This is a genomic window from Pseudomonas sp. LBUM1668, from assembly GCF_059695715.1.
Map to the genome: position 1 here is coordinate 5,870,787 of NZ_CP166787.1, position 57,161 is coordinate 5,927,947.

The window sequence follows — 57,161 nt, forward strand, 5'->3', positions numbered from 1 at the left end:
GAATACCAGCAGGTGAGCTTTGTCGCTGTGCTGGAAGTGGTAGTGAATGCCCTCCTCTTCGCACAGGCGCTGGACGAAGTGCAGGTCGGTTTCGTCGTACTGCACGCAATAGTCGCGATCCGGGCACGGCTGGCTCAGCTGGAAGCTGTAGGCGTTGCCTTTGATGCCGTGTTCTTCAAGGATCAGCGCGATGATTTTCGGCGCCGACATCTGCTGGTAGATGCGCTGGTTGGTGCGGTGATGCAGGTATTGCAGCTGCGGCACCATCGACACTTTGTAGCGGGTCAGGCGCTTGCCGGCATCGCCTTGGGCGACGCGGTAGATCTGGCCGTGGATGCCACTGCCCTGCGGATCGAACGCCAGGAATGCCTGCTTGTGCAGAAGCTTTTCCAGGTCCAGATCCGGGTTCTCGCTGACCAGTTCGAGGTCGAAGCGATAAGGCTGGCTGATGCCTTCGGTGCCGGTGAACGACAGCACTTGCAGGTCGCCGACATAGTCCTCAACCGTCAGGCTGAAGTGGGTCTCGTTAGCTGAGTTGAACATAAAGTGCTCCCTGTTCGAATGTCATCCGTTACGCCCGAAACCGCAGACGTTGCAGCCAGGATGAAGTGGCGCCCAAAGCGTCACGCAATTGTTGGGCAGTGATGGTGCGCTCTGCCGGGTCGAAGCTCAGCGCGGTTCGCAGCGCCGGCCAGCCGTGTTTCGGTAAGTTCTGCGGGGCTTGCAGCTCACGCTCCAGATGCTCGTCGCGGGCCTGGGTCGAGGGCAAGCGGCGGAACGGGTGTTTGCCGCTCGCCAGTTCATAGATCACACAGGCCACGCCGTACACGTCCGCGCTGGCCGACAACGCTTGGCCCTCAAGCAGTTCGGGGGCGGCGTAGCCCGGGGTCCAGGCGTTGAAGCGCTCGCGGCTCAGGTGCGGCAGGCCGGGCAAGGTGCCCTCTTCTGCCTGGCCCAAACCGAAGTCGAAGAGGCGCAAACCGTCTTCGCTGAGCATGACGTTGCTCGGTTTCATGTCACCGTGCAGCACGCCGCGACGGTGGGCGTAGGCCAACGTGTCGAGCAGCGGCAGGACGATGTCGCGCAGTTCTTTCCACGGCAGTCCGAGGGGCCGCTCGCAGAGCAATTTGTCCAGGGTCAGGCCACGCATGTATTCCATGGTGATGAAGGCCCGCTGGCAGTCGGTGTCGACTTCAAAGGTGTGCGCACGCACGACGTTGTCGTGGCGCAGGCGTCGGGTCAGCGCGAACTCGCTGTAGAGCAAGGCACTGGCGTCCGGCGATTCGGCAAATTCTTCGCTGAGGATTTTCAGCGCGATGTAAGGGTCGGGATCACCGAACTGTTCATGCAGCAGATCCCTTGCCCGGTAGACGGCGCCCATACCGCCCGCCCCGAGCAGACGCTCGAGGCGATAACGGCCCGCCAATACGTCAGGCAGTGCACCAATGCTGGCCTTGGTAGGCGCCAGCAAAGGCTCTGCATTATTGGGCTTGGCGAAGGCGAAGTAGGTCAGGTTGTTGGCCTGTTCTTCACTCATCAGCAAGTCATCGATGGGCGATTCGATTTCACTCATTGGCGGATTACCACGGCAGTCAGGTTGTCGCGAGCGGAGCCCCGCAGGGCGCCGTCGAACAAACGTTCCAGCGCCACATGCGGCGCGCTGAGGCTGAGGGCGGTGCCGAGGGCATCGCTGCTCAGGCCCTGATACAAACCATCGCTGCAGAGCAAAAACGCATCGCCCGGATAGACCTCAAGTTCCAGTACATCCAGGGTCAGTGTGTCGGCCGCGCCGACGGCTCGGGTCAATGCCTGAGCCGCCGGGTGCGCCGCCGCCTGTTCGACGCTCATTTGCTGCTCGTCGATCAGTTGCTGTTGCAGCGAATGGTCTTTGGACAGCTGATACAGACGCTGCCCGCGCCACATGTAACAACGGCTGTCGCCGGCCCAGATACAGGCCGCGCGATTGCCTTCCACCAGCAGCGCCACCACGGTGCTGCCCATGATGCTGTCGTGACGGCCGGCAGTAACGGTCAACTCCTGCCCCAAACGCCGGTTCAACCAATGCAGGCACTGGCGAATGGCTTTGAGGCGTTCGTCGAAGTCGTCGTGTTGCGGCAGTTCAGCCAGGCTGGCGACGATCAACTGGCTGGCGATGTCGCCACCCTGATGACCGCCCATGCCGTCCGCGACCACCCACAGCCCCTGCTGCGGAAGGTCGAGGAAGGCATCTTCGTTGCGCGCCCGCACCTTGCCCGGGTCGGTACGCGCCGCGCTGCGCCAGGGACTGGCCACCAGCATCAGAGCTGCACCGGCATACGGAAGGTGCGCAACACGCCGAGGTCGAACGGGTTCGGCGAGCGTTGGCTGGTCAGCAGGTAGTTGGCGCGCAGGCCTCCTACGTCAGCTTTCAGCACCAGCACGTCGCGACCGCTCAGGTACTCGGTCTGCATCAGGTCGAACAGACGGAACAGCGACCATGGGCCGGAGTTCTTCTCGATACCGATCGGACGCCCGGCCATTTTGTCCATGACCAGACTGGTGCGGCCGTCTTCAGCATCGGTCGGCCATTTGAACGACATTGGCAGGATCGGGCCATGACGGTATTCCATGGTCTTGTCGCCGAACTTGAACTCGGAACGGCTGACCGCCGGATCGAGGGTGTACGGCTCCAGTTTGAACTGCACGGTCGGCTCGGCCGGGTTGATCGAGAAGAAGCTCTGACGAATCGTCAGCGCAGCCGCCATCTGATCAAGGTAGACCTTGGACACCGGCAGACTGTGGCCGTCGACGCTGCGCATCCGGTAGTTGCCCGGATCACCGCTGACGAACGGACGCATGTAGCTGTCGAAGAAGCGGTCGACGGTGCCCTGCGCGCGGAAGAACTCGCGGAAGTCGCTGATCGCCACGTCGCTGGTGCTGCTGGCGCTGAACGGATAACGCTTGCTGATGGTTTTGCCATACACGCTGTACAGCTCGTTCTGATAACGGCCGTTCAGGTATTGGTAGGCATCGTTGAGCACCAGGCGCCACGAGTCTTCGGCCAGCACGTTGAACCACACGCTCAGCGGACGCGGCAAGCGACCCGAAGCGGTGCGCAGGTTGGTCAGCGCATCACGCTGGCCGCTCATGCGGGTTTTCGCCATTTCGAACGCGGCTTGTTCCGGCGTACTGGAACGGGCCAGGCCGGACAGTTGCAGTTGCAGGTCGTTGAGCGCGCTGAGGGCTGGTGTCAGGTCAGCGGCCGGGCCGTTGTTGTCATCGAGCAAACGATGCAGCGGTTCAAAGCGACGTTGCAGGGATTTCTTGGCGGTGTCCGGCAGGTTTTTCGCGACGCTCAAGGCCGAAGCCTTGTCCGCTGCGGCGGCTGCCAGTTTGCCGACTTTACCCAGTTTGCCTTTCTGCCCGGCCAGCGCATCGGCGGCTTCCCCCGCTTCTTCGACCGGGTCTGCGGCGGCCTCGAAGCGCGTGTTTTCGCGCACTTCCGTCAGCAACGCGAGCACCGGCGAGTTGGCCGAAGTCAGGCCCGCCAGTTGCTCGGCGCCTTCACCGGCGTCGCTGATCGGTGGCAAGGCCACTTGGCCAACGGCCTCGCTCCAGTAGTTGGCATAGTCGCGGAAATACAATTGCTCCAGTTCGACCATCAGGCGACGCAAGTCCATGTCGCTGATGCCCGCGCCTTCACCCAGTACCCAGTTGTCACGCAGGATGTCGGTGACCAGCGCCGAGCCCTGTACCGAGAAATACTGCTGATAACCGGTTTGCGTGTAGAAACCCGGGATCACGTACTCGGTGCCGATAAACAGCGAACCCTGCGGGCCGAGGTGTTGGCTGAAACGGTATTCCGGCAGGTCGCGCGCCTGCTCACGAAGCATGCGATAGACCACGGTGGCCAGCGATTCGCTGCGCAGAACCTGACGCGCCTGGGTCACCAACTGATCGTTCAGCGGGTAGATGAAAGGTTGCTTCAGCAGGCGTTCGAGGTGGACGTTCAGGCCGTTCTGCACCGCCGTGTTGCCGGTGTAGCGTTGCGACCAGTCACTTGCGATCCAGTCCTTGAGCCATGCGGCATCGCGGCGATCCTTCATGTTCAGCATCAGGTACGCGCGCAAGCTGTTGAGCAGCTTTTCGCGGTCCTTCATGTTGGTGCGGATCTGCCCTTCGAGCATCGTGGCAACCCGCGGCAGCAGTTGCGCTTCGAGCTCACGCTCGTACGCCGCTTTGACCGACGGATTGATGTCTTCGCCCTGATACAGACCGCCGCGCTCGTGGTACGACACGTCGCCCTTCTTCGGGAACACCTGAGTGGCGGCGTAGCTGGTGTCGAGGGTTTTCAGCACGCCCATCGCGTCATCACGCGGGGTCAGCGCCGAGCGCTGCTGAGTCCAGTTTTGCGCCAGTGTGCGCAGGTTTTCCAGACGTTCGTAGTTGGCCGAGAATCCGCCCGCCCAGAGCATGCCGAACAGCGCCAGCGCCGCCAGTGCGCCGACATACAACGCACGTTGGCCCCAGTGGATGCGGCTGCGCTCACGTTTATCCAGACCGGCCAGATCGGCCTCGGGGAAAATCACCTGGCTAAGCAGGTGGTGGATGAAGCGCGAACGACCGCTGCGCAGGGTCGGCAGCACACCGGCATTCATGCCGAGGCTGGCGCCGATGCCGGCAGTGGTCGAATCCATTTCCTGGGTCAGGTGCGGTGCGCTGGTCAGGTAGAAACCACGCAGTTGCGTTGCACGCTGATAGCGGTTGCCGGTGAACGCCATGTCGACGAACAGGCACAGACGCTCGCCGATCTGCCCCAGTTGATGCGGGAAGTCGAGGATGCGACCACGGCGCTGGGTATCGCGCTCGGAGTGCATGCGCATGATCACCTGGCTGTTGAGGCGACGCAGCAGTTCTTCGAACTCGTTGCGCAGCACAGCCACGTCGGTGCCGACCTGCTCCTTGCGGAAACTGGTGCCCAGCACCTGATCGCTTTCTTCGCGGGTCAGTTGATCGAAGAACTCGTCGAAGCCGAGCAGCTTGTCAGCCTTGCTCAGCACCAGATACACCGGCACATCGACGTGCAGCTTCTGATGAATGTCCTGCAAGCGACCGCGCACCTGGCGCGCCAGGGTGTCGATGTCCTGCTCGCTGCCACCGGTGAGGGTTTCCACCGGAATGGTCACCAGCACGCCGTTCAACGGACGGCCGCGACGACGCTTGCGCAGCAACTCGAGCAAGGTGCGCCAGGCACTGCCGTCGACTTCGGCGTCCGGCTGGGTGGTGTAGCGCCCGGCGGTGTCGATCAGCACACCGTGATCGGCGAAGTACCAGTCGCAATGACGGGTGCCGAGAGTATCGCGGGTCAGCTTGCGGTCGATCTTGTTGATCGGGAATTCCAGACCTGAAAAATCCAGCAGGCTGGTTTTGCCAGAGGCTTGCGGACCGATCAGCAAGTACCACGGCAAATCACTGCGCCAGCGCTCGCTGCGACCACGATACAGGCTCGACGTCTTCAGGGTTTTCAGCGCGTCTTTGAAGCGCGCCTTCAACTCTTTCTGCTCGTCGTCGATCTGCTCTTCACGGCGGATACGGTCCTGACCGTCTTCGCTTTCCTCGACAGCTTTCTTGCGAATACCGGCGCGCCAGCTGACGAAGACCATGGTCAGGCCCCAGATCAGGAACAAGACACTGATGGTCAGCAGACGCGAGGTCGCGCTTTCCCAGAACTTGTAATCATCAACCGCCAACAACGGGCCGACGAACCACACCAGCAGTGCCACGAACAGCACCAGCAGCAGGGTCCAGACCCAGGTCTGGCGCAGGAAGGCGCCGACTTTCTTGAAAAACTTTTTCATCACACGTCCCTGTTTACGGCTGCGACTGCGGTTGAACCGCGGCTGGATCAAGCGGCTGATATGGTTGCAGAACGGTTTCGCGCTGCTCGCCCAAGACCCAGGCGAAGCCCGAATACATCACCACCAGACAGACGACAGTGAACAACACCACCATCCACGCCGGCACGATGCGCACCAGACTGCGGCGCTGATCGTTGAGGCCTTCCCAGTGCGGCGACAACTCACGCGGCACGTCGCCACGCAACTGACGGATCTGGCGATACAAGGCATCGCGGATGCCTTCAAGCTCGAGCATGCCACGCGCCTGCACGCGGTACTTGCCCTCGAAACCGAGGGACAGGCACAGGTACATCAGCTCAAGCATCGGCAAGTGCTTCACCGGATTCTTCGACAGCCGATCAAGCAGCTGGAAGAACTTCTCGCCACCGAAGGTTTCGTTGTGGAAGCTGCTGAGCAGGCTCATCTGCGACCATTCGCTTTCGTTGCCCCACGGCGTGGTCACGACGGCTTCGTCGACCACGGTGCAGAGCACGTAACGCGCGGCCATGACCTGGCTGCTTTCGGCGCCGTTGTGCAAGGCGCGCACTTCAAACAGCTTGAGCCCGGCAGTCAGGCGCTCATTGAGCGCGTAGAGGTCTTCGCGGGTTTCGCTGTGCTTGAGACGCACCACTTCCGAGAGCAGTTCGGACGAGGCGGCCACCAGCGAATTGAGGCTGATATTGAACGCCTCCGCCGGACGCAGGCGCGCGGCGTAGATCATGCGTTCTTCCAGTTGCTCGAAACGCGGCGGCGCGGCGAAGTCAGTCAGCGGACTCGCCGCCGGGCCGTGGCCCTGGCGGTCGAGCAAGACCGTTTTGTCGTCCTGGCTGTAATCCGTTTCCTTGATCATGTCGGTCAGTTCCTGATGGCCCAGAATTTCAGTTCAAGCTCGGCAAATTCGCCGGACACGTGGAACGCGAAGCCGCCGGAGCGCTCGAGTTGTGCCAGGTCTTCGGAACTGAGTTCGAGGATGAAATAGGTTTTGTTGGAGTGGAACGCGATCTGCCGCGGGGCCACCGGCAACGGTTTGACCTTGATCCCCGGCAAGTGCAGGTTGACCAGCTGGCGGATGCGCTCCACCGGGCCGACCTTTAGGTGCGCCGGCAAGCGGTGGCGCAGTTCTTCGGAGTCGCAATTGGCACTGGCTGCCAGCACGAACGAGGCCGAGCCGAGCAGTTTGTGGTCGTGCAACGGCGACACGATGATGCCGTACTGACGCGCTTGCAGGATCAGTTCGATGGCGTGCTGTTCGAGCACCATCGACAGCACCTGACGGATCGCTTCCATCAGTTTGCGAAAGCTCCCGCCTTGGTCGGCGTGGGAGTAGCGGCTGTCCAGGCGCGGGCGTTTGCTCTCGCCGGAGAAGGTCGCCAGATCGCCGAGCATGGTCAGCAACGTGCGATACAACTCTTCCGGGTGCACCTGCTCCAGGCCCAGATAGTGGCGCAGCAGCAGTTCGGTGCGGTTGATCAGTTGCAGCATCATGAAGTCACCGACCTCGGCGCCGCCGACCTTGCCGTTGGAGCGAATCCGCTCGGCAATGGTGTCGCCCCGGTGGTTGAGCATGCTGATGACTTCTTTCAGACACGACAGCAGATAGCTGGACGCGTGAGCCTGAATGTAAGTCGGCACGAAGTCCGGATCGAGGCTGATCACGCCGTCGGGCGTGGTGTCGAGCACGTCGCAGATCTTCAGCTTCACGTAGGCCTGATCGCTCTGCTGCTCGCCGAGCAACAGTTTGAAGTCCGGGCGACCACAGCTGACCTGGCTGGCGGAATCGTCGCCGGCGTTGGAGTCGGCCACTTCGGCGTCATACGCGGTGTAACGCGCCAGTACGTCTGATTGTTCCGGACGGCGCGACTCGATGTGGTTACCCGTGACCAGCGGCAGCGCCAGATAGATCGGCGTGTTGCCGGTGTTCGGTGGCACGTCCAGCGCCAGCGGTTCGGTGTTGCCACCGAGCTCGAACAGGCTGCCGTCCGGCAGAATCCCCGAGGCTTCACTGATCACCAGTTTGCCCATGTTGAGGAACTGCAAGTCGATCTCCAGATTGAGGAAACCCCAGGTGTAGCCACCGAGCAACTGGGTGCGGGTTTTCATCTGGTGATCGTAATAGCGATCGTTGTGCTGGAAGTGCTGCGGACGCAGCAGCATGCCTTCCTGCCAAATGACTTTATGGGTATTCATGATCAGTCATCCGCCTTGGCGAGCACTTGATGGGTATTGCGGATACCGGCCTGGTCGAGGGTCAGATCAGCCTCGGTGACTTCCAGCGGGGTGATCTGCACCGTGTAGCGCCACTGGCTTTCCGGCAGGTCGCGGTAGGCGGCGAGGACGCCGACGTAGAGGCTGCCCTCCTCCACGCTGAGCTTCATTTCCACGGTTTCACCCGGACGCAGTTCGAGTTCTTCGCTGGCCACCAGATCCGGGTTGAGGGATTCCTTGGCGCGCTCGTAAAGGCTGAAGAAATCAGCATTCTCGAATGTCACCGGGTGCTTGAGTTCGAACAGGCGCACCACAATCGGCGACGGGCGACCGTTGAGGTCCGGGTTGAGCTGATCGCTGCCAGTCAGTTTCAGGTTGATCTTGGTCACTTTCGAGTACGGCGACAGCGACGAGCAACCAGCGAGCAGCACCAGCACGGTGAGCGCAGTCAGCGTCTTGAAAAAAGCGGTCGAACGGCGAGACATGCGCATCATCCTTGGTGGTCGGTGTGGAGGGTGGAGATCAGGCGGATCTGTTCTTCGTAAGCCTGGGCGAAGTCGCGGGCCAGCAGACGCTCGCTCCAGTCATCGTCCTGACGCAGCGCCTGGTGATAACGACCAAACGCTCTCCAGCGCCCGCCGGAAGTCGCGATCAGCGGCTTGCTGTCGCGCTCGAAACGCAAGGTCAGTTGCTCGGGCGAGAAGTGCTCCAGCGTGCCGCGCACGGCGGCGCGGCTGGCGGTCAGCAAGGCCACCTGATGCGCCTGCAAATCGCGGAACGCGCGGGAGATGGCTTGTTCGGCAGGCAGGTGTCCGGGCTTGCTTGGCTGCAACATAATCTCCAGCGCTTCGCTCGGATCGACGGCGAATTTCAGCGGGTTCTTGTTGGTGCCTTGCACGGTGGTCTGGGCCAGACGCAGTTCGTTTTTCAGCTCCGAGCGGGTACGCAGGCTCTGCTGCAAACCGCCGATGCTCTGACGCAGCAAACGCGCGGCGTTCAGCGCCAGGGCTTCGCGTTCGTCGTGGCCGAGGCCTTTGACGTCAACGCCGAGCGCGGCGCCAAAGTGCTCCCAGAAACCTTCGCTCTGACGCTCGACGGCTTTCGGTGCCGGAGCGGGCTCAGGTTCTGCGGGCGCGGCGATCAGCTCCGGCACCATCAGGCTTTCCATGTCGATGCGCGCGTAGTCGGCACGCTGACGGGAGTCTTCAGGCTTGGTGTTCGGCGCCAGCAGTTCGTCGATTTCCGAGTACACGCGCTCTTGCTGTTCGAGGGCGTTGAGCGGGTCGAGATCGAGGAACGCGTCGTCCGGAATGATGCTGCCGGCCGCACGCGGACGGCCGACTTCGCCGTCGAAGGTCGCCGGGTCACGCACAAGGCGCGCGCGAATTTCGAAGTCGCCGAGCACATAGGTGCTGCCGTGCTCGATGCGCATCGGTTCGCCCTTGTGCAGGCGTGCACCGCTTGTGCCGTCCTGAACACCGTTGCTGCTGGTGTCGGTCAGGAAAAACGTGCCTTCGCGGTAGCTGACAATCGCGTGGTGATTGGACAGATGACGCTTGCGGTCAGGGATGATCCAGTCGCAGTCCTCGCCCCGTCCGATCACGCCGCCGGCCTGTTTGAAGGTCTTCTGGCACAACTCGGTGGGCACGAACTGCTTGGTGTTCAGCATTTCGAAAACCAGTTCCATGTTTGATGCTCCTTGCGGTCACTTGCCGCGATTGACCGCTTGCGGATCACCCAACGGGCGATAGTCGGTGTCATTGAATTTGTAATTGCCGCTACAGCCGCCAAGGCCACATAGAACGACGAGGGTCAGCAGGACAGCTTGCCAGTGACGAACAGACATCAGAGGGTCTCCAGGGGTAGACAAAGCACAAAGCGCCGGCCCTTGCGGGCGGCGCTGAAATAGGTTTTTCGAGGAGAAAACGATGATCTTTGCCTACCCATCGAAATCTCCCAGATTGATGTTCAACCGCCCGAGGCGGTACAGCAGGGTGCGGCGTGGCAGGCCCAATTCGCGGGCGGCGAGGGTCTGATTGCCGTCGTTCTTGCGCAGGCAATCGAGCAGCAATGTGCGTTCGACCCGCTCCATGCGCTCGCGCAGATTCAAGCCACTGTTGTCTTCGGGCATCGGCTCCATACGCAGGGAGAAATGCTCGGCCAGTAACTCACCGCCCTCGCACAACAACACCGCGCGCTCGACCAATGCCTTGAGTTCGCGAACGTTGCCGGGGAAGGTGTAACCGGACAAATGTTCCAGCGCCGGTTCCGACCAGCGCACCGGATCACGTTGCAGGAATCTGCAGGTCTTCTCGGCGAAGTGCCGGGCCAGATCGAGGATGTCGCCTTCGCGCTGACGCAGGGCCGGCAGTTCGATGGGGAATTGCGCGAGGCGGTAATACAAGTCCTCGCGGAATTTGCCTTCGCTGACCAGCACCGACAAATCGCGGTGCGTGGCGGCGATGATGCGCACGTCAATCTTGTGCGTGTCGTTGGAACCCAGCGGGCGGATCTCGCCCTCCTGCAACACGCGCAAGATTTTCGCCTGGAGCGACAGCGGCATGTCACCGATTTCGTCGAGCAACAGCGTGCCACCGTTGGCCGCATCGAACAGCCCGGCGCGGTCGCGATCAGCGCCAGTGAACGCGCCTTTGCGATAGCCGAACAGCTCGCTTTCCAGCAGGTTCTCGGGGAATGCCGCGCAGTTCTGCACGATGAACGCCTGAGAACGACGCGGCCCGCAATCGTGAATCGCCCGCGCGACCACTTCCTTGCCGGTGCCGGTCTCGCCGCGCAACAGCACGGTGTACGGGCTGTGCAGGACTTTGCTGATCAGCGAATAGGTCTGGCGAATCGCCGCGCTTTTACCGATTAGCCCGTAACCGCTGATGCTTGGCACGCTGCGTACCGCTGGCGCCTGAACATCCCGAGGCTGGCGCAGGCGTTGCAGCAAGTGCAGTTGGCCAAGCACGAACGAGCCGAGCTGGCCGAGCGAATCGGCAAAGCCTTGCAGATCCATGCGACGACGGCTGGCACACAGCAGCAGACCTTCCACTGCCTTGTGCTGATTGACCAGTGGCACGCACAACAATGATTGCCACGGCGAAGACGCGGCCGGCAGAAAACTGGTTTCGTGCAGGCTGGCGCTGAGGTCGTCGAGGCACACCACGCGGTTCTGGCACAGGGCGAATTGCAGCAATTGCTCACCGTTGTAATCCGCCGGCAGACTCGCCGCCTGGCGCGGTTGCAGCGCGCCGTCGAGGTATTCGGCGTTCATCCCAAGGCAGGTGTGGGTGGCGTCGAGCAGATACAGCTGCGTCAGTTCGCAACCGCTCAACTCGGCCAACCCGCGCACAAAGTCACCCAGCAGCGCAGCACCGTCCGCCGCCCGCGACAGGCTGGCGAACTGCGCCAGCAACGCTTCGGCGTAAGCCAGCGGCTGCGGCACTTGAGTGAACATCACGCCCACCTCAGGCGAACTCGCACGTCACGCTGGCGTTGCCGTCGAGCGTGGCATGCACGCGCTTGAGGCTTTCACCCGTGGCCATGGCATCGAGCAAGCGATCGGCTACCAGCGGCAGCACATGCTGATCGAGCAGATGATCGATCAGACGCGCGCCGCTGTCGCTTTGCGTGCAGCGCTCGGACAGATGATCGACGAGGTTCTGGCACCAGCTGAAATCCAGCTGACGACGGTTCAGGCGCTCGCCGAGACGACCGAGTTTGATCTCGATCAGCTCGCGCAATACCGGGCCGCCGACTGGGTAGTAAGGCACCACTTTCATCCGCGCCAGCAGGGCGGGTTTGAAATGTTTGCTGAGTACCGGGCGAATCGTCTCTTCGAGCACTTCGGCGGTCGGCCGCGCGCCACCTTCGCAGAGGTCGCTGATGCGATCGCTGCCCAGGTTCGAGGTCATCAGGATCAACGTGTTGCGGAAGTCGATCTCGCGACCTTCGCCGTCGTTGGCCACGCCTTTGTCGAAGATTTGGTAGAACAGGTTAAGCACGTCCGGATCAGCCTTCTCGACTTCATCGAGCAGCACCACCGAGTACGGTTTCTGGCGCACGGCTTCGGTGAGCATGCCGCCCTCGCCGTAACCGACGTAGCCCGGTGGTGCACCGATCAGGCGAGAAACGGTGTGTTTCTCCTGGAACTCGGACATGTTGATGGTGGTAATGAAACGGTCGCCGCCGTACAGCAAGTCCGCGAGGGCCAGCGCGGTTTCGGTTTTACCGACGCCGCTCGGGCCGACCAGCAGGAACACACCGACCGGCGCGTCAGGCTTGTTCAGGCCGGCAGCTGTGGCGCGCATCGAGCGATCCAGTGCGTGCACGGCTTGCTCTTGACCACGGATGCGCGTGCGCAGATCGGTGGCGAAACTGGCGACCTTGGCGTTGTGCTCACGGGCCAGTTGCGCCAGTGGCACGCCGGTCCAGGCGCTGATCACTTCGGCGACCAGACGCGGGCAGACTTCGAAGCTGACCAGACGTTCTTTGACCTGGGCGGCGGTGAGTGCGCTGTGGGTTTCGTTGAGTTGGGCTTCCAGCGCTGCGACGCTTTGACCTTCCTCGACTTCAGCGGCCAGGGTTTCGATGACGGTGCCTTCGGCGTCTTCCTCAACCGATACGGTCGGCTCGACCGCAGCGGCTTCGCGCGCCTTGGCCAGTTGCTGACGCAGGTCCAGCAAGCGCTCGGCCAGTGCCTTCTGTTCAGTCCACAGGGCTTCCAGCGCGACCATTTCGTCTTCGGCTTCTTCCAGTCGCGCTTCCAGTGCATCCAGCGCTTCGTGGTCGATCAGCAGACCGGCCTCGGCATCGCGGCGCAAGGCCTGACGCTGACGACCACCTTCGGCCAGTTCGCCACGCAGACGCTCAAGGCTTTCCGGGGCGGCGGCGAGGCTGATGCGTACGCGGGCGCAAGCGGTGTCGAGGACATCGACGGCTTTGTCCGGCAGTTGCCGACCCGCCAGGTAACGCGCGGACAATTCAGCCGCCGACACCACCGCGTCGTCACGCAGATAAATGCCGTGGCTCTTCTCGTAGACCTGGGCCAGGCCACGGAGAATGGTCACCGCTTCGCTGACGGTTGGTTCATGCAGTTGAACTGGCTGGAAACGACGGGCCAGCGCCGGGTCTTTCTCGAAGTATTTCTTGTACTCGGCCCAAGTGGTGGCGGCGATGGTGCGCAGTTCGCCACGGGCCAGTGCAGGTTTCAGCAGGTTGGCTGCATCGGAACCACCGGCATTGCCGCCCGCGCCGATCAGGGTGTGGGCTTCGTCGATGAACAGAATGATCGGTTTTGGCGAAGCTTTGACTTCGTCGATCACGCCTTTGAGACGACGCTCGAATTCACCTTTGACGCTGGCGCCGGCCTGCAACAGGCCCATGTCCAGCGACAGCAGTTCAACGCCTTTGAGCACTTGCGGCACTTCACCGGCAGCGATGCGCGAAGCCAGACCTTCGACGATGGCGGTTTTACCGACACCGGCCTCACCGACCACAATCGGGTTGTTCTTGCGGCGACGGGCAAGGATGTCGACCATCTGGCGGATCGCGCCATCGCGGCACAGCACCGGGTCGAGTTTGCCGTCGCGGGCCTGTTGAGTCAGGTTGTGAGTGAAGCGCTGCAACAGCGATTCGCCCTGCGCGGCAGGTTTACCGTTGGCCGCCGGTTGCTCCTTTTGCGACAGGGCAAATTCTTTCAGGCGATCGATGTTCAGCTTGGCGAGCAGCGGCTGATAACGGCTGCCGGCATAACGCATCGGGTTGCGCAGCAAAGCGAGGATCAGCGCGGCGTCTTCGACCTGGGTCTGGCCCAGTTCGAGGTTGGCCACCAGCAGTGCGTCTTGCAGCCATTGCACCAGTTCCGGGGCGAACACCGGGTTGCGCGAAGCGCTGTGCTCGACCCGCGATTGCAGCGCGGCGCTGAGTTCACCGGCATCGACATCGGCGTCCTGCAACGCGCGTGCGAGTAAGCCGTTCGGACGCTCCAGCAGGCCGAGCATCATGTCTTCGACGAGGATCTTGCTGCCGCCACGGGCTACACAGCGCTCAGCCGAACGCTCCAGATCACGACGGGTTTCGGCGTCCAGCGCCTGAATGAGTTGTTGCAGGTCTACGTTGATCATGGCTCACGTCCTTAATGAATTTTGCTGCCCAGGGTCACCACGCCGTCCGCCTTCTCGCGGCCCAGCCAACTGGTCCAGCCGAGGCGACAGGCGTTCTGCTCACCGATGCGCAGTTCGCGGATTTCTTCCTGGCGCAGGACCAGGCGAATGTCGTAATCGAGCGGGTCACGCAGGGTGAACCGCACCAGCGCGCAGAGCGGCTGGTAACCAAAACCGATCGGCAGGAATTCGTGGAATCGCTGCCAGTCGAGTTGGGTGATGTGAATGCGGAATTTGCCGCTGCGGTCGCGCACGCGCTCACCGAGCACCAGGTCCTCGCCAAGCACGCTGTTGTCGCGGCCCAAACGATTGCGCTGCTCGTCGAGAATTTCCACGCGGCGCTCGATGCACTGCTCGATGACCAGGTCTTCGTGCTTGAAGTAGTAACGCAGCACGGCCTCGATCAACGCCGCCGAGTGCGCCCGCAAACTGAGCAGGCCGAGGTACGGCAGCAGGCGTTTCCAGTTGAGTTCCTTGGCCTTGCGGATCTCGTCGCCACCCAGGCCGATCAGTGCGAACAGCTGCGATGAAAACGGGTCAATCGCCCCGCTCTGGAAACTCGCGCGATAGCGGTACTTGCGCCAGATCGGCAGCATCAGCCGTTGCAGACGATGGTGGAACAGGTCGAGGAAATTGCGCGTCGGGTTGCCGTCTTCGCTGTCGCCCAAGGCTTGTTCGCCGTAGAACGCCGGCAGCGGTGAACCGGAACCGACCAGGCCGATCAGGTTGAAACGCACGCGCGCGCGCATCTGCCCGTGCTCTTCGAAAAACTCCACGCGATCGACATCGCTACGCGGAAATCCGAGGCTCGGGTTGGCCTGAAACTCGACCTGATCGTACAGATCGTCTTCGCTCAGGTGCGGGTGTGCCTCGCGCAGCCGGTCGATCACCAGCAGCACGGCCTGAAACAGCGAGTACTCGCGTATTACCCGGGTCAGCCCGCTTAAAGCAGGGGCTGAAGGCCCATACGTGGTGTCCATTGGTACACCTCTCCCTGTGTGCTTTTTACCCGCAGCTCATGGAATGAATTGAGACTGGCGTAAAGCGCGAAAAACTCGTTAAGAACCGAAGCGAAAACGAACAGGTCGCCTTCGCCGATATACCCTTCCGGATCGATGGTCAGTTCGGTGCGCAAACCGCGCACCGGCAGGCCACGGTGCAGCCGATCGACGTGGTGGTGCTTGATATGTTTGAGGCCGCCGAGCAGGCGCTTGCTGACTTTCTCCGCGTGCTGGTCGTAGTAGCGCGGCAGGTCGTAGGTTTCCAGAATCACCTTCAACGCATTGACGTCGGCCAGCGACAGATAGTTAAGCGACATGTTGCTGATCAGCTTCCACAGGAAGTCACGATTCAGCGGCGGCGCGAAGCTTGGGGTGGCCGGGGTGATGTTGCGGAAGCTCAAAAACTCCGGCGTCTCTTCGCAGGCCATGCAGATGTCGCCGAGCTTGAGCTTCTTCGGCAGGTTCTGGTTAGTGCACATCAGCTCGATCGACAGCGTTTCGTGAGCTTCGGTGTGGCGGATGCCGAAGCTCAGGTAAGTGTCGAGGCCATCGTGCAGCAGTGACGAACGCTGACGGATACTGTAATGCGGACGGCTGTTGGGCACGTCGAAACTCGGGTCGTGCTCGAAGGATTCGAACGGCACGTACTCCTGATAGCCGAGGCCGCCGGGCTTCCATCCCGTCACGGTTTCCACCGAGAACACGCCGCAGTTTTCCAGATCGTATTCCGCCGGCAGCAGCAGGTATTCGTCCTGTTTGCCGTCGAGGCGGATTGGCAGCGCGTCGTGCTCGAACAGATTGACGATCGGCGTGCAGAACAGCTTCACGTTATCCAGCGTCGGCCGCATGCGCATGATGCCGCTCTTGCGAATGTCGAAACGCAATTCCAGGCCGCGCATCTGCTTGAGGGTGTCTTCGGGCAGCGCCTTGAGAATGTCCAGACCGTTGACGTCGACGAACAGGAATTTGTCCTGGAAGGCGAAGTATTCCTGCAGGTAGCGATAACCACGGAAGGTGTTCAGCGGATAGGGGATCAACGCTTCTTCTTCGGCAAAGCCCACTGGTTTGACGCGATCACCGGGAATCTTGAACGCCATCGGTTTGCCGCTGACGCCATCAATCGGCTTGCCGGCGCCGTCGAGCGGGATCAGCTCGATGCCTTCGAGGTTGCGCAGCAGGCTCAAATACAGCATCTGGCTGATGTAGCGCTCACCGGCAAAGTGCAGGCGCAGCTTGCTCAGTTCCAGTTCGCCGAGGTGGCCGTCGGCGCTCATTTCCAGACGCAGGCTGAGCAGCGAACCGTCGCCCTTCACCGAGTAATTCAGCGCGGCCAGATCCAGCGGCAGCACCTCAGTCGGGTAGCAGGTACGGAAGCGGCAACGCACGTCTTCGATCGGTTTGCTTTCCACCGGCGTATCGCGCGCGACCACCAGCGCCGGGCCGGAACGCTTGAGCGGATCGAACTGCAAAATGCTGAACGCCGGCAGCGGCCGCATGTAGTTCGGCCACAGCAGTTGCATCAGCGAATGGCTGAGTTCCGGCAACTCGTCATCGAGCTTCTGGCGCAGACGCCCGGTCAGAAAAGCAAAGCCTTCCAGCAACCGCTCCACATCCGGATCCCGCCCGGCCTGGCCCAGATACGGCGCCAACGCCGGACTACGCTCGGCGAAACGGCGACCGAGTTGGCGCAGTGCAGTGAGTTCGCTTTGGTAGTAGTGGTTAAAGGACACGGGTTACCTGCCTGGTAGTGGAACTCATGGAAAAACTGTCCTGTGGATTACGCTCGATGTCCGACCTGATCATTGGATTGCACCTGCAGGCTGACTTGGCGGGATTCGATCCGATACGTTTCGCAAAACCCAACGCAACTCGATGACTTGAGTGGTGAGAATTGCCAGCAACGTGACGCAACCTTGTGCAACGCCGTAAAACAGGGCTCTCAACGGGTTGTCCGGCAGCATCCATAGCAGAATGAAGCCCACCATCAGACCAAGGATGACTAGCTTGGCGACCAGACTTGGAATCAGCGCAACGATCAAGTTGACGCCCAGAAAAATGTAAAACAGTGCGTAACTCGCCATGCCGATGGCGACACCGCGGGAGGTGAATCCGCCGTTAAAAAGCTTGTAAGCATGCACAACCGCGTCATTCAAAAACGCGTAAGCCACGCATCCGAGGGCGTGGATTAACAGGCATAGGCCAAGACGTGCGTAGTTACTCATGCAAGCCCCAGATTCCCATACCACGAACCAAAACCACCCTGTTTCCCGGCCCAGAACATCAATTTTCCAGAACCTTGTAGGGCGTATTACTGATAAAAAAATCCAACCAGTGCTTTCTCGGATTAGATAGCGCCAGCGTGAACTCCTTGCTTTTTTTATCCAGCTCGATGAAAACAACTCCGACAACTTCGTCATCCTCATCGGCATTCATATCCAATGAAACATCAGAAAACAAAGGGGTTCGATATGCACGATCAGGATTATTCAAATCCGTAAAACGCAAATACACCGAATCTCGCGGAGTCAAAAGGGAACTCGCCGGAATTGACTCTATAAGATACTGTCCGGACGGACTCTTTTTTGAGACATCAGGTGCACGATTCAAAATACCATTTATAATAAAGGCGACAACGATGAACAAGCTGACCAATAGCGTAGCCAAACTCATAAAAAACTTATTCCACGAACTCATTTAGAGATTTCCTCAATAGGAGCCACGGATACGCTCTCGTACAAAATGTCCGAATAAACGCGAAAGTCCCCTCCTTTTTTATTCTGATCCCGATAATCTCGAAAATCGCTATTTTGTACGAGCATATAATGCTTGCCTTCCAGCTCTCTATATCGCCGCACGGCTTCGTCCTTTTGCTGAGGGCTTTGTTCTCCCTTGATCTGCTTGTACGTGGACTCAGCTATCAAAGAAGTCATTTCGGCAGCCAGCTTCGTGTTTGTTTTAGCGCCTTCCACAGGATCAGTGACCAATTTATCAAAATTCCAGTAACCTAGAATTTGACTAAAAAGAGCAATACCATCATTGAAGTCATAAGCATCTTCAATATAAAAACCGATTTGCGATGGCGTAAAAACAATACTTTTGCCTGTTACGACTACCGAGCCTTCGGCAATCACGCGCATATTGAAATTTGCAAGCGCAGCGCGAAGCTCGTTAACTTCATCAGCACCAGCCTGTTCGAACTCGACAACTTTATTATTGGAGTAACCAAATTTCTCAGCAGCACTGGCCACGCCATTAAAAGCCACTGGATAACAGCCGGGAACGCTATTGGAAAAATTATCTCGCAATCTCTTCTTTATCAGATTGATCCCAGGAGGACTGTTCCAGTTCGCTTTCAAGTGTTTGAATGCTGCATTTGCTCGCTCAAACCCAAGCACCCAATTCATTTTAACGATGGACTCTTCGATGTAATTTGCCGGAGCAAATGCGTCGTGCCTTTTTACGACATCATCCATTCCACCATCTTTTGTCGCCCATGGTTTACCATTGAACCAATGGCTCATCAAAGCAGCGGCAACAGGCCAGTTTATTTTTTTCATCGTGGCCGGGATATCAGTAATCTTGAACTGGCGCGCAGTAGCAGTCTGACCGGTTTTATTGCTCGCCGGAGTCATGGTGGTTGCCACTGTCTTCGCTGCCATCTCTATATCCCTTTGATATATTTTCCAGCAATCAAACTTTGCTGAATCTCAAAACCAACAAAACTAAGCAAGCACAACTCTGCTCTGAGGTTCAATGATCAATTCAACGGCTTCTGCGGTGGCTGAAAATACTTTTTGAGTTTTCCCGTCCGCACCTGTCACGCCGTTTATGATCTTCCCCGAGGAAGTTTTAAGTGTGTATTCCACCCCCGCGAGGGGTTTGCCTGTTTCTTCGCAATTGATTACAAAATGCTCGTTAAACGGCCACTGAATCTCCACCGGCAACGGCGGCACAAACGGCGCCGGCGAATGCGAATTGCCGATAATCACCGTCCCGGATCCAGCTGTAACCTTGTTGCCATGCGTACCCACCGAATCAACCGTCGCGGCAGGTTTGCCGTTGATCAACACAGTGGTCGCCAAACCTCCCGACATCGCACCACCACACGCCGAGGCATCGCCTTGGCGGGCGGCCGCGAGGCCGTCGAAGAACACGTCGCCGGAACCGGCGGCGATCGGGTTGGTACCGTGGCCTGGAAGTGGGCAAGCGGTGGGGTCGGATACGCGTGCTGCGGGTTTTCCTGACATTGAGCTCTCCTTAACAGGCTTTGACGTGATGACTGTTCATTGTTCCTGAGTGCGGTTCATCGCATTAATTTTCCATGAGCATGTAAGACGTATTGCTGATGAACCTATTCATCCAGTGTTCATCCGGACGGGACAAGGCGAGAGAAAACGTATTGGCCTTTTTGTCCAGATAGATAAAAACCACACCCACTTCTGCCTCATCCTCGCGCGCCCTCATGTCCAGAGCCAGCTCGGAAAACAAAGGCGTTCGGTACACATGAGCTGGATTTTCACGTTCATAAAAACGAAGGTAAACCGTCTCTCTTGGCGTCAGCAGTGAGGCTCCCGCAACCGACTCAATGATGTATTTCCCGCTTGGACTCACGACAGACACATACGCTTTTCGGCTCAGCAGCTCATAGACAGCAACAGCAAAAATCACCAGGAGCAACACAACGACTATCGCAACGGAGGTCAGCAGTTTTTGAAAAGCATGACTCATCGGCATTCTGGAATGATCCAACTTTCCCAGCCCTCTGAACCCGGATATAGAATCATCTCGCCCTGAAGCTCAGGGGCAATGCCTGGATCGCCTTCCCTCATCCACAGATTCCACTCCGACGTTTTCAAGAGCCGTCCATCTGTTGTGTAAACACGGTAGAAAAAATGACTGCTGAACAGCTCGAAAATACCGCCCATCGCGCCCAGGAACGCGTAATCAGGTACATATCGGGAGATGTGGCATTTACCCGATTCACTTGCATAGGTTTTCAATGGCTTTGCAGTCAGCGAACTGAACACCTTCAATACAATGAACATCAGCAGAAACAGGGGCACCGCTATCAGGAGAACAAACCCGGATTTTCTGGTGGAACGTGCTGCAGGTTTGCCAGACATCGGGATTCTCCTTAGGTGACCTTCACTTGCCCGCTGCCATCCAGGCGTGCGGAAAAACTGACCTGACGCTTGAACCCTTCAACTTCCAGTAGCCCCTCAATACTGAAGGACAGGCGAAGCTGATCGTGGTCACGCGGCAGGGAAATGACACGCACGTTGCTCAGGCGTGGCTCGTAGGCTTCGATGAAAGTTTCGATGGCCAGACGGGCCTGACTCAGGGAGTCGTGCAGGCTCAGACGCATGTCATTGAGATCGGGCAACCCGTAGTCGGACAGCGTTTGCACGCTGCCGGCCCGGGTGCTGAGCATTTTGGCCAGATGGGCAGCGACTGACGCCATGGCAGAAACCTCGAGGCTCCTGCCCTTGCGTTTTTCCGCGTCGCCATTGAGACGTTCGAAAAGGCTGCCGTATCCGTCCATGAGTCGCTCTTACTCTTTGTCCAGCTTGCCAACCAGCGACAGGGTGAAATCGGCACCCATGTACTTGAAGTGCGGACGCACGTTCAAGCTCACGCGGTACCAGCCTGGCTCGCCTTCAACGTCGCTGACGATGATTTGCGCAGCGCGCAGCGGACGACGGCCACGTACTTCGGCGCTTGGGTTTTCCTGGTCGGCCACGTACTGACGGATCCACTTGTTGAGTTCCAGCTCGAGGTCGGTACGTTCTTTCCACGAACCGAGTTGCTCGCGCTGCAGCACTTTCAAGTAGTGAGCCAGGCGGTTGACGATCATCATGTACGGCAGTTGGGTGCCGAGCTTGTAGTTCAGCTCTGCCGCCTTGCCTTCTGCGCTGATGCCGAAGAACTTCGGCTTCTGCACCGAGCTTGCGGAGAAGAACGCCGCGTTGTCGGAGCCTTTACGCATGGTCAGGGAGATGAAGCCTTCCTCGGCCAGTTCGTATTCACGACGGTCGGAAACCAGAACCTCAGTAGGGATCTTGGTTTCGATTTCGCCCATGCTTTCGAAATGGTGCAACGGCAGGTCTTCAACAGCACCACCGCTCTGAGGGCCGATGATGTTCGGGCACCAGCGGAATTTGGCGAAGCTGTCGGTCAGCTTGGTGCCGAACGCGTAAGCGGTGTTGCCCCACAGGTAGTGCTCGTGGCTGTTGGCAACGGTTTCCTTGTACACGAACGATTTGACCGGGTTTTCTTCCGGATCGTACGGGTTACGCAGCAGGAAACGCGGCACGGTCAGGCCAACGTAACGGGAGTCTTCTGAAGTACGGAAGCTCTGCCATTTGGCGAATTGCGGGCCTTCGAAGTGGTCTTTCAGATCTTTCAGATCCGGCAGGCCGGTGAAGCTTTCCAGACCGAAGAATTTCGGGCCGGCAGCGGCGATGAACGGCGCGTGGGACATGCAGGCTACGCTGGACACGTACTGCATCAGTTTCACGTCCGGCGAGCTTGGGGACATGTAGTAGTTGGCGATGATCGCGCCAACCGGCTGACCACCGAACTGGCCGTATTCAGCGGTGTAGATGTGCTTGTACAGGCCCGACTGCATGACTTCCGGCGAATCTTCGAAATCGTCCAGCAGGTCTTCTTTCGAGACGTTGAGGATTTCGATCTTGATGTTTTCGCGGAAGTTGGTGCGGTCTACCAGCAACTGCAGACCACGCCACGACGATTCCAGTGCCTGGAAGTCCGGGTGGTGCAGGATTTCGTCCATCTGACGGCTGAGCTTGGCATCGATCTCGGCGATCATGCGGTCAACCATGGCTTTCTTGACCGGCTCACCGTTGTTCTGCGGCTTGAGCAGCTCTTCGATGAACGCCGACACACCGCGTTTGGCGATGTCGTAGGCTTCGTCGTCCGGCGTCAGGCGGGTTTCGGCGATGATGCTGTCGAGAATGCTGTACTCGCCGCTGGCGGCGCCTTTCTCTTGTGCTGCGCTAGTGCTCATTGTGTTGGCTTCCTTGGCTGCTGGGTTCAGGCGTCGGTGGCTGCGGCGTTCAGGCCCAGCTCACCGAGTACGCGACCGCGGGATTCGTCGTCGGCGAGCACGCCTTCGATGGCTTTACGGAAAGCAGGTGCGTTACCCAGCGGGCCTTTGAGGGCCACCAGCGCGTCACGCAGTTCCATCAGCTTTTTCAGCTCAGGCACTTGCTCGACCAGGCTGGCCGGGTTGAAGTCCTTCATCGAATTGACGCGCAGTTGCACGCCCAACTCTTCAGTGCTGCCTTCTTCCTGCAGACGGTTCGGCACGTTCATCGTCAGGCTAAGCTCTTGCTTGGCCAGCACTTCGTCGAAGGTCATCTTGTCGATGCTGATCGGCTTGCGATCTTCGATCTTGCGCTCGTCCTTGCGGTGGGTGTAGTCACCGATTGCCAGCAGTTTCAGCGGCAGTTCAATCTCTTCCTGAGCACCGCCGGTGGCGGGTTTGAAGGTGACGTTGATGCGTTCCTTGGGGGCTACCGAGCCTTCTTTGGCCATGGCTTTTCTCCTTGCGGTTGTGGCCCTGGGGCCTATTCGAGTACCACTTCGAGATCGAGGTGGCACAGCCTGCGATAAATCTCTTCCTTGCGTTCACGCACTGCATGGTTCTGCGGTAACAACTCGCAGCAACTGTGCAGCAGGTGCAGCACTTCCAATGCAAGATCGGGCTCCCAGGCGTGCAGGCCTGAGTCCTGTAATGTCTGATCGAGGGTTTCCAGCTGGTTTTTGGCCAGCTCATATTTCTTGGCCATGAAGCACAGCCTTGCGAGCGCGAACTGCCAGAAGAAGCGCTCGCGCCCGCCGTGGGCCGATTGCAGCCCTTGCTTGAGAATCTGCACGGCAGGCTTGAGGCCTTCCTTGCGCAGAGTCGGCAAGACTTCTTCGAGGGCTTTTTCCCAGGCTGGCTGGGTTTCGACGTTGTCGCTTTCAACCTTGCGTGGCGCGCTGGCGCTTTGCAGGTGCGGCATGACGTTGGCGGCAATCCACGCCCGGGTGGACGGATCGGCAAACGGCGCGCCGTCGTGGTAACGCAATTCGACAATGCCGGGAAGGCGCTGAATCAAAAGCGCGAAGTGGATTTCCACTTCGCGCATGGCCAGCTCGGCGTTGAGGTTCTGGAGACATTCCCAGACCATCCTCTGGCCATCGAACCAGAACGGCGCCTTCGCCAGACTCGCCTCCAGTTCCACCAGCAGGTCTGCGTATTTGCCCTGATCGAATCGATCCTGATAGAGCTTCAACTTGTCGAGCGGCAGACCGCGCAACACGGTGATCTGCTCGGCATTACGCTCAGGCACGGCGTCGATGGTCATCCACAGCAGCGTGCGGTTCAGGCGCAGGGCGCGCAGGTCGGTGGCTTTCTGCTTGAGCCACCAGGCACACAACGGCCGGGCGCTTTCCTGCTGGGCGCGCAGCGCTTTGTGGGCGTCTCTTTCGTTATCGATCGGCGCGCCGGGCGTCAGCAGCTGACTCGCCGCCTGCTTGACCTGCGCCACCGCCGCCCCCACTACACCTGGGGCCGGCTGGTTGTCGGCGGCGCGCTGGATCATGGTTTTCAGGCGTCGGGAGATCGGCAGCAACAGCGGCGAGTCGTCGCCCAGATGTTCAGCGCAAGCGGCTTCGAGACCGGACAGGTGCTCGGAGAGCTGCCGGAACATCGGCAACTGCTCTTTGATCGCAATGTTTTCGGTGATGACCTGCTCAAGACGCGGCACCAGCCAGCCAATGGCAGCGGCACGTGTGCGGGGTTTGAGCGGGTGAACGTCGGCCCAGTTGTTTTCCGACAAGTGGTGCAGCAAGCCAAGGCCGGCCAGCAGCCCGGGGAAGGATTCACGCTGGTAAAGCGACCAGGTCAGCCAGGCGCCGACACGCAAATCCTTGGATTGGGTACGCAGTAGGTTTTCGCTGTTTTCGCGAATTTTCAGCCAGTCGATCTGCCCGCTTTCATGCATCGACGAGGCTTTGGCCAGCTCGCTTTCCAGCGCCTCGAATTCGCTCGAAAAACGAACGTCTTCGCCCGCGAAATTCTCTATGGAAACAGAGACTTTGGCGAGTTCGAGGTAATGGGCGGAAAGTTTGCTTGAGTAGGACATCCATGGCCTTTATTAAGGATTACAGTCAGGCGCCAATTTGAGGTGCGGCAGCGCGGGACAGTATCGAAGAGCAGTGATGAAACTCATCCAATTGAGTGAGAGCTCTTTCAAGTGGGCGCATCGTAATCACTATGATGGCCACTAGCAAGCATCTGGTTAAACAACAAGACGAACTGTTGATTGGGGCTTGTAGGAGATCGCCCTATATATGACAAGGGATTCCCTGACACCGACTTATATTACGTGCAATTGCCCCGCCCCCTCAGAACCCCTGATCCAGAGCGGCCCGACCATGCTCGACCGCAGCGACCAGAACGCCTGTCCCGTTTCACGGCAGCGAGCATGACAACTCTTGAAAAAAATAGAAGTAGGACTCTTCCGAAAATTCGCTGGTTTCAATTAATAATTTACCGGAGACAACGGTCAACTAAAAAAGTGCCATCAATTTGATGGCATTTGATATTTCTGCAACATGACGTCCCCGCAAATACTGCACAACCGTGCTAACTCAATAATTATCGAAGTGTTTTCCTACAGTCCTTTCCGTCAATCCACCCAGCCACTTCACACCCGGAATACTCTGACAAATCTCAGGGATACTTCTTACATCAATTTATTTCCTGCATTGCTAGCTTGGCTTGGCAAATTCTTTTTGCGTGGCGATCACGGACGATCGGACACCGCGCATCGACTCACTTGCTTAAGGACAAGCGTATGTTCAGTGCAGGCAATTGCGCGCTATTCACCCTGCAAATCCCCGCTATTCGGCACGACTTCAAGGTGCTTGCCTTTAACGGCACCGAAGCCATCAGCCAGCTTTACTGCGTCAGAATCGAACTGGTCAGCGAGCATCCGGATTTCGATCTGGAGAGCCTGCTCAGCCAACCCGCGTTTCTACAATTCGGCCTCGACGGCGAAGGCATTCACGGGCGCATCGAAGATGTGATGGTGGCAGAGTCCGGTAAACGTCTGACTCGCTATGAGCTGACGCTGGTGCCGGCGCTGCACTATTTGCAGTTCAGTCAGGATCAGCGGATTTTTCAGAGTCTTACGGTGCCGCAGATCATCGCAAAGGTGCTCAATGGGCACGGCATTCAGGCCGATGCGTTTACCTTCCATGTCAGCACCTGCGAGCCTCGTGAGTACTGCGTTCAGTACGCGGAAAATAATCTGGAATTCATCCAGAGGTTATGTGCCGAGGATGGCATTGCATGGCATCACCAGCACTCGGCGGACAGCCATATGCTGGTGTTCACTGATGATCAGGTGTTCCTGCCCAAACTCGGCGCCACGCCCTATCAGCAAGATTCCGGCATGGTCGCCGCGCATCCGGTAGTTAGCCGGCTCAGTCTGCGGACCAGCACCCGCACCAGCGCGGTAACTCGCCGCGACTATGATTTGAAGCGCCCGAACCTGCTGCTCGAAAGTCGCTTCACCGCCGAGTTCACGCCGACGCTGGAAGACTATCGCTACCCGTTACTGCTGGATAACGAGAAGCGCGCCAAAAAACGAGTTCGACAGACGCTGGAGCGGCTTCGCGCCGACTATGAATTGGCCGAGGGCGTAAGCGATCAGCCGAGCCTGCGCTGCGGCTATCTTTTCGACCTGACCGAACACCCGCGTAAACAGTGCAACGACTTTTGGCTATTGCTCAGCGTTTCCCACACCGGCCGACAGCCACAAGTGCTCGAGGAGGCGGGCACCAGTGACGTCAAACCCGCCGACGGCTTCACTCAGGGTTATCGCAATCGCTTCAGCGCAATTCCCGCCGAGGTGGTTTTCCGCCCACCGCTGCCGGGGCGTCGTCCACCGCTGGTAGCACAGACCGCGCGAGTCACCGGGCCTCAAGGCGAGGAGATCTACTGTGATGAATCAGGGCGCGTGAAGATTGAGCTGCCGTGGGATCGCGCCGAACTGAACAGTGAGCGCAGCAGTTGCTGGGTACGCGTGGCGACCGGTTGGGCCGGGGATCATTTTGGAGCGATGGCCATTCCGCGCATTGGCATGGAAGTCGTGGTGACCTTTCTGGAAGGCGATCCGGACAAACCGCTGATCACCGGTTGCGTGGCCAACACAGTCACTTCGCCGCCTTACTCCTTGCCCGAGCACAAAACCAGAACCGTGCTGCGCAGCCACGGTTCGCCCAACAGTGGCGGCTACAACGAACTGGCGATCGAAGATCGCGCCGGCCAGGAGCTGATCTATTTGCGCGCGCAGCGCGACATGGTTCAGGAGGTCGGCAACAGCATTCAGCTGGAAGTCGGCAATGAACGCCGCGAAACCATCAACGGCAACAGCCACACGAGCGTCGGCAAGATCCTCGACGTCGAAGCCGGCCAGCAAGTGCATCTCAAGGCCGGCGCCAATGTTGTGCTGGATGCCGGCGCCAGCATCACGCTGAAAGCGGGCGGTCATCACATCGTGATCGATGCTGGCGGTATTTTCAGCAGCATCGAAATCGAAACGGGCCGACAGCCAGCCGACAGCGCAGGCAGCCATTTGCTGCTGCCTGGACTGGAGGGCGCATTGCCCGTGTCCGCCTCGGCACCGACACAAGCACTTATCGAGGAGGAACTCGAAGAAGACGAGGAAGAAGTCGATCTGGAGGATGAAACGCCGGGGGGCATTACTTTGCGGATCGGCGTGTTTTTCGATGGCACGGGGAATAACCGACTGAACAGCGAAATGGCTGCTGGCTGCTACGCAAGCGATGTGGGATTGGCGGAGCAGGCAGAAGAGATCCAGAAGTTCTGCATGAGCCAAGGTTATGACGGTATGGGCGGAGTACCCGATAACAGTTATGGCAACGACATGAGCAATGTGGCTAGGCTTTATGACTTGTATCGCGATGACAGTGAACGCCGATTGGAAAGTGATGAATTGATTGGATTCATACCGGTATACGTGGAAGGTATCGGCACTAGCAGTGGCGCGGAAGATTCTAAGTACTCGAAAGCAACTGGAGGGGGCGCACAGGGCATTCTTGCAAGAGTGGCGCAAAGTCCAACGCTCATCGTGGAACGGCTACGGCTTTTTCATCAGAAAAATGCTGAAAGAAAAGCCGCTCGAATCGAGCTGGATATTTTCGGCTTTAGTCGAGGCGCTGCGGCTGCAAGGCATTTTGCCAACGAAGTACTGAAGATCGAGGAAAATATCTTGGTGGAGGCACTCGCGAGCACCCCACTGCTAGTCGAGGGATTCAGCCCGGATAATCTTGCCATCAACTTTATTGGCATCTTCGACACTGCTTCGGCCGTCGCAAAAATATCCTCCGGCGATTTCAGCGTCCACGACGCCGAAAACCCCGACGTGAACCTCTATCTCGCGCCAGACATCGCCAAAAAAGTCGTGCACCTCGTAGCTCGGGACGAGCGCCGCCATAATTTTTCGCTGAACAAGGCCGATGCTGCCGACCTCGTATTACCAGGGGTGCATTCTGATCTGGGTGGCGGGTATGTGCCCCGCATCACCGAGCGTGTTTTGCTCAGCAAACCACGCCAAAGCGCAGAGGATGTTCGCCTGCCCAATCATGAGTCAGATGCTTATAAGGTCACGCAGTATGAACTCAGGCGCCTGCAGGACCAGCTGAATCTCCAAGACTTGCCACTGCATATACGCGCCTGGGAGAAAGTATTCACCCGCAATGCCAAGGGCGACAGAGCCCGTTGGAAACAGGTGCACGCAGTCATCAGTTGTGAGCGAGAAGTCCGCAATGATCTGTCATTGATTTATCTGCGAGTTATGCGGGAGTTGGGTGCGAAGCATGGCGTTCAATTCAAAGTCATTGACGAAGAAGACAGCCGATATGCGTTGCCAAGGGAACTACACACCATTGCGAGGAAATTGATGGCTTATTCACTCGGTCACAGCGGTCATATTGGATTGACACCGAACGAGGAGGCCTTGCTCCTAGCACGCTACATCCATCTTTCAGCAAACTGGAACACGACAGAGGAGTTGAACGGTAGCGAACTGAACATCCTGTTCATCAATCGGCCAGCCGAAAACTTTGTTCGTGTGGTGCATCCCAATGCTTGAGAAATACGGCGTCTTTCTTTGCACTTTGTCGCTTGCGCTATTTTTGAGTAGCTGTACCTCAGCGGCTGACCGCTCTCTTCCTTATGACGCATGGACGTTACAACTTTTCTCTCCTGACTATATGGATGTCGTGATTGAAGCTACAGCGGCAGTAGATATAGATAACAGGCTATTCAGTAACATCGGCAGCAGCGTCGCAGCACAAAGCTATCCGAACGCATTCAGAAAAGGAACGCCCGACGAATTCAAAGGCAGCCCTGCTGGATGGCCCGGGGACCCAGGGGGAAAGGGGCGGCCTACTTCAGGCGCGAATCTGCCCGAGCGCATTTATGTCCGCTGGCAGTCACTTGTTGAGTCACAAACTTACGAAGTCGTCATCAGGATTCCTGAGTCCACTCGAATGCAGATGCGTAAACGCGAGGACATATTTTGCGCGTTTGACGGGAAGGTCATAACGCAATATCGAAAATGGCTGGTAGTGGGACTAGCCCCCGGCGGTATCGCCAAAGTATGGGTTCGCGGACCATGTCTTCCGGGCATTGAAATCACACGCGTGAAAGGCATAGTCCACTCAAAGGGATCAAACAGCAGGCGCGGGGGCGGTGAATACTCTGGTCTACACGAAGAATCCAAATCCTACATCGAAAAGTTCGGGATTCCCTATGGCTCGTGGTAACCACAATCCGGTCATCGCGCCAAGGAGTCCGAGCCCTCGCATAAAAAAATACGTACGCCTGTTCTTCGGGCTGCTGTTGTCGGTTTGCACTCAAATTCATGCTCAATCGACTAAACAACCATCCTGGTTCCTTGGCTTTGGAGCGCCCGACTACATGGAGGTCTGGATTGAAACAGCCGATGTCGTGGATATCCGTGAACGGGTGTTCCGTCGTGCCGGAGCCGGTATTGCTTCGGTAAGTACCCCCACCAACAACACGGGCACACCCGCAGGCTGGCCGGACAATCCCGGTAGTGGCGCTGGTCGCGAAGTCAACGGCGCCGACCTGCCCCGTTTGATCTACGTGCGCTGGCAATCACTTGCCGAACCTCAAACCTATGAGGCTTACATTGTAATTCCCGAATCAGCCCGTGAAATCATGCGCAAACCCGAGAAGGCCTTCTGCAGGGCTGATGGCAAGTGGATCTCGGATTACCGAGATGACATTGGTATTGGTCTGGCGCCCGGCGGCATTGCCAAAGTTTGGCTAGGCGCACCTTGTCTGAAGGCAGTCGAAATTGCACGAGTTGTAGGCTCCGTCAGCAAACAAGGACCGTATCAGGGGAAAAATCAGGGCCGCTATGCCTTGCCTCTTTCGCCTGAATCCAAATCCTACATCGAAAAGTTCGGGATTCCCTATGGCGCGTGGTAACCACAATCCGGTCATCGCGCCAAGGAGTCCAAGCCCTCGCATAAAAAAATACGTACGCCTGTTCTTCGGGCTGCTGTTGTCGGTTTGCACTCAAATTCATGCTCAATCGACTAACAAACCATCCTGGTTCCTTGGCTTTGGAGCGCCCGACTACATGGAGGTCTGGATTGAAACGGCCGATGTCGTGGATATCCGTGAACGGGTGTTCCGTCGTGCCGGAGCTGGAATTGCTTCGGTAAGAACCCCCACCAACAACACGGGCACACCCGCAGGCTGGCCGGACAATCCCGGTAGTGGCGCTGGTCGCGAAGTCAACGGCGCCGACCTGCCCCGTTTGATCTACGTGCGCTGGCAATCACTTGCCGAACCTCAAACCTATGAGGCTTACATTGTAATTCCCGAATCAGCCCGTGAAATCATGCGCAAACCCGAGAAGGCCTTCTGCAGGGCTGATGGCAAGTGGATCTCGGATTACCGAGATGACATTGGTATTGGTCTGGCGCCCGGCGGAATCGCCAAGGTCTGGTTGGGAGGGCCCTGCTTGAAGGCTGTCGAGATTGCCCGCGTAGAGGGAACCATCAATCCGAAAGGCCCTTATGAAGGCAAATCCGGCGGTAAACATCGACCTCTTACCGATGTATCCAAAACCTACATCGAAAAGTTCGGGATTCCCTATGGGAGCTGGTGAGACGTCAAAATCTCCGGGGATTCATTTACCCACCGTCGCTCACCCACCATTCTCCACAGTCGCCCTTTCATTTCGACGTCAAACGCTACTAAAAAGGATTTCTCGAAACACTACGCAGTTATCCGTTGCTTCTCGAGCCGTTATTTGAAACCTTCATCGGAAAATCCAACACGCAACGAAAGCTGGTAAGGAGTAATGACCTCATGGAATTGAAACCACTGTTTTTTGCAGCACTGATGTGGCTGCCCATCACCCAAGCATCAGCAGACACCTCGCCGCTGGAGGGCCATTACTATCTGTACGGCGCGATGGAAATGGGCGCCGAGTTGCTACTGCGTAAGGACGGCACCTTTGATGCAGGTGTTTCGTATGGCAGTGCGGATGGTTTTGCCAAGGGCACATGGCAGGTAGAGAACGAAACGCTGACGCTGAAAAGCGCGACCAAAGCCGCCTCCAACAGCGATTTGTCCGGCCTGTTTCAGGATCTGGAATTGGCCATCGAGCCAAACTGTCTGGCGGTAGACTTCGGCAACGGCAAGGCCTGCTTCCGACGTCAGTAAGCGCGTTAAACAGCCACAAAAAATGGGCACCCGACCGCAATCGGTGTGCCCATTTTTTATTGCGGTTCTCCCCGTTATTCAGGGAGCTCGCCGCAATTATGGATTAACGCTGTCTTTCAACGATTTGCCTGGCTTGAACGCTACGGTATTGCTGGCCTTGATTTTCACCGGCTCGCCGGTTTGCGGGTTTTTGCCGGTACGGGCGCCGCGGTGGCGTTGCAGGAAGGTGCCGAAGCCCACCAGCGTGACGCTGTCCTTGCGGTGCAGAGCGCCGGTGATTTCTTCGAGAACGGCGTTGAGCACGCGGTTGGCCTGTTCTTTGGTCAGATCTGCTTTTTCAGCAATTGCAGCGGCGAGTTCTGGTTTACGCATTAGTGAAGCCCCTTTGACGGTTTTTTGTTGTTATGTCCGTGCTGTTCTCGTTGGAACAGCGCCCAAGGCGCCGCAGGCTCTACGCTGCGGCAGACGGGAGTGAGAATGGCACGCGGATACGGGCGGCGCCAGTCTCCCCGCGACCTTTGTGGGGGCAAAAGCTGGGTGATTCCGACAGAACGACCGGTATTTACGCCAGCAGGGCCGGAAGCTGTTTGTTCAGGGCGAGTTTTTCCATCACCGCCGCACCGGTCAGGGCATACCCCAGCAACTGACCGTCTGCGCCGTGGCACAGGGCCTTGATGTCGGCGCCCTGCCCCTCGACGGTCCAGACCCCTTCGCTGCCCCGTGGTGGCGGCGACACCACCAATGGGCAGACGGGGGTTTTCACGGTGATCGGCATCGGGCCGTAGTTCACCGCCGTCGGGTTGCCTGCGAGGGTTTGTGCCAGCGCACGCGCACAACTCATGAGGGGCATGACGTACAAAAGATTCAGCCCATCGACCTCGGCGCAGTCGCCCAAGGCGTAGATATTGGCGTGGGATGTTTTCAGTTGTCGATCAACCACGACACCGCGATTGACCTGCACGCCGGCAGCCGCCGCCAGATCGATGCGAGGGCGAAGGCCGATGGCCGAGACCACTACGTCGCAGGGAATGACCTGACCGTCGGACAAATGCGCTTCCAGACCGTCGGCGACCTTGTGCAGACGGGTCAGCACCGGGCCGAGGTGGAATTTTGCGCCAAGGCTTTCCAGCCCGGACTGCACCGCTGCTGCGGCCGCTGGATGCAGCAACATCGGCATGACTTGCTCGCACGGGGCAACCAGTTGCACCTCGTAGCCACCAAGGATCAGATCGTTAGCGAATTCACAGCCGATCAACCCGGCACCGAGCACCAGTACCCGACGCTTGCCAGCCGCTGCCGCGCGGAAACGTGCGTAGTCTTCAAGATCATTGATCGGGAACACCAAATCGGCGCCGTCGCCTTCGATCGGCACGCGTACGGTTTCTGCACCCCAGGCGAGGATCAGGTCGCGATAAGCCACGGCTTCTTCGCCGATCCACAGGCGCTTGTGGCCCGCGTCGATGCCGCTGATGCGCGTATGCGTACGCACCTCGGCCTTCAACTGCTCGGCCATCGCGCCTGGCTCGGCCATGCTCAGGCCATCGGCGTCCTTGTTCTTGCCGAAACCGGTGGAGAGCATCGGCTTGGAGTAGGAGCGACCGTCATCGGCGGTAATCAGCAGCAGCGGTGTTTCGCTGTCGAGCTTGCGAAACTCGCGGGCCAGGTTGTAGCCCGCAAGCCCGGTGCCGATGATGACGACTGGTGCGCTCATGCCTTGTTCCCTCTGTTTTTCTTAGTTGATTTCGATCATTTCGAAGTCCATCTTGCCAACGCCGCAGTCTGGGCACAGCCAGTCTTCCGGCACGTCCTGCCACAGGGTGCCCGGCGCGATGCCGTCATCCGGCCAGCCGTCGGCTTCGTTATAGATCAGGCCACAGACCACACATTGCCACTTCTTCATTCAGGTACTTCCTCAGGATTCAGGCTTTTGCCGGCGCGAATGGTCGATGGGTGTTGCGCTGCCATCCGGCTCAGGGCGTTTTGTACTGATGGTGCCGGACAGATGCAAGCCTGTTCGGCGCAACGGCGACCCGGATCAATCAATATCGGTGCCCGCCATGGTAAGCTCGGCGCCTCATTTGCGGCCAATAATGACTCATTGTGCAACAGACAAACTCCTCCCCCGCCCCGCTCTGGCTGCCCCAAAGCCGACTGACGCCCCTCCCCGATTCATCGACCCTGGACTGGCTGTTCGACGAAGGTTCGCTGACCCGCCGCCTGACCCGTTTGTCCAACGATGGCTTCAGCGTCACGCCGCTTTTCGAAGGCTGGGACACCTTGCGTGTCGACGAATGTGCCGCGCTGGATCTGGCAGAAGGCAGCGAAGGCTGGGTGCGCGAGGTGTATTTGCGCGGCCATGGCCAGGCGTGGGTGTTCGCCCGCAGCGTGGCATCGCGCAGTGCATTGCAGGGCGACGGTTTGCACATGGATGAGTTGGGCAGCCGCTCCCTGGGCGAACTGCTGTTTTGCGACCAGGCCTTCCGGCGCCGCGCCATCGAAGTCTGTCACTACCCGGAGCAGTGGCTGCCGCCCGCCGCCCAGGCGCCCGAGTTGTGGGGCCGTCGTTCGCGTTTCGACCGTGGCGCATTGAGCGTGCTGGTTGCGGAAATCTTCTTGCCGAGCCTGTGGGACGCCGCCCGCGCCCATCCGGAGAACTGCTGATGTACCAGAGCCTGCTCAAGTCCCTGAACCGTTTGAACCCGCGCGCCTGGGATTTCATTCAGTTGACGCGCATGGACAAGCCGATCGGCATTTATCTGCTGCTGTGGCCAACCTTGTGGGCGTTGTGGATCGCCGGCAAGGGTTCGCCGTCGCTGGCCAACGTGGTGATTTTCGTCCTCGGTGTGGTGCTGACCCGCGCCGGTGGCTGCGTGATCAATGACTGGGCCGATCGCAAGGTCGACGGCCACGTCAAACGCACCGCGCAACGGCCTCTGGCAGCCGGCAGGATCAGCTCAAAAGAGGCGCTGGTGTTCTTTGCGCTGCTGATGGGCGTGAGTTTCCTGCTGGTGCTCTGCACCAATGCCCCGACAATCTGGTTGTCGCTGGGCGGTCTGGCGCTGGCCTTCACCTATCCGTTCATGAAGCGCTACACCTATTACCCGCAAGTGGTACTGGGTGCGGCGTTTTCCTGGGGTATGCCGATGGCATTCACCGCAGAAACCGGCGAGTTGCCAGCGGCGGCGTGGCTGCTGTGGATCGCCAATCTGCTGTGGACGGTGGGTTACGACACCTATTACGCGATGACCGACCGCGATGACGACCTCAAAATCGGCGTGAAATCCACGGCGATTCTGTTCGGCGAGGCGGACCGGGTGATCATCCTGACCTTGCAGGCGTTGTCGCTGGGATGCCTGTTACTGGCCGGGTCGAAATTTGAGCTGGGGATCTGGTTTCAGCTCGGTCTGCTGGTGGCCGCCGGCTGTTACGCCTGGGAGTTCTGGTACACCCGCAACAAGGACCGGATGCGCTGCTTCCAGGCGTTTTTGCACAACCACTGGGCCGGGCTGGCGATTTTTGTCGGGATCGTGCTGGATTACGCGTTGCGTTGAGCCACAGACCCAGTGGGAGCGAGCCAGCTCGATAGCGGTGGATCAGTTCACAAATATTCTGACTGACACGACGCTTTCGCGAGCAGGCTCGCTCCCACAGGGAATCGCGGTTATTTCTGCGATTCGCGAACGACGTGCCAGACGCTTTTCATCTTGTCGCCTGTCATGTCTCCAGGCTTCTCGTCCTTCATGAAGGTGTACAGCGGTTTGCCATCGTAGGCGTACTGCATCATGCCGTCATCGCGCTTGATGACACTCCATTTACCGTCAGCCTTGGCGTCCGCCGGCGCCATCAATGGTGGCCAGTTCTTGGCGCAGTCGTCGTTGCACATCGACTTGCCGCCAGCGTCCTTGTCGAACGTGTAAAGCGTCATGCCTTTGTGGTCGACCATCATGCCGTCTTTCATCATGGCCGGATCGGCAGCCATCGCCAGTCCAGGCAGAGTCAGGGCGGCAGCCATCAGCAAAGCTTTGAAGGAAACAGTCATTTGAGTCATGGAAACCTTCTTTTGTGGTTGTCAGGATTCGGACTTAGAGCTTAGTTGAGGATCCGCATAATCGCCCCCGAGCTAAAATACTGTCACACGACTGCAATAATTCCGTTATCTAATGCGGCGCAAGACAGTTAAATGACAAGAGGATTAAGGCATGGTTGGCAGGAGCATTCTGATCGTCGACGACGAAGCGCCGATTCGCGAAATGATCGCCGTGGCGTTGGAAATGGCCGGCTATGACTGCCTCGAGGCAGAGAACTCGCAGCAGGCGCACGCCATCATCGTCGACCGCAAGCCGGACCTGATCCTGCTCGACTGGATGTTGCCCGGCACATCCGGCATTGAGTTGGCCCGACGTCTGAAGCGTGATGAACTGACCGGGGACATCCCGATCATCATGCTCACCGCCAAGGGCGAAGAGGACAACAAGATCCAGGGTCTTGAAGTCGGCGCCGATGATTACATCACCAAACCATTTTCCCCACGCGAACTGGTCGCACGCCTCAAGGCCGTGCTGCGCCGCGCCGGCCCGACCGATGGCGAAGCGCCAATCGAAGTCGGTGGCCTGCTGCTCGACCCGATCAGCCACCGCGTGACCATCGACGGCAAACCGGCCGAGATGGGCCCGACCGAGTACCGTCTGCTGCAATTCTTCATGACCCACCAGGAACGCGCCTACACTCGCGGCCAGTTGCTGGATCAGGTCTGGGGCGGCAACGTCTATGTTGAAGAGCGCACGGTCGACGTGCACATCCGACGACTGCGCAAGGCCCTCGGCGACGCTTACGAAAATCTGGTACAAACCGTGCGCGGCACCGGCTACCGGTTCTCCACAAAAGCATAAAAACAGCTGCAAGCTTCTAGCTACAAGCGGCAAGAAACAGCGAGCCGCTCTGACTTGTAGCTTGCAGCTTGAAACTTGACGCTGCGGCTAAGGACGCCCCCGTGAATCAAAACTGGCATGGCACCCTGATTCGCCACATGCTGCTGCTGGTCACCGCCTGCCTGGTGATCGGTCTGATCAGCGGCTATTACGGCTGGAGCCTCGCGGCGGGACTGGGTATTTACCTGGCCTGGACACTCAAGCAATTGCTGCGTCTGCACGAGTGGCTGCGCCTGCACCAACCTGATGAAGCACCGCCCGACGGTTACGGTCTGTGGGGCGAGGTGTTCGACAGCATCTATCACCTGCAGCGCCGCGACCAACGAGTGCGCGGGCGTCTGCAAGCGGTGATCGACCGGGTCCAGGAGTCCACCGCTGCGCTGAAAGACGCGGTCATCATGCTCGACAGCGATGGCAACCTCGAATGGTGGAACCGCGCCGCCGAAACCCTGCTCGGGCTCAAGACCCCACAGGACAGCGGCCAACCGGTGACCAATCTGGTGCGCCATCCGCGCTTCAAGGAATACTTCGAGCAAGACAGCTATTCCGAGCCGCTGGAAATCCCCTCGCCGACCAATGATCGCGTGCGCATTCAGCTGTACCTGACCCGCTACGGCAACAACGAACACTTGATGCTGGTGCGCGACGTCACGCGCATTCATCAGCTGGAACAGATGCGCAAAGACTTCATCGCCAACGTCTCCCACGAATTGCGCACGCCGCTGACGGTAATCTGCGGCTATCTGGAAACCCTGCTCGACAACGTCGAAGAAGTGAACCCGCGCTGGAGCCGTGCCCTGCAGCAGATGCAACAACAGGGCGGGCGCATGCAGACGCTGCTCAACGATTTGTTGCTGCTGGCGAAGCTGGAAGCCACCGATTACCCGTCCGACAACCAACCGATTCAGATCGACACGCTGTTGCAATCGATTACGAGCGATGCGCAGCAATTGTCCGGCTCGAAAAACCAGCGCATCACTCTGGAGGCCGACAGCAGCCTGTTGCTCAAGGGCAGCGAGGCGGAACTGCGCAGCGCGTTTTCCAATCTGGTGTTCAACGCAGTGAAGTACACCCCGGCCGAGGGCAATATCCGCATTCGCTGGTGGGGCGACGAGCAAGGCGCACACCTGAGCGTGCAGGATTCGGGGATCGGCATCGACAGCAAACACCTGCCGCGCCTGACCGAACGCTTCTACCGTGTCGACTCCAGCCGCAACTCCAACACCGGTGGCACCGGGCTCGGTCTGGCCATCGTCAAACACGTGTTGCTGCGCCACCGCGCACGCATGGAGATCAGCAGCGTGCCCGGCCACGGCAGCACGTTCACCTGCCATTTCGCCCCGGCTCAGGTCGCTTACGCACGGGCGATCAGCGCCGCCGAGTGATACCGGCCGGCACGCGCCACTAGGCAATCGCCAAGTCAGCCGCTACATTGGCTGACTTGTGCCTGCCTTTCAGGTGCGGCTTTTATCTCTTTTGAATCACACGGAACCCGCAAAACTCCATCATGGACCCTTCCCCTGGCTTGTCCCTCGCAACAATATTCGCCGATTTCGGCATGATCCTTTTTGCTCTGATCCTGGTTTTGCTCAACGGCTTTTTCGTTGCGGCAGAATTCGCCATGGTCAAACTGCGCTCGACCCGGGTCGAGGCCATCGCTGACAAGAACGGCTGGCGCGGGCACATCCTGCGCACCGTACACAGTCAGCTCGATGCGTACCTTTCGGCGTGTCAGCTCGGTATCACCCTCGCCTCGCTTGGTCTGGGCTGGGTGGGTGAGCCCGCGTTTGCGCACATTCTCGAGCCGCTGCTGGAAAGCGTTGGCGTGCAGTCGCCGGAAGTGATCAAAGGCGTGTCGTTCTTCGCCGCGTTCTTCGTCATTTCGTATCTGCACATTGTGGTTGGTGAGCTGGCGCCCAAATCGTGGGCGATCCGCAAACCCGAGCTGCTGTCGCTGTGGACGGCGGTGCCGCTGTACCTGTTCTACTGGGCGATGTACCCGGCGATCTACCTGCTCAACGCCAGCGCCAACGCGATTCTGCGTATCGCCGGCCAGGGTGAACCCGGCCCGCACCATGAACACCATTACAGCCGCGAAGAACTGAAACTGATCCTGCACTCCAGCCGTGGCCAGGATCCCAGCGACCAGGGCATGCGCGTTTTGGCCTCGGCGGTGGAGATGGGCGAACTGGAAGTGGTCGACTGGGCCAACTCCCGCGAAGACCTGATCACGCTGGAATTCAACGCGCCGCTGAAAGAAATCCTGGCGATGTTCCGTCGCCACAAGTTCAGCCGTTATCCGGTATACGACAGCGAGCGCCAGGAGTTCGTCGGCCTGCTGCACATCAAGGATCTGCTGCTGGAGCTGGCAGCACTGGATCACATTCCCGAGTCGTTCAACCTGGCTGAACTGACCCGCCCGCTGGAGCGCGTGTCGCGGCACATGCCGCTGTCGCAGCTGCTGGAGCAGTTCCGCAAGGGCGGCTCGCACTTCGCCGTGGTCGAGGAGGCTGACGGCAACATCATCGGCTACCTGACCATGGAAGACGTGCTGGAAGTGCTGGTCGGCGATATTCAGGACGAACACCGCAAGGCTGAGCGCGGCATCCTCGCCTATCAGCCGGGCAAGCTGCTGGTGCGCGGCGACACGCCATTGTTCAAGGTTGAACGCCTGCTGGGGATCGACCTGGACCACATCGAAGCCGAAACCCTCGCTGGCCTGGTCTATGAAACCCTGAAACGGGTGCCGGAAGAGGAAGAAGTGCTGGAAGTCGAAGGCTTGCGGATCATCATCAAGAAGATGAAAGGGCCGAAGATTGTGCTGGCGAAGGTGTTGATGCTGGATTAATGGGAGTTTGGGGGGCTCTTGTGGCGAGGGGATTTATCCCCGATGGGCTGCGAAGCGGCCCCAAACCCTGCAACTCTGTACTTACTGACTGCATTGAATGGTTCTGGGACGGCTACGCCGTCCATCGGGGATAAATCCCCTCGCCACAGAATCCCTCGCCACAAAAACCCTCAACACCCTATCGCGCCTACTGCTTGCCCAACGCAAAGTTGGGCAACGCCCCCAGCGGCTGGTTGAACTGATACGGAATCGACACCAGCCCCGCGCCGCTGTTGCGCTGCACCACAAAGTGCAGGTGCGGGCCACTGCTGTTGCCGGTGTTGCCCGACAGCGCCAACGGACTACCTACTTTCACCCGCTGCCCTTCGCGCACACTCACCGAACCTTGCTTGAGATGCAGGTACACGCCCATCGTGCCGTCGTCGTGCAGCACCCGCACGAAATTGCCGGATGCATCATTGCCGCGCCCGCTCTGCGAATTCTCGGTCTTTACCACCACGCCGGCCCGCGCCGCGATGATCGGCGTGCCGACCGGCATGGCGATGTCCATCGCATATTTGTTCTTCGGCCCATAGTGGCTGTATTGGCCGTTGGCACCCTGACTCAAGCGGAACGGTCCACCACGCCACGGCAGCGGATAACGATAGCCCTGGGCCGCTCCTGAAGGATCGCCGAGGGAATAGTGAAACTGCGGCGAATACACCAATGGCTGGCCGCCGGACACCGCTTTGAGCAACGCCAACCGCGTATTGCTGCGCGCCGGCAACACCCGGCGAATGGTTTGAGTCGGCGCGCCACGCACGTTGCTCAGGCCTGTGAACGCCAGCGCTATCTCAACCGGCGCATACAGGTCGTTGCGCACGAACACCACGTCGACGCCCTTCTGTTTCTTGATGTCGAGGTAGACCTGGCGCTCGAGGCGCTCGACCATTCGGTCCTGAAACACGAACACCTTCGCACCTTTGCTCGGACGGTCGCTGTACGAGACCACGCCGTTGGCATCGGTGGATTTGTAGATGGTCATCGCCACAGCCAGGTTGGAGGCCATGACCAAACCACAGAAAAACAGCAGGCGCGCGAGCATGGGCAAGAGTCTGTCGAAGTAAGGCCTGGGAAAGAGCCTAGCAGGTGAGACAGACCAGGGTAGTCGAGAGATGTTTCAAATTTGGCACAGCCCAAAGCAAAAGATCGCAGCCTTCGGCAGCTCCTACATTGGAATGTGATCCCTGTAGGAGCTGCCGCAGGCTGCGATCTTTCGGGGCGCCCCGCTTACGCGCCGGGTACGAAGTGCTTCTGCGCCGTGCCGCGGGCGATCAGGCGGGAGATGTAGTCGAGTTTCTGCGCGTCCTGGTCGACGAAGCGGAACGTCAGTTGCAGCCAGTCGCTGTCAGGTTTCTGCTCAAACGCGACGATGGCGTGGAGATAACCATTGAGGCGGGCGATTTCGGCGTTGTCTCCCTGCTCCAGGTCGAGCACAGCGCTGTCGAGGATCTGCGGCAGGGTGTCGGTGCGTTTCACCACCAGCAGCGCTTCCTTGATGCTCAGGGCCTTGATCACGCATTGCTGCGTGCCGCTCGGCAGGCGCAATTGGCCCTGACCGCGACCGCTGGCAGGCGAAGACGCAGCCACAGGCGCCTTGACCGGTGGGCTGTTGAGCAGGCCACGCGACGCGGCCGCCGCCGGTGCAGGCGCCGCGGCGACGGGTTTGGCAAACGGGTTTACCGCCGCCGCAGCCGGGGCACCGCCACCAATTACCGCTGCTTTACCGCCGGTCAGGGCACTCAGGGAGTCATTGCCGAACGCCGAGTTCATCTTGGTCGGTGCGCTGTTCATCAGGGTGTCGAGCTTGCCGACCTTGTTCAGCGCCTGCTTGACCTTGGTCAGCAGTTGTTCGTTGGTGAACGGCTTGCTGACATAGCCGGAAACGCCGGCCTGGATCGCCTGCACGACGTTTTCCTTGTCGCCACGGCTGGTGACCATGACAAACGGCATGGTCTTGAGATTGTCCTGCTCGCGGCACCAGGTCAGCAGTTCCAGACCCGACATTTCCGGCATTTCCCAGTCGCACAGGACCAGGTCGAAAGCTTCACGGGCCAGCATGGCCTGGGCCTTCTTGCCGTTGATGGCGTCCTCGGTGCGGATCCCCGGGAAGTAATTACGCAGGCACTTTTTCACCAGGTCACGAATGAACGAAGCGTCGTCCACAACCAACACACTGATCTTGCTCATCCAACACCCCTATTAAAATCCCGGCAAGCATAACGCTGGCTGATGGCACATTGCCAAAACTCTTCAGTCACGCCGGGACTTTTCGTTCGCGGGTGCTGCTTTTTAATTCGATTGATTCAAAAGCACCGGAAACAAAAACGCCCGGCCAAAGGGCCGGGCGCTTTTCTCAGGCAATCTTACTTATCGTCAGCAACGCCCGGAACATTAGCGGTTTCGCCGCTTGTGCCTTGAACTTCTTCCTTCATGCGCTTGAGGCCCATGTGGCGCACGTCGGTGCCGCGCACCAGATAGATCACCAACTCGGAGATATTGCGCGCGTGGTCGCCGATGCGCTCCAGCGAACGCAGCACCCAGATGATGCTCAAGACGCGCGAGATAGAGCGCGGGTCTTCCATCATGTAGGTCGCCAGTTCACGCAGGGCAGTCTTGTACTCGCGGTCGATGATTTTGTCGTATTGCGCCACCGACAAGGCCAGATCGGCGTCGAAACGGGCAAACGCGTCCAGCGCATCGCGAACCATGTTGCGCACCTGGTCGCCAATGTGGCGAACCTCGACGTAACCGCGCGGGGCTTCGCCTTCTTCGCACAGTTGAATGGCACGGCGGGCGATCTTGGTGGCTTCGTCGCCGATACGCTCCAGGTCGATCACCGACTTGGAGATGCTGATGATCAGACGCAGGTCGGACGCCGCCGGCTGACGACGGGCCAGAATGCGCAGGCACTCTTCGTCGATGTTGCGTTCCATCTGGTTGATCTGGTCGTCGATCTCGCGCACCTGCTGAGCCAGGCCGGAGTCGGCCTCGATCAATGCCGTGACCGCGTCGTTGACCTGCTTCTCGACCAGCCCGCCCATGGCCAGGAGGTGGCTGCGCACTTCCTCAAGCTCGGCATTGAACTGCGCGGAAATGTGATGGGTAAGGCCTTCTTTACTAATCATGTTGGCGTCCTTGGAGCGTCCGGTAAGGTGCGGCGGGCCGCAGCGTCAATTCTGTGAGTAACCCGCAACTGTCAGCCGTAACGACCGGTGATGTAGTCTTCGGTCTGCTTCTTGGCCGGATTGGTGAACAGCGTATCGGTATCGCCAAATTCCACCAGTTTGCCCATGTACATGAACGCCGTGTAGTCGGACACCCGCGCGGCTTGCTGCATGTTGTGGGTCACGATGACGATGGTGAACTTGGACTTCAGTTCGTAGATCAGCTCTTCGACTTTCAGCGTCGAGATCGGGTCGAGTGCCGAGCACGGCTCGTCGAGCAGCAGGACTTCTGGCTCCACGGCGATGGTGCGCGCGATTACCAGACGTTGCTGCTGACCACCGGACAGACCCAGTGCCGACTCGTGCAGACGATCTTTGACTTCGTCCCACAGCGCCGCGCCTTTCAGTGCCCACTCAACGGCTTCGTCGAGGACGCGCTTCTTGTTGATGCCCTGGATGCGCAGACCGTAAACCACGTTTTCGTAGATGGTTTTCGGGAACGGGTTCGGCTTCTGGAACACCATGCCGACGCGACGACGCAGTTCGGCCACATCTTCGCCCTTGCGATAGATGTTGTTGCCGTACAGGTTGATCGCGCCTTCGACACGGCAGCCGTCAACCAGATCGTTCATGCGGTTGAAGGTGCGCAGCAGCGTGGACTTGCCGCAGCCGGACGGGCCGATGAACGCGGTCACGCGCTGTTTCGGAATGTTCATGCTGACGTCGAACAGTGCTTGCTTCTCGCCGTAGTACAGGCTCAGGCCCGGCACTTCGATGGCAACGGTTTCCTGCTCGAGGTTCAGGCTCTGCTTGTCGCGACCCAAGGCAGACATGTTGATGCCGTGGGTATGGGTTTCGTGCTGCATGGGATATCCCCTGTGCTAACAAATTCGGTTCTATGAACCACTGGCATAGCCAATGGGTTACTCAAAATCTATGGCTGCGCCGATCCTTGTGGGAGCTGGCTTGCCAGCGATGCAGGCAACTCGGTCTGCCAGTTACACCCTGGTGTTGCCATCGCTGGCAAGCCAGCTCCCACAGGATTTGTATTAACTATCCAGTGCTTTGTATTTTTCGCGCAGGTGGTTACGGATATACACCGCCGACAGGTTCAACGTCGCGATCACCAACACCAGCAACAGCGCCGTGGCGTACACCAGCGGTCGTGCCGCTTCGACGTTCGGGCTCTGGAAGCCGACGTCATAGATGTGGAAGCCCAGGTGCATGATCTTCTGGTCCAGGTGCAGGTACGGGTAGTTGCCATCCACCGGCAGCGACGGCGCCAGTTTCACCACACCCACCAGCATCAGCGGCGCTACTTCACCGGCGGCACGGGCCACCGCGAGGATCATGCCGGTCATCATCGCCGGACTGGCCATAGGGATGACGATCTTCCACAAGGTCTCAGCCTTGGTCGCGCCGAGGGCCAACGAGCCTTCACGCACGGTGCGAGGAATCCGCGCCAGGCCTTCTTCAGTGGCCACGATCACCACTGGCACCGCCAGCAGCGCCAGCGTCAGCGAAGCCCAGAGCAGACCCGGCGTACCGAAGGTCGGTGCCGGCAACGCTTCCGGGAAGAACAAGCGGTCAACCGAACCACCCAACACGTAAACGAAGAAGCCCAGGCCAAACACGCCGTAAACGATTGCCGGAACACCCGCGAGGTTGTTCACTGCGATCCGGATGATCCGCGTCAGGGTGTTCTGCTTGGCGTATTCACGCAGGTACACCGCTGCCAGAACGCCGAACGGCGTCACGATCATCGCCATGATCAGCGTCATCATCACGGTGCCGAAAATCGCCGGGAAGATCCCGCCCTCGGTGTTCGCTTCACGCGGGTCGTCCGACAGGAATTCCCAGATCTTGCTGAAGTAGAAGCCGATCTTGGTCATCGTGCCCATGGCGTTCGGCTGGTAGGCGTGAACCACTTTGCCCAGATCGATTTGAATCTCTTTGCCGTTGGCATCGCGAGCGGTCAAAGCGTCGCGGTTGAATTGCGCATGCAGATCAGCCAGACGCGCTTCGATGTCCTGATAGCGGGCATTGAGTTCGGCGCGCTCGGACTCCATGTCAGCTTGCGCGGCGGCGTCGAATTTGCCTTCAAGCTCCAGTTTGCGACTGTGCAGACGGATGCGCTCCAGTCCTGCGTTGATCGCGCCGATGTCGGTTTTTTCCAGCGATTTCAGTTGCGCGGCCAGACCATTGACGCGGTCGATCCGCGCTTGCAGTTCAGGCCAGGCCGCTTCACCTTCGGCGATGACCTTGCCGTCCTGTTTGACGTTGACCAGGTAGCCGTAGAAATTGCCCCACTCACGACGTTCGATCGCCATCAGCTCCGGCGGCGTCTTCTGGTTGGTCAGCCACTCGCCGACGATCCAGGTGAAGTCGTTGCCGTTCAGGTCACGGTTGCCGACCTTGATCAGCTCGCGGGTCATGAATTCCGGGCCAGCGTCTGGCACCGGCAAACCGGCGCTCTTCAGACGGGCGCGGGGCACTTCTTCTTTCTGCACCACTTCGCCGACCACCAGGTGCTGGGCCTGGCCGGGCACGTCGTAGCTGGCGTGGATCAGATCCGCCGGCCAGAAGTGACCCAGACCGCGCACGGCAATCACCGCCAGCAGGCCAATGGTCATGATGACCGCGATGGACACCGCGCCACCGCTGATCCAGACGCCTGGGGCGCCGCTCTTGAACCATCCTTTCAGGGAGTTCTGTTTCACAGACTTCTACCTTTGCTTAAAGCGACGAGTATTTCTTGCGCAGACGCTGACGAATCAGTTCTGCCAGGGTGTTCATGACGAAGGTGAACAACAGCAGCACCAGCGCCGAGAGGAACAGCACGCGGTAGTGGCTGCCGCCGACTTCCGACTCGGGCATTTCCACTGCGACGTTGGCGGCCAGGGTGCGCAGGCCTTCGAACAGGTTCATTTCCATGACCGGGGTGTTACCGGTGGCCATCAGCACGATCATCGTTTCACCGACCGCACGGCCCATGCCGATCATCAGTGCCGAGAAGATGCCCGGGCTGGCGGTGAGGATCACCACGCGAGTCATGGTCTGCCACGGCGTGGCACCGAGGGCCAGCGAACCGAGGGTCAGACCACGAGGCACGCTGAACACGGCGTCTTCGGCGATCGAGTAGATGTTCGGGATCACCGCAAAACCCATGGCCAGGCCGACTACCAGAGCGTTGCGCTGGTCGTAGGTGATGCCCAGATCGTGGGAGATCCACATGCGCATGTCGCCGCCGAAGAACCAGTTCTCCATGAACGGGCTCATGTACAGCGACAGCCAGCCCACAAACAGGATCACCGGAATCAGCAGCGCACTTTCCCAGCCATCCGGAACTCTCAGACGGATCGACTCAGGCAGACGGCTGAAGGTGAAACCGGCGACCAGAATGCCGATCGGCAGCAACATCAACAGGCTGAAGATGCCCGGCAAATGTCCTTCCACATAAGGGGCGAGGAACAGACCGGCGAAGAAACCGAGGATCACCGTCGGCATCGCTTCCATCAGTTCGATCACCGGTTTGACCTTGCGGCGCATGCCCGGGGCCATGAAGTACGCGGTGTAGATCGCGGCGGCAACGGCAAGCGGCGCAGCCAGCAGCATCGCGTAGAACGCGGCTTTCAGGGTGCCGAAGGTCAGTGGCGAGAGGCTCAGTTTCGGTTCGAAATCGGTGTTGGCCGCAGTCGATTGCCAGACATATTTAGGCTCGTCGTAGTTCTCGTACCAGACCTTGCTCCACAGCGCGCTCCAGGACACTTCCGGGTGCGGGTTATCAAGCAGCAGCGGTTGCAGCTTGCCGCCGGCCTCGACGATCACGCGGTTGGCACGCGGCGACAGACCGAACAGGCCTTGGCCTTCAACAACCTGATCGACCAGCAAGGTACGGTGCGCGGTGCTGTGGAACACGCCGAGCTTGCCGTCGGCATCCAGCGCCAGGAAGCCTTTGCGGCGCTCTTCGGCGGTGATCTCAATGATTGGCGCCTTGCCCATCTGGAACGTACGAATCTGCTTCAGGCGCTGCTCGCCATCGGGGTCGCGAGCCATGAACCACTGGGCCAGACCACCTTTGGAGTCACCGATGATCAGCGAGATACCGCCAACCAGTTGCGTGGTTGCGGTGACTTCGGCGTCAGCATTTTCGAGCAATTTGTAACGACCGTTAAGGCTCTTGTCGCGCAGGCTGAACACGTCGGCCTGAGCACGACCGTTGACCACATACAGCCACTGCTGGCGCGGGTCGACGAAGATGTTTTTCACCGGCTCGGTCATCTGCGGCAGATCAATACGCTTCTGCTCGTTGGTGACTTCGCCAGTCATCATGTTTTCTTCGCTGGTCAGCGACAACACATTGAGTTGCGAACCGGTCGAGCCCACCAGCATCAGGGTCGAATCAGTGGCATTGAGGCTGACGTGCTCCAGCGCACCACCGCTTTCGTTCAACGCGATCGGCGTGTTGCCGTACGGGTATTCGATAGCCGGGGTGATGGTTTTCTTGCTGTCGGGGTAGCTGACTTTATAGGTGTGACGGAACACCAGCGCCTGACCGTTGGACAAACCCACGGCCACCAGCGGATGACCTGGCTGGTCTTCTCCAATGGAAGTCACGGTTGCGCCCGCCGGCAATGGCAGGTCGACGCGCGTCAGTTCAGCACCGCTGTCGAGATCGAAGAACAGCGCCTGGCCCTTGTCGGAAACGCGCATGGCCACCTGATTCTGCTCTTCGAGCGAAATCATCAGCGGCTTGCCGGCGTCCTGCATCCAGGCCGGGGTGATGGCATCTTTCGCGGTCAGGTCGGCACCCTTGAAGAGCGGCGCGACGACATAGGCGAGGAAGAAAAAGATCAGGGTAATGGCTGCCAGCACCGCCAGGCCGCCAACGAGGACGTACCAGCGAGTGAAGCGATCCTTGAGCGCGCGAATGCGGCGCTTGCGTTGCAGCTCAGGCGTATTGAAGTCAATGCGCTTGGGAGGATTAGTAGTCATTTGGGAATTGGCCAGATCATTCATGCGCTCACCCTAGCGATCCTGTATGACAGAAAGATGACAATGCAGTGACGCAGCAAATCCACCGCCAGCGGGTACTGGAGGAGGATCAAGGAATTCGAAAGGTTTCAGCCCTTTTGGGACCCGCTTGAAACCTGTGCAGGAGCTGCCGAGGGAACCGAGGCTGCGATCTTTTGATCTTGCGATCAGAGGCCAGATCAAAAGATCGCAGCCTCGTTTCACTCGACAGCTCCTACAGGGTTCCTGCAGGTCCGGGGGTTAGCCCGGACCTAAGGTGTTACTTCTTGGCGACAGCGCCGCCTTCCTGCAGACCCAGGTCAGCCAGTGCTTTTGCAGCAACCTTGGCTGGCAACGGGATGTAGCCGTCTTTCACAACCACTTCCTGACCCTGTTTGGACAGAATCAGTTTCACGAACTCGGCTTCCAGCGGGGCCAGAGGCTTGTTCGGGGCTTTGTTGACGTAAACGTAGAGGAAGCGCGACAGCGGGTACTTGCCGTTCAGGGCGTTTTCTTCGGTGTCTTCGATGAAATCGGTGCTGCCTTTCTTGGCCAGAGCTACCGTTTTCACGCTTGCGGTCTTGTAGCCGATACCCGAGTAACCAACGCCGTTCAGCGAGGAGCTGATCGACTGAACGACCGAAGCCGAACCAGGTTGTTCGTTGACGTTTGGCTTGAAGTCGCCTTTGCACAAGGCTTCTTCTTTGAAGTAGCCGTAGGTGCCCGATACCGAGTTACGACCGAACAGCTGAACCGGCTTGTTGGCCAGGTCGCCGGTCACACCCAGGTCGCCCCAGGTTTTCACGTCGGTTTTAGCACCGCACAGGCGAGTGGACGAGAAGATCGCGTCGACTTGCTCCATGGTCAGACCCTTGATCGGGTTGTCCTTGTGTACGAATACAGCCAGGGCGTCCACGGCAACCGGGATAGCGGTTGGCTTGTAGCCATATTTGGTTTCGAAGGCTTGCAGCTCGTTGTCCTTCATCTTGCGGCTCATCGGGCCCAGGTTAGCGGTGCCTTCAGTCAGCGCAGGTGGCGCGGTCGAAGAACCGGCGGCCTGAATCTGGATGTTTACGTTCGGGTATTCTTTTTTGTAGTTCTCAGCCCAGAGGGTCATGAGGTTGGCCAGGGTATCGGAGCCGACGCTGGACAGGTTGCCCGACACACCAGTGGTCTTGGTGTAGCTCGGGATAGCAGGGTCAACAGCGGCAACCGCGTTGGCAGTCGCAACGCCAGCAGCGACAAAAGTCATTGCCGCCATCAAACGCTTCAGTTTCATGCCTTACTCCTAGCAGATAGGGTGTGTTAAGTCGGGGCCAAGTATCAGCAGGCCGTGTGAACACTCTATGGCTGAAATATGACAATTGGATGAAAGGCCAGCATTCGGGTTTTACAAGATGATTCGAGTGACCCCAATCGCGAGCAGGCTCACTCCTACACTTGAAATGCATTCCAAATGTAGGAGTGAGCCTGCTCGCGATGGCGTCGGTACAGCTACAGATAATGTTGAGGATCAGCGCCCCTTCTTCCAGAGCCACGCGCCAACCAGAATCCCCATCGCGCAGAGCACTGCCACATAGTAAGCAGGCCCCATCGGGCTTTCTTTAAGCAGCAGGCTGACGATCATTGGCGTCAGGCCACCGAAGATTGCGTACGCCACGTTGTACGAGAACGACAACCCGCTGAAACGCACCACTGGCGGGAACGCCTTGACCATCACGTACGGTACCGCACCGATGGTGCCGACCAGCAAACCGGTCAGGGCATACAGCGGGAACAGCCAGTTCGGGTGATCGGCGAGGCTGTGATAGAAGGTCCACGAACTGATCAACAGGCCCAGGCAACCGAACACGAATACGCGGCCAGCGCCAAAGCGATCGGCCAGCGCGCCGGAAATAATGCAGCCAAAGCTCAGGAACACAATCGCCAGGCTGTTGGATTGCAGCGCCGTGGTTGGCGAGAAGTGATAGACCGTTTGCAACACGGTCGGGGTCATCAGGATCACCACAACAATGCCGGCAGACAGCAGCCAGGTCAGCAGCATCGAGATCGCAATCGCCCCGCGATGATCACGCAGCACCGCGCGCAGCGGTACTTCTTCGGCCAGCGCCTTGCGCAATTGCAGCTCTGCGAACACCGGGGTTTCGTGCAGCCAGCGGCGCAGGTAAACCGAGAACAGACCAAACACGCCGCCAAGCAGGAACGGAATCCGCCAGGCGTAATCGGAAACTTCGGTCGGCGTATAGATGCTGTTGATCGCCGTGGCGACCAGCGAGCCGAGCAGGATACCGGCGGTCAGGCCGCTGGTGAGCGTGCCACAGGCGTAACCCATATGCTTTTGCGGCACATGTTCGGAAACGAAGACCCACGCCCCCGGCACTTCACCACCGATCGCCGCGCCTTGAATCACGCGCATCAATAGAAGAAGGATCGGCGCCCACATGCCGATCTGCGCATACGTCGGCAGCAAACCCATGATCAGGGTCGGCACGGCCATCATGAAGATGCTCAAGGTGAACATCTTCTTGCGCCCCAGCAGGTCGCCGAAGTGCGCCATGACGATGCCGCCCAGCGGCCGCGCGAGATAACCGGCGGCGAAGATGCCGAAGGTCTGCATCATGCGCAGCCACTCGGGCATGTCGGCCGGGAAGAACAGTTTGCCGACTACGGTGGCGAAGAATACGAAGATGATGAAATCGTAGAATTCCAGCGCGCCACCGAGGGCGGACAGCGACAGAGTCTTGTAGTCATTGCGGGTCAACGGTCGTGCGGGTTGCTCGGGCTGCGCGAGGCTCGAAGGCGCTGTGGTCATGGCAAGGGCTTCTCTTATAGTCGGATCTGCCGCCACAACAACGCTGGCGGTGGCTTGGGCAGGTTCGGCACCATAGCAAATTGTTCGAAAAAGCACATAGAGCCGCGTATTTGACAGTCGAAATCAGAACCGGACGGTCGTCGTGGAGTCTACCGACCGATATACTCGCAAACTTGCCCCGGTTTGTAGGGGGTTGCTGTGCGAAAACGTTGTTGGCCCGCCCTTTGATCGGCGCAGCCGGTTTCGCAGAGTTTCCCTTTAGTTGCTTACGGAAAACGTGACGAACGTAGTATGTTCGGTGCTGAATCGTTTTTCCCGAAGACGGCTACCACCAGCAGCACACACGAAGAGTCACGGGTCAGAGGCCCCCCGGCATGATAGAACTCGAACAAGAAGATCCGATCCCGCAAGGCGACCTGGCCCTGCAAATCACCGCGCTTCCGCGCGAAACCAACGGCTTTGGCGATATTTTCGGCGGCTGGCTGGTAGCGCAGATGGATTTGGCCGGCACCGCGATGGCCAGCCGTGTTGCCGGTGGCCGCGTGGCCACTGTCGCCATCGACCGTATGGCGTTTCTGGTACCTGTGGCGGTCGGCGCGCAATTGTCCTTTTACACCCAGACCCTGGAAATCGGTCGCAGCTCGATCCAGATGATGGTCGAGGTGTGGAGCGACGATCCGCTGTCCAGCGAATGGCGCAAGGTGACCGAAGCGGTATTCGTCTTCGTCGCCATCGACGGCAGCGGCCGCACTCGTTCAGTGCCGCCACGCGCACGTTAAACCTCGCGGCCGTTTTGCGGTCGATAGTCGTCCCAAGTGTCTGATCGAGAGCTGTCCCATGACCACGCCCAACGTTGAAGCCGTGAAACTGGATGAACTGAACTGCTGGCGCATCCGCCACGGTCAGGCCGAAGTGCTGGTCGCTCAGCAAGGCGCGCACATTCTCAGTTACCAGATCGACGGCCAGCCGCCGATCATCTGGCTCAACGACAAGGCCGAGTTCAAGACTGGCAAGAGCATCCGCGCCGGTGTGCCGGTGTGCTGGCCGTGGTTCGGCAAGTTCGAACGCAATCCGCAGAGCGTGCAGGCGATGTACACCGGTGAGCAGCCGGCACCTGCGCACGGTCTGGTGCGGGCGATGGATTGGGAGTTGGGCGGGATCGAAGCCGAGAGCAACGGGATCAAGGTCGAGTTCAAGTTGCCCTATCCCGAAGGTGGCCTGCCGGGCTGGCCCCATCAGGTGGATCTGACCCTGACCCTGCATCTGTCGGATCAGCTGCAATTCAGCCTGACCAGCCATAACCGTGGCAGTGACACCGTCAGCCTGAGTCAGGCGCTGCATACCTATTTTGCTGTCAGCGATGTGCGCAATGTGCATGTCGACGGCGTGAAGGGGCTGGATTACATCGAGACGCTGGACGACTGGAAAACCCACAACCAGCAAGGTGATCTGCATTTTGCCGGTGAGACTGACCGCATCTATCTCGATGCTCCGCCACAGCTGAGCATCGTCGACCCGACGTGGGAACGGCGCATCGTGCTGACCGCCACCGGCTCACGCACTGCCGTGATCTGGAACCCGTGGATCGACCGTGCTGCGGCGCTTAGCGATATGGATAACGATGGCTGGCAGCGCATGCTGTGCATCGAGACGGCGAATGTGATGGATGACATCGTCACGCTCGCGCCGGGGGCGAGTCATACCATGGGCGTCAGCGTCGCCAGCAAACCGCTTTAAGATCAAAAGATCGCAGCCTTCGGCAGCTCCTACAGGGAAATGCATTCCAATGTAGGAGCTGCCGAAGGCTGCGATCTTTTGCTTTAGAGATCAGATTCCTGCACCACCCGCACCTTGTCCGCCTCCAGCGCATACGCCGCATCGGCCAGATCATTGCTGACCTTCTCGACCTTCAACGTGCCGGTCACCCACAGCGGCGTGTAGATGTCGTCCAGCTTCAGACCCTTCGGATATCGCACCAGCACCAGTTGATTCGGCGGCGGTGGCGGCACGTGGATGCAAGCGCCCGGGTACGGCACGAGGAAGAACAGTGTGCTGCGACCCTTGGCGTCGGATTCCAGCGGCACCGGATAACCACCGATGCGGATGTGTTTGTCATTCATCGACGCTACGGTTTTGCTCGAATACATCACCGCCGGCAGACCTTTGGCCTGCTTCATGCCGCCCTTCTCGGTGAAGGTGCCGATGGCTTCCGGGGAGTTGTGATCGATTTCAGGCATGGCCTCGAGGGCCTTTTGATCCGACTTGGGCATCAGGTCGAGCCAGTCGGTTTCCGGCAGTTCGCCGGCGTGGGCCAAACCGCTGCCCAGTAAGAGGAGAGTCAACAGAAGACGGCGCATGAATGTGCTCGGTAAAAAAGGATGATAAATCGCCGAGCATTCTAGCCCTCCCCGCCGCGCTGGCGGAGAGGACTTCGTCGCTTTGAATCAGTTCTTTTTGATCAGGCCGTAGATCACCAGCAAAACGACTGCGCCAACCAGTGCGCCGAGGAAGCCAGCGCCCTCGCCCGCCTGATAAATGCCCAGAGCCTGGCCGCCGTAAGTGGCCGCCAGCGAACCGCCGATACCGAGCAGGATGGTCATGATCCAGCCCATGCTGTCATCGCCCGGTTTCAGGAACCGAGCCAGCAGGCCGACGATCAAGCCGATAAAGATGGTTCCGATAATTCCCATGGCATTTCCCTCTGTGTGAATTGGCTATGCCAAAGCCTAGACAGACTTTGGCATCCTGCCATCAGAGAACGGCGGCCCCTGAATGGTTCCGCCGCTGCCACATGAAACTGTTTTACTCGGCAATCAGCGCCTGGACCTTGACGATCTGCGCCTGGAGCGTGGCCTTGTCGGCGCAACGCAGGTTGGCGTGACCGACCTTGCGTCCGGCCTTGAAGGCTTTGCCGTAGTGATGCAAATGGCAATCTTCGATGGCGATGACTTTCTCGACCGGTGGGACAACGCCGATAAAGTTGAGCATCGCGCTCTCGCCGACCTTGGCCGTTGAACCCAGCGGCAGACCGGCAACGGCCCGCAGATGGTTTTCGAACTGGCTGCACTCGGCGCCTTCGGTGGTCCAGTGCCCGGAGTTGTGCACGCGCGGGGCGATTTCGTTGGCCTTGAGGCCGCCGTCGACTTCAAAGAACTCGAACGCCATCACACCGACATAATCCAGCTGCTTGAGCACACGGCTGGAATAGTCTTCGGCCAACGCCTGCAACGGGTGATCAGTGCTGGCAACCGACAGCTTGAGGATGCCGCTGTCGTGGGTGTTGTGCACCAACGGGTAGAACTTCGTTTCACCATCGCGAGCGCGCACGGCGATCAGCGAGACTTCACCGGTGAACGGCACGAAGCCTTCCAGCAAGCAGGCAACGCTGCCGAGTTCGGCGAAGGTGCCAACCACATCTTCAGGCGTGCGCAGGACTTTCTGACCCTTGCCGTCATAACCCAGCGTGCGGGTTTTCAGCACGGCCGGCAGACCGATTGCAGCCACGGCAGCATCCAGATCGGCTTGTGACTGAATGTCGGCGAAGGCCGGGGTCGGAATCCCCAGATCCTTGAACATGCTCTTTTCGAACCAGCGGTCGCGAGCGATGCGCAGGGCTTCGGCGCTCGGATAGACCGGCACGAATTGCGAGAGAAACGCTACGGTTTCAGCCGGGACACTTTCAAATTCGAAGGTCACCAGATCGACTTCATCGGCCAGTTGGCGCAGATGATCCTGATCGCCGTAATCGGCCCGCAGGTGTTCGCCCAGCGCAGCGGCGCAAGCGTCCGGCGCAGGATCGAGGAAAGCGAAGTTCATGCCCAGCGGGGTGCCCGCCAGGGCCAACATGCGACCCAACTGGCCGCCACCGATTACACCGATCTTCATCTCAACAACCTCAGGCAATACGTGGGTCTGGATTGTCCAGGACGCTGTCTGTCTGCTCGGCACGGAAGGTTTTCAGCACCGCGTGGAACTGTGGATGCTTGGCGCCGAGGATGCTCGCCGAGAGCAGCGCTGCGTTGATCGCGCCAGCCTTGCCGATGGCCAGAGTCGCGACCGGAATGCCGGCCGGCATTTGCACGATCGACAGCAGCGAATCGACGCCCGAGAGCATTGCCGATTGCACGGGAACACCCAGCACTGGCAGGTGGGTCTTGGCCGCACACATGCCTGGCAAGTGGGCTGCGCCACCGGCACCGGCGATAATCACCTCGATGCCGCGGCCTTCAGCCTCTTCGGCGTACTGGAACAGCAGATCCGGGGTACGGTGCGCAGAAACCACCTTGACCTCGTACGGGATGCCGAGCTTTTCCAGCATATCGGCGGTGTGGCTAAGGGTGGACCAATCGGACTTGGAGCCCATGATCACGCCAACCAGTGCACTCATCGTCGCGCCTCTTCTCTCTGGGCGCCCGCAGGCGCGTCAAAAACAACAAACCACGCAGGTTGCGTGGCTTGATTGTACGAAAAATGGCCGGTCGTACCGGCCAAAGGCCGCGCAGTATACCGCAATGAAAGTAATAAACAGCCCCCTGCGCGACCATCTGTCATCTGCCGCAAAAGCCCGGTTTTATTGACCTGAAGGTCAGCCAAAAAGATCAAAAGATCGCAGCCTTCGGCAGCTCCTACAGGGGAACGCATTTCAACATGCAGGAGCTGCCGAAGGCTGCGATCTTTTCCCCCAGACACCCTCCATCAGGAAGCTTGGGCTGCGCCACCTTCGAGCTTGCGCCACAGCAACCGCACGTTGGCCTTGCGCACCAGTGCGCAGCGGTACAGACGAATTTCCAGTGGCACATGCCATTGCGGGCCGCCGCACACAACCAGCTCGCCACGGGCCAGTTCGGCACGCACACTCAGTTGTGGCACCCAGGCGATGCCGAGGCCTTCCAACGCCATGCTTTTCAGGCTGTCGGCCATGGCGGTTTCATAAATGGTGGTAAACCGCAGCTGACGCTGGCGCAGCAAACCGTTTACGGAGCGGCCGAGGAAAGCTCCGGCGCTGTAGGCGAGCAGCGGCACGCTGGCTTCGCCTTCCAGATCGAACAACGGTTTACCTTCGGCATCCGCCGCGCACACCGGTAACATTTCGGTCTGGCCCAAGTGCAGCGACGGGAAAATCTCCGGGTCCATCTGCATCGCCGCGTCCGGGTCATAGAACGCCAGCATCAGATCACACCCACCCTCGCGCAACGCATGCACGGCGTCACCGACGTTGGTCGCCACCAACCGAGTGGCAATGTTCAGCCCTTCATTACGCAGTTGCGCGATCCAGCGCGGGAAGAAACCCAGCGCCAGGGAGTGAGCGGCGGCCACCTGCATCACCTCGCCCTGCCCGCCTTCCAGATGATGCAGGTGGCGCAGCACTTCGCCGAGCTGCTCGACCACGGTGCGCGCGGTCACCAGAAACAATTGCCCCGCCGCCGTCAGCTCGATCGGCGTGCGCGATCGATTGACCAGGGTCAGCCCCAGCGCCGCTTCGAGGCTGCGGATCCGCCGACTGAATGCCGGCTGAGTCACGAACCGTCGTTCGGCCGCCTGCGAGAAGCTGCGGGTGGCGGCCAGAGCACTGAAGTCCTCGAGCCATTTGCTTTCCAGATTCATCACGTCCTCCCGGACACGCACCAAAACAGGTCACACGTCTGCCGCGCACGCGGCGTCACACGGGCATTATGCCGAATGTGCATAGGCCAGTGCTTAACAGCATTGGCCCAAATTTCCCCACAAGCCTAGCATTCGCAGCGTTCCGGCACAGACCGGGTCCATATCGAGATGATTTCTATCATGTCCTCCGCTGCATCTTTCCGCACAGAAAACGACCTGCTTGGCGCCCTCGAAGTACCGGCTCAAGCGTATTACGGCATCCAGACCCTGCGAGCGGTGAACAACTTCCGCCTCTCGGGCGTTCCGATTTCGCATTACCCGAAACTGGTTGTGGGTCTGGCGATGGTCAAACAGGCCGCCGCTGACGCCAACCGTGAGCTGGGTCACCTGAGCGAAGCCAAGCACGCTGCCATCAGCGAAGCCTGTGCCCGATTGATCCGCGGTGATTTCCACGAAGAGTTCGTGGTCGACATGATTCAAGGTGGCGCCGGTACTTCCACCAACATGAACGCCAACGAAGTGATCGCCAACATTGCTCTGGAAGCAATGGGTCACCAGAAAGGCGAGTATCAATACCTGCATCCGAACGACGACGTGAACATGGCGCAGTCGACCAACGACGCCTACCCGACGGCCATCCGCCTGGGTCTGCTGTTGGGTCACGACACCCTGCTCGCCAGCCTCGACAGCCTGATTCAGGCGTTCGCGGCCAAAGGTAAAGAATTCGATCACGTCCTGAAGATGGGCCGTACCCAACTGCAAGACGCCGTACCGATGACCCTCGGTCAGGAATTCCGTGCTTTCGCCACCACCATGGGCGAAGACCTGGCCCGTCTGAAGACGCTGGCCCCGGAACTGCTGACTGAAGTGAACCTGGGCGGCACCGCGATCGGCACTGGTATCAACGCCGACCCGCGTTATCAGGCGCTGGCGGTACAGCGTCTGGCGCTGATCAGCGGTCAACCGCTGGTACCAGCGGCCGACCTGATCGAAGCCACTTCCGACATGGGCGCCTTCGTGCTGTTCTCCGGCATGCTCAAGCGCACCGCGGTCAAGCTGTCGAAGATCTGCAACGACCTGCGCCTGCTGTCCAGCGGCCCACGCACCGGCATCAACGAAATCAACCTGCCTGCCCGTCAGCCAGGCAGCTCGATCATGCCCGGCAAGGTCAACCCGGTGATCCCGGAAGCCGTTAACCAGGTTGCGTTCCAGGTCATCGGTAACGATCTGGCGCTGACCATGGCAGCCGAAGGCGGCCAATTGCAGCTGAACGTGATGGAGCCGCTGATCGCCTTCAAGATCTTCGACTCGATCCGCCTGCTGCAACGCGCCATGGACATGCTGCGCGAGCACTGCATCGTCGGCATCACCGCCAACGAAGCGCGCTGCCGTGAACTGGTCGAGCACTCGATCGGTCTGGTCACCGCACTGAACCCGTACATCGGCTACAAAAACGCTACCCGCATCGCCGGCATCGCTCTTGAAAGCGGCCGCGGCGTGCTGGAACTGGTGCGCGAAGAAGGTCTGCTCGACGAAGCCATGCTCGCCGACATCCTGCGCCCGGAAAACATGATTGCTCCGCGTCTGGTTCCGCTCAAAGCCTGAGCCGACGCGTTATTTGTAGCACCGCTCACCAGGTCGAGGGACTAGACACCTCTCACCTTTTGAGGGCTTGGGGATTTTTCTCCAGGCCCTT

The 57,161-nt window shown here is 59.3% G+C and carries 53 protein-coding genes (1 of these 53 only partly in view); 13 read left to right on the forward strand and 40 right to left on the reverse strand.

The genetic code is table 11. The features are described 5' to 3' along the window. The 23 genes from ACA061_RS26555 to tssA all read right to left on the reverse strand — a co-directional run. A protein-coding gene (locus tag ACA061_RS26555) for a type VI secretion system Vgr family protein (RefSeq protein ID WP_210553345.1) crosses the window boundary here: on the reverse strand, positions 1–543 show its beginning. 1,500 nt of this gene lie to the left of the window's left edge; only the first 543 of its 2,043 coding nucleotides appear in the window; the start codon lies at positions 541–543; its stop codon lies beyond the left edge, outside the window. Between the two features lie 28 nt (positions 544–571). Next, the gene (locus ACA061_RS26560; RefSeq protein WP_150616888.1) at positions 572–1,573 is read right to left on the reverse strand and encodes a serine/threonine-protein kinase; all 1,002 of its coding nucleotides are present in this window, start codon (positions 1,571–1,573) and stop codon (positions 572–574) included. Next, a complete protein-coding gene (locus ACA061_RS26565; protein ID WP_042561783.1) occupies positions 1,570–2,298 on the reverse strand; it encodes a PP2C family protein-serine/threonine phosphatase in 729 nt (242 codons plus the stop codon). The genes ACA061_RS26560 and ACA061_RS26565 overlap by 4 nt, the downstream gene beginning before the upstream one ends. After that, positions 2,298–5,837, reverse strand: coding sequence for a type VI secretion system membrane subunit TssM (gene tssM, locus ACA061_RS26570; protein ID WP_150604655.1), 3,540 nt, complete (start codon positions 5,835–5,837; stop codon positions 2,298–2,300). Before tssM ends, ACA061_RS26565 begins: the two co-directional genes overlap by 1 nt. A gap of 13 nt (positions 5,838–5,850) precedes the next feature. Continuing rightward, positions 5,851–6,726, reverse strand: a complete 876-nt coding sequence (gene icmH / locus ACA061_RS26575) for a type IVB secretion system protein IcmH/DotU (RefSeq protein ID WP_150604656.1) — start codon at positions 6,724–6,726, stop codon at positions 5,851–5,853. 5 nt (positions 6,727–6,731) lie between these two features. Next, the gene (tssK, locus tag ACA061_RS26580) at positions 6,732–8,063 is read right to left on the reverse strand and encodes a type VI secretion system baseplate subunit TssK (protein ID WP_007920300.1); all 1,332 of its coding nucleotides are present in this window, start codon (positions 8,061–8,063) and stop codon (positions 6,732–6,734) included. A gap of 2 nt (positions 8,064–8,065) precedes the next feature. Continuing rightward, on the reverse strand, positions 8,066–8,566 hold the full coding sequence (gene tssJ / locus ACA061_RS26585; RefSeq protein ID WP_150604657.1) for a type VI secretion system lipoprotein TssJ: 501 nt from the start codon (positions 8,564–8,566) through the stop codon (positions 8,066–8,068). Positions 8,567–8,571: 5 nt separating this feature from the next. Beyond that, entirely contained in the window at positions 8,572–9,768 is a 1,197-nt protein-coding gene (gene tagH, locus ACA061_RS26590) for a type VI secretion system-associated FHA domain protein TagH (RefSeq protein WP_210700694.1), read from the reverse strand. 18 nt (positions 9,769–9,786) lie between these two features. Then, a complete protein-coding gene (locus ACA061_RS26595) occupies positions 9,787–9,927 on the reverse strand; it encodes a type VI secretion protein (RefSeq protein ID WP_150616891.1) in 141 nt (46 codons plus the stop codon). Between the two features lie 93 nt (positions 9,928–10,020). Next, the gene (locus ACA061_RS26600; protein ID WP_497300298.1) at positions 10,021–11,541 is read right to left on the reverse strand and encodes a sigma-54 interaction domain-containing protein; all 1,521 of its coding nucleotides are present in this window, start codon (positions 11,539–11,541) and stop codon (positions 10,021–10,023) included. A gap of 10 nt (positions 11,542–11,551) precedes the next feature. After that, complete coding sequence (tssH, locus tag ACA061_RS26605) at positions 11,552–14,209, reverse strand: type VI secretion system ATPase TssH (RefSeq protein ID WP_150604659.1); 2,658 nt, start codon at positions 14,207–14,209, stop codon at positions 11,552–11,554. 11 nt (positions 14,210–14,220) lie between these two features. After that, the gene (tssG, locus tag ACA061_RS26610) at positions 14,221–15,228 is read right to left on the reverse strand and encodes a type VI secretion system baseplate subunit TssG (RefSeq protein ID WP_042561791.1); all 1,008 of its coding nucleotides are present in this window, start codon (positions 15,226–15,228) and stop codon (positions 14,221–14,223) included. Next, a complete protein-coding gene (gene tssF, locus ACA061_RS26615; RefSeq protein ID WP_150604661.1) occupies positions 15,192–16,979 on the reverse strand; it encodes a type VI secretion system baseplate subunit TssF in 1,788 nt (595 codons plus the stop codon). The genes tssG and tssF overlap by 37 nt, the downstream gene beginning before the upstream one ends. 69 nt (positions 16,980–17,048) lie before the next feature. After that, the gene (locus ACA061_RS26620) at positions 17,049–17,471 is read right to left on the reverse strand and encodes a hypothetical protein (RefSeq protein ID WP_210553339.1); all 423 of its coding nucleotides are present in this window, start codon (positions 17,469–17,471) and stop codon (positions 17,049–17,051) included. 58 nt (positions 17,472–17,529) lie between these two features. Further along, positions 17,530–17,943, reverse strand: coding sequence for a hypothetical protein (locus ACA061_RS26625; RefSeq protein WP_497300299.1), 414 nt, complete (start codon positions 17,941–17,943; stop codon positions 17,530–17,532). Further along, positions 17,940–18,908: a DUF6402 family protein gene (locus ACA061_RS26630; RefSeq protein ID WP_497300300.1), complete on the reverse strand. Its 969-nt coding sequence runs from the start codon at positions 18,906–18,908 to the stop codon at positions 17,940–17,942. Before ACA061_RS26630 ends, ACA061_RS26625 begins: the two co-directional genes overlap by 4 nt. 63 nt (positions 18,909–18,971) lie before the next feature. Next, a complete protein-coding gene (locus ACA061_RS26635; RefSeq protein ID WP_210553336.1) occupies positions 18,972–19,496 on the reverse strand; it encodes a PAAR domain-containing protein in 525 nt (174 codons plus the stop codon). Between the two features lie 64 nt (positions 19,497–19,560). Further along, positions 19,561–19,977, reverse strand: coding sequence for a hypothetical protein (locus tag ACA061_RS26640; RefSeq protein WP_497300301.1), 417 nt, complete (start codon positions 19,975–19,977; stop codon positions 19,561–19,563). Further along, positions 19,974–20,372 carry a hypothetical protein gene (locus ACA061_RS26645; RefSeq protein WP_497300302.1) on the reverse strand — a complete coding sequence of 133 codons (399 nt, stop codon included), beginning with the start codon at positions 20,370–20,372 and terminating at the stop codon, positions 19,974–19,976. The genes ACA061_RS26640 and ACA061_RS26645 overlap by 4 nt, the downstream gene beginning before the upstream one ends. An 11-nt stretch (positions 20,373–20,383) precedes the next feature. Next, complete coding sequence (gene tssE / locus ACA061_RS26650) at positions 20,384–20,791, reverse strand: type VI secretion system baseplate subunit TssE (RefSeq protein ID WP_042561803.1); 408 nt, start codon at positions 20,789–20,791, stop codon at positions 20,384–20,386. Between the two features lie 9 nt (positions 20,792–20,800). After that, entirely contained in the window at positions 20,801–22,276 is a 1,476-nt protein-coding gene (tssC, locus tag ACA061_RS26655) for a type VI secretion system contractile sheath large subunit (protein ID WP_042561804.1), read from the reverse strand. Positions 22,277–22,302: 26 nt separating this feature from the next. Continuing rightward, positions 22,303–22,806, reverse strand: coding sequence for a type VI secretion system contractile sheath small subunit (gene tssB / locus ACA061_RS26660; protein WP_042561805.1), 504 nt, complete (start codon positions 22,804–22,806; stop codon positions 22,303–22,305). Between the two features lie 32 nt (positions 22,807–22,838). Next, positions 22,839–24,401 (reverse strand): type VI secretion system protein TssA, encoded by a 1,563-nt coding sequence (gene tssA, locus ACA061_RS26665; protein ID WP_497300303.1) that lies wholly within the window; start codon positions 24,399–24,401, stop codon positions 22,839–22,841. Between the two features lie 714 nt (positions 24,402–25,115). Here tssA and tssI point away from each other — a divergent pair. The 5 genes from tssI (at position 25,116) to ACA061_RS26690 (ending at position 31,054) form a co-directional block, all read left to right on the forward strand. Further along, positions 25,116–28,439 (forward strand): type VI secretion system tip protein TssI/VgrG, encoded by a 3,324-nt coding sequence (gene tssI, locus ACA061_RS26670; protein ID WP_497300304.1) that lies wholly within the window; start codon positions 25,116–25,118, stop codon positions 28,437–28,439. Further along, on the forward strand, positions 28,432–29,115 hold the full coding sequence (locus ACA061_RS26675) for a DUF2931 family protein (RefSeq protein WP_210553334.1): 684 nt from the start codon (positions 28,432–28,434) through the stop codon (positions 29,113–29,115). Before tssI ends, ACA061_RS26675 begins: the two co-directional genes overlap by 8 nt. Then, complete coding sequence (locus ACA061_RS26680; RefSeq protein WP_497300305.1) at positions 29,102–29,806, forward strand: DUF2931 family protein; 705 nt, start codon at positions 29,102–29,104, stop codon at positions 29,804–29,806. Before ACA061_RS26675 ends, ACA061_RS26680 begins: the two co-directional genes overlap by 14 nt. Next, complete coding sequence (locus ACA061_RS26685; RefSeq protein ID WP_497300306.1) at positions 29,793–30,494, forward strand: DUF2931 family protein; 702 nt, start codon at positions 29,793–29,795, stop codon at positions 30,492–30,494. The genes ACA061_RS26680 and ACA061_RS26685 overlap by 14 nt, the downstream gene beginning before the upstream one ends. 203 nt (positions 30,495–30,697) lie before the next feature. Beyond that, positions 30,698–31,054 (forward strand): hypothetical protein, encoded by a 357-nt coding sequence (locus ACA061_RS26690; protein WP_150616904.1) that lies wholly within the window; start codon positions 30,698–30,700, stop codon positions 31,052–31,054. 96 nt (positions 31,055–31,150) lie between these two features. On the opposite strand, the gene ACA061_RS26695 is transcribed toward ACA061_RS26690, so the two are convergent. From ACA061_RS26695 to ACA061_RS26705, 3 genes are all read right to left on the reverse strand, one after another. Then, positions 31,151–31,426: an HU family DNA-binding protein gene (locus ACA061_RS26695; RefSeq protein ID WP_003213368.1), complete on the reverse strand. Its 276-nt coding sequence runs from the start codon at positions 31,424–31,426 to the stop codon at positions 31,151–31,153. 190 nt (positions 31,427–31,616) lie between these two features. Next, a complete protein-coding gene (locus ACA061_RS26700) occupies positions 31,617–32,765 on the reverse strand; it encodes an NAD(P)/FAD-dependent oxidoreductase (RefSeq protein WP_150604669.1) in 1,149 nt (382 codons plus the stop codon). A 21-nt stretch (positions 32,766–32,786) separates the two neighbouring features. Beyond that, positions 32,787–32,954, reverse strand: coding sequence for a rubredoxin (locus ACA061_RS26705; protein WP_007954349.1), 168 nt, complete (start codon positions 32,952–32,954; stop codon positions 32,787–32,789). A 200-nt stretch (positions 32,955–33,154) separates the two neighbouring features. On the opposite strand from ACA061_RS26705, the gene ACA061_RS26710 reads away from it, so the two are divergent. Together ACA061_RS26710 and ubiA are read left to right on the forward strand one after the other, a co-directional pair. After that, the gene (locus ACA061_RS26710) at positions 33,155–33,715 is read left to right on the forward strand and encodes a chorismate--pyruvate lyase family protein (RefSeq protein ID WP_210553332.1); all 561 of its coding nucleotides are present in this window, start codon (positions 33,155–33,157) and stop codon (positions 33,713–33,715) included. After that, a complete protein-coding gene (ubiA, locus tag ACA061_RS26715; RefSeq protein ID WP_210623216.1) occupies positions 33,715–34,605 on the forward strand; it encodes a 4-hydroxybenzoate octaprenyltransferase in 891 nt (296 codons plus the stop codon). The genes ACA061_RS26710 and ubiA overlap by 1 nt, the downstream gene beginning before the upstream one ends. Before the next feature lie 110 nt (positions 34,606–34,715). Here the strand turns inward: ubiA and ACA061_RS26720 are convergent, their stop codons facing one another. After that, positions 34,716–35,102 carry a COG4315 family predicted lipoprotein gene (locus ACA061_RS26720; RefSeq protein ID WP_150688302.1) on the reverse strand — a complete coding sequence of 129 codons (387 nt, stop codon included), beginning with the start codon at positions 35,100–35,102 and terminating at the stop codon, positions 34,716–34,718. A 151-nt stretch (positions 35,103–35,253) separates the two neighbouring features. Here ACA061_RS26720 and phoB point away from each other — a divergent pair, with 151 nt between their 5' ends. From phoB to ACA061_RS26735, 3 genes are all read left to right on the forward strand, one after another. Next, positions 35,254–35,943: a phosphate regulon transcriptional regulator PhoB gene (gene phoB / locus ACA061_RS26725; RefSeq protein ID WP_007896474.1), complete on the forward strand. Its 690-nt coding sequence runs from the start codon at positions 35,254–35,256 to the stop codon at positions 35,941–35,943. A 137-nt stretch (positions 35,944–36,080) separates the two neighbouring features. Continuing rightward, positions 36,081–37,367: a phosphate regulon sensor histidine kinase PhoR gene (gene phoR, locus ACA061_RS26730; RefSeq protein ID WP_215731844.1), complete on the forward strand. Its 1,287-nt coding sequence runs from the start codon at positions 36,081–36,083 to the stop codon at positions 37,365–37,367. A 122-nt stretch (positions 37,368–37,489) separates the two neighbouring features. Beyond that, positions 37,490–38,830, forward strand: coding sequence for a hemolysin family protein (locus tag ACA061_RS26735; RefSeq protein WP_150593411.1), 1,341 nt, complete (start codon positions 37,490–37,492; stop codon positions 38,828–38,830). Between the two features lie 187 nt (positions 38,831–39,017). Here ACA061_RS26735 and ACA061_RS26740 read toward each other — a convergent pair whose 3' ends face one another. The 8 genes from ACA061_RS26740 to ACA061_RS26775 form a co-directional block, all read right to left on the reverse strand. Beyond that, positions 39,018–39,914: a peptidoglycan DD-metalloendopeptidase family protein gene (locus ACA061_RS26740; RefSeq protein ID WP_150604674.1), complete on the reverse strand. Its 897-nt coding sequence runs from the start codon at positions 39,912–39,914 to the stop codon at positions 39,018–39,020. Positions 39,915–40,099: 185 nt separating this feature from the next. Continuing rightward, the gene (locus tag ACA061_RS26745; protein ID WP_150616908.1) at positions 40,100–41,059 is read right to left on the reverse strand and encodes a response regulator; all 960 of its coding nucleotides are present in this window, start codon (positions 41,057–41,059) and stop codon (positions 40,100–40,102) included. 176 nt (positions 41,060–41,235) lie between these two features. Further along, positions 41,236–41,997, reverse strand: coding sequence for a phosphate signaling complex protein PhoU (gene phoU, locus ACA061_RS26750; RefSeq protein WP_042561816.1), 762 nt, complete (start codon positions 41,995–41,997; stop codon positions 41,236–41,238). Positions 41,998–42,068: 71 nt separating this feature from the next. Beyond that, positions 42,069–42,902 (reverse strand): phosphate ABC transporter ATP-binding protein PstB, encoded by an 834-nt coding sequence (pstB, locus tag ACA061_RS26755; RefSeq protein ID WP_093429626.1) that lies wholly within the window; start codon positions 42,900–42,902, stop codon positions 42,069–42,071. 183 nt (positions 42,903–43,085) lie between these two features. After that, positions 43,086–44,756, reverse strand: a complete 1,671-nt coding sequence (gene pstA, locus ACA061_RS26760; RefSeq protein WP_150603585.1) for a phosphate ABC transporter permease PstA — start codon at positions 44,754–44,756, stop codon at positions 43,086–43,088. A gap of 16 nt (positions 44,757–44,772) precedes the next feature. After that, positions 44,773–46,806: an ABC transporter permease subunit gene (locus ACA061_RS26765; protein WP_210700803.1), complete on the reverse strand. Its 2,034-nt coding sequence runs from the start codon at positions 46,804–46,806 to the stop codon at positions 44,773–44,775. A gap of 523 nt (positions 46,807–47,329) precedes the next feature. Then, a complete protein-coding gene (locus tag ACA061_RS26770) occupies positions 47,330–48,328 on the reverse strand; it encodes a phosphate ABC transporter substrate-binding protein PstS (protein ID WP_042561820.1) in 999 nt (332 codons plus the stop codon). 234 nt (positions 48,329–48,562) lie between these two features. Next, complete coding sequence (locus tag ACA061_RS26775; RefSeq protein WP_150603587.1) at positions 48,563–49,861, reverse strand: MFS transporter; 1,299 nt, start codon at positions 49,859–49,861, stop codon at positions 48,563–48,565. 374 nt (positions 49,862–50,235) lie between these two features. On the opposite strand from ACA061_RS26775, the gene ACA061_RS26780 reads away from it, so the two are divergent. Beyond that, positions 50,236–50,640, forward strand: coding sequence for an acyl-CoA thioesterase (locus ACA061_RS26780; protein ID WP_003229628.1), 405 nt, complete (start codon positions 50,236–50,238; stop codon positions 50,638–50,640). 58 nt (positions 50,641–50,698) lie between these two features. Then, positions 50,699–51,598 carry a D-hexose-6-phosphate mutarotase gene (locus ACA061_RS26785; protein WP_224450879.1) on the forward strand — a complete coding sequence of 300 codons (900 nt, stop codon included), beginning with the start codon at positions 50,699–50,701 and terminating at the stop codon, positions 51,596–51,598. Positions 51,599–51,681: 83 nt separating this feature from the next. Here the strand turns inward: ACA061_RS26785 and ACA061_RS26790 are convergent, their stop codons facing one another. From ACA061_RS26790 to ACA061_RS26810, 5 genes are all read right to left on the reverse strand, one after another. Then, positions 51,682–52,218 carry a DUF3299 domain-containing protein gene (locus ACA061_RS26790; RefSeq protein WP_150603589.1) on the reverse strand — a complete coding sequence of 179 codons (537 nt, stop codon included), beginning with the start codon at positions 52,216–52,218 and terminating at the stop codon, positions 51,682–51,684. An 87-nt stretch (positions 52,219–52,305) separates the two neighbouring features. Next, a complete protein-coding gene (locus ACA061_RS26795; RefSeq protein WP_016772475.1) occupies positions 52,306–52,551 on the reverse strand; it encodes a GlsB/YeaQ/YmgE family stress response membrane protein in 246 nt (81 codons plus the stop codon). Between the two features lie 112 nt (positions 52,552–52,663). After that, entirely contained in the window at positions 52,664–53,746 is a 1,083-nt protein-coding gene (locus ACA061_RS26800; RefSeq protein WP_210553323.1) for a 5-(carboxyamino)imidazole ribonucleotide synthase, read from the reverse strand. 10 nt (positions 53,747–53,756) lie between these two features. Further along, positions 53,757–54,248: a 5-(carboxyamino)imidazole ribonucleotide mutase gene (purE, locus tag ACA061_RS26805; RefSeq protein ID WP_007954291.1), complete on the reverse strand. Its 492-nt coding sequence runs from the start codon at positions 54,246–54,248 to the stop codon at positions 53,757–53,759. A gap of 308 nt (positions 54,249–54,556) precedes the next feature. Beyond that, on the reverse strand, positions 54,557–55,465 hold the full coding sequence (locus ACA061_RS26810; protein WP_064116481.1) for a LysR substrate-binding domain-containing protein: 909 nt from the start codon (positions 55,463–55,465) through the stop codon (positions 54,557–54,559). A 180-nt stretch (positions 55,466–55,645) separates the two neighbouring features. Between ACA061_RS26810 and aspA the strand changes: the two genes are divergently transcribed. Next, on the forward strand, positions 55,646–57,070 hold the full coding sequence (aspA, locus tag ACA061_RS26815; protein ID WP_042561826.1) for an aspartate ammonia-lyase: 1,425 nt from the start codon (positions 55,646–55,648) through the stop codon (positions 57,068–57,070). Positions 57,071–57,161: the final 91 nt, after the last annotated feature.

Bases quoted from the DNA above. Each gene is read 5' to 3' on its own strand.
- ACA061_RS26560 (WP_150616888.1), bottom strand. From the start codon at position 1,573: ATGAGTGAAATCGAATCGCCCATCGATGACTTGCTGATGAGTGAAGAA.
- ACA061_RS26565 (WP_042561783.1), bottom strand. From the start codon at position 2,298: ATGCTGGTGGCCAGTCCCTGGCGCAGCGCGGCGCGTACCGACCCGGGC.
- tssM (WP_150604655.1), bottom strand. From the start codon at position 5,837: ATGAAAAAGTTTTTCAAGAAAGTCGGCGCCTTCCTGCGCCAGACCTGG.
- icmH (WP_150604656.1), bottom strand. From the start codon at position 6,726: ATGATCAAGGAAACGGATTACAGCCAGGACGACAAAACGGTCTTGCTC.
- tssK (WP_007920300.1), bottom strand. From the start codon at position 8,063: ATGAATACCCATAAAGTCATTTGGCAGGAAGGCATGCTGCTGCGTCCG.
- tssJ (WP_150604657.1), bottom strand. From the start codon at position 8,566: ATGTCTCGCCGTTCGACCGCTTTTTTCAAGACGCTGACTGCGCTCACC.
- tagH (WP_210700694.1), bottom strand. From the start codon at position 9,768: ATGGAACTGGTTTTCGAAATGCTGAACACCAAGCAGTTCGTGCCCACC.
- ACA061_RS26595 (WP_150616891.1), bottom strand. From the start codon at position 9,927: ATGTCTGTTCGTCACTGGCAAGCTGTCCTGCTGACCCTCGTCGTTCTA.
- ACA061_RS26600 (WP_497300298.1), bottom strand. From the start codon at position 11,541: ATGTTCACTCAAGTGCCGCAGCCGCTGGCTTACGCCGAAGCGTTGCTG.
- tssH (WP_150604659.1), bottom strand. From the start codon at position 14,209: ATGATCAACGTAGACCTGCAACAACTCATTCAGGCGCTGGACGCCGAA.
- tssG (WP_042561791.1), bottom strand. From the start codon at position 15,228: ATGGACACCACGTATGGGCCTTCAGCCCCTGCTTTAAGCGGGCTGACC.
- ACA061_RS26620 (WP_210553339.1), bottom strand. From the start codon at position 17,471: ATGAGTAACTACGCACGTCTTGGCCTATGCCTGTTAATCCACGCCCTC.
- ACA061_RS26625 (WP_497300299.1), bottom strand. From the start codon at position 17,943: ATGAGTTCGTGGAATAAGTTTTTTATGAGTTTGGCTACGCTATTGGTC.
- ACA061_RS26630 (WP_497300300.1), bottom strand. From the start codon at position 18,908: ATGGCAGCGAAGACAGTGGCAACCACCATGACTCCGGCGAGCAATAAA.
- ACA061_RS26635 (WP_210553336.1), bottom strand. From the start codon at position 19,496: ATGTCAGGAAAACCCGCAGCACGCGTATCCGACCCCACCGCTTGCCCA.
- ACA061_RS26640 (WP_497300301.1), bottom strand. From the start codon at position 19,977: ATGAGTCATGCTTTTCAAAAACTGCTGACCTCCGTTGCGATAGTCGTT.
- ACA061_RS26645 (WP_497300302.1), bottom strand. From the start codon at position 20,372: ATGTCTGGCAAACCTGCAGCACGTTCCACCAGAAAATCCGGGTTTGTT.
- tssE (WP_042561803.1), bottom strand. From the start codon at position 20,791: ATGGACGGATACGGCAGCCTTTTCGAACGTCTCAATGGCGACGCGGAA.
- tssC (WP_042561804.1), bottom strand. From the start codon at position 22,276: ATGAGCACTAGCGCAGCACAAGAGAAAGGCGCCGCCAGCGGCGAGTAC.
- tssB (WP_042561805.1), bottom strand. From the start codon at position 22,806: ATGGCCAAAGAAGGCTCGGTAGCCCCCAAGGAACGCATCAACGTCACC.
- tssA (WP_497300303.1), bottom strand. From the start codon at position 24,401: ATGTCCTACTCAAGCAAACTTTCCGCCCATTACCTCGAACTCGCCAAA.
- tssI (WP_497300304.1), top strand. From the start codon at position 25,116: ATGTTCAGTGCAGGCAATTGCGCGCTATTCACCCTGCAAATCCCCGCT.
- ACA061_RS26675 (WP_210553334.1), top strand. From the start codon at position 28,432: ATGCTTGAGAAATACGGCGTCTTTCTTTGCACTTTGTCGCTTGCGCTA.
- ACA061_RS26680 (WP_497300305.1), top strand. From the start codon at position 29,102: ATGGCTCGTGGTAACCACAATCCGGTCATCGCGCCAAGGAGTCCGAGC.
- ACA061_RS26685 (WP_497300306.1), top strand. From the start codon at position 29,793: ATGGCGCGTGGTAACCACAATCCGGTCATCGCGCCAAGGAGTCCAAGC.
- ACA061_RS26690 (WP_150616904.1), top strand. From the start codon at position 30,698: ATGGAATTGAAACCACTGTTTTTTGCAGCACTGATGTGGCTGCCCATC.
- ACA061_RS26695 (WP_003213368.1), bottom strand. From the start codon at position 31,426: ATGCGTAAACCAGAACTCGCCGCTGCAATTGCTGAAAAAGCAGATCTG.
- ACA061_RS26700 (WP_150604669.1), bottom strand. From the start codon at position 32,765: ATGAGCGCACCAGTCGTCATCATCGGCACCGGGCTTGCGGGCTACAAC.
- ACA061_RS26705 (WP_007954349.1), bottom strand. From the start codon at position 32,954: ATGAAGAAGTGGCAATGTGTGGTCTGTGGCCTGATCTATAACGAAGCC.
- ubiA (WP_210623216.1), top strand. From the start codon at position 33,715: ATGTACCAGAGCCTGCTCAAGTCCCTGAACCGTTTGAACCCGCGCGCC.
- ACA061_RS26720 (WP_150688302.1), bottom strand. From the start codon at position 35,102: ATGACTCAAATGACTGTTTCCTTCAAAGCTTTGCTGATGGCTGCCGCC.
- phoB (WP_007896474.1), top strand. From the start codon at position 35,254: ATGGTTGGCAGGAGCATTCTGATCGTCGACGACGAAGCGCCGATTCGC.
- phoR (WP_215731844.1), top strand. From the start codon at position 36,081: ATGCTGCTGCTGGTCACCGCCTGCCTGGTGATCGGTCTGATCAGCGGC.
- ACA061_RS26735 (WP_150593411.1), top strand. From the start codon at position 37,490: ATGGACCCTTCCCCTGGCTTGTCCCTCGCAACAATATTCGCCGATTTC.
- ACA061_RS26740 (WP_150604674.1), bottom strand. From the start codon at position 39,914: ATGCTCGCGCGCCTGCTGTTTTTCTGTGGTTTGGTCATGGCCTCCAAC.
- ACA061_RS26745 (WP_150616908.1), bottom strand. From the start codon at position 41,059: ATGAGCAAGATCAGTGTGTTGGTTGTGGACGACGCTTCGTTCATTCGT.
- phoU (WP_042561816.1), bottom strand. From the start codon at position 41,997: ATGATTAGTAAAGAAGGCCTTACCCATCACATTTCCGCGCAGTTCAAT.
- pstB (WP_093429626.1), bottom strand. From the start codon at position 42,902: ATGCAGCACGAAACCCATACCCACGGCATCAACATGTCTGCCTTGGGT.
- ACA061_RS26765 (WP_210700803.1), bottom strand. From the start codon at position 46,806: ATGCAGGACGCCGGCAAGCCGCTGATGATTTCGCTCGAAGAGCAGAAT.
- ACA061_RS26770 (WP_042561820.1), bottom strand. From the start codon at position 48,328: ATGAAACTGAAGCGTTTGATGGCGGCAATGACTTTTGTCGCTGCTGGC.
- ACA061_RS26775 (WP_150603587.1), bottom strand. From the start codon at position 49,861: ATGACCACAGCGCCTTCGAGCCTCGCGCAGCCCGAGCAACCCGCACGA.
- ACA061_RS26780 (WP_003229628.1), top strand. From the start codon at position 50,236: ATGATAGAACTCGAACAAGAAGATCCGATCCCGCAAGGCGACCTGGCC.
- ACA061_RS26785 (WP_224450879.1), top strand. From the start codon at position 50,699: ATGACCACGCCCAACGTTGAAGCCGTGAAACTGGATGAACTGAACTGC.
- ACA061_RS26790 (WP_150603589.1), bottom strand. From the start codon at position 52,218: ATGCGCCGTCTTCTGTTGACTCTCCTCTTACTGGGCAGCGGTTTGGCC.
- ACA061_RS26795 (WP_016772475.1), bottom strand. From the start codon at position 52,551: ATGGGAATTATCGGAACCATCTTTATCGGCTTGATCGTCGGCCTGCTG.
- ACA061_RS26800 (WP_210553323.1), bottom strand. From the start codon at position 53,746: ATGAAGATCGGTGTAATCGGTGGCGGCCAGTTGGGTCGCATGTTGGCC.
- purE (WP_007954291.1), bottom strand. From the start codon at position 54,248: ATGAGTGCACTGGTTGGCGTGATCATGGGCTCCAAGTCCGATTGGTCC.
- ACA061_RS26810 (WP_064116481.1), bottom strand. From the start codon at position 55,465: ATGAATCTGGAAAGCAAATGGCTCGAGGACTTCAGTGCTCTGGCCGCC.
- aspA (WP_042561826.1), top strand. From the start codon at position 55,646: ATGTCCTCCGCTGCATCTTTCCGCACAGAAAACGACCTGCTTGGCGCC.